The organism is Gilliamella sp. B2838, from assembly GCF_026536185.1.
Classification (GTDB): Bacteria; Pseudomonadota; Gammaproteobacteria; order Enterobacterales; family Orbaceae; genus Gilliamella.
In genome coordinates, this window is sequence record NZ_JAFNOO010000003.1 from 288,357 (window position 1) to 344,882 (window position 56,526).

73 protein-coding genes, 1 tRNA gene and 1 pseudogene (2 of these 75 running past the window's edge) are annotated in these 56,526 nt (G+C 33.2%); 49 read left to right on the forward strand and 26 right to left on the reverse strand.

What is annotated here, in order from left to right; genetic code table 11:
- Both J3U63_RS05095 and J3U63_RS05100 read left to right on the forward strand, forming a co-directional pair.
- Positions 1-1,196, forward strand: the 3' portion of a protein-coding gene (locus tag J3U63_RS05095; RefSeq protein WP_267347830.1) for a DUF6094 domain-containing protein. It extends 286 nt beyond the left edge of the window; 1,196 of the gene's 1,482 nt are visible here — the last part of the coding sequence; the start codon falls outside the window, past its left edge; the stop codon is at positions 1,194-1,196.
- An 81-nt stretch (positions 1,197-1,277) separates the two neighbouring features.
- The gene (locus tag J3U63_RS05100; RefSeq protein ID WP_267347829.1) at positions 1,278-3,584 is read left to right on the forward strand and encodes a DEAD/DEAH box helicase; all 2,307 of its coding nucleotides are present in this window, start codon (positions 1,278-1,280) and stop codon (positions 3,582-3,584) included.
- 137 nt (positions 3,585-3,721) lie between these two features.
- Here the strand turns inward: J3U63_RS05100 and J3U63_RS05105 are convergent, their stop codons facing one another.
- The 5 genes from J3U63_RS05105 to J3U63_RS05125 all read right to left on the reverse strand — a co-directional run bounded on the left by J3U63_RS05105 (position 3,722) and on the right by J3U63_RS05125 (position 5,865).
- Positions 3,722-4,117, reverse strand: a complete 396-nt coding sequence (locus J3U63_RS05105) for a hypothetical protein (RefSeq protein WP_267347828.1) — start codon at positions 4,115-4,117, stop codon at positions 3,722-3,724.
- Positions 4,118-4,201: 84 nt separating this feature from the next.
- A complete protein-coding gene (locus J3U63_RS05110) occupies positions 4,202-4,594 on the reverse strand; it encodes a hypothetical protein (RefSeq protein ID WP_267347827.1) in 393 nt (130 codons plus the stop codon).
- A gap of 123 nt (positions 4,595-4,717) precedes the next feature.
- Positions 4,718-5,014, reverse strand: a complete 297-nt coding sequence (locus J3U63_RS05115; protein WP_267347826.1) for a HigA family addiction module antitoxin — start codon at positions 5,012-5,014, stop codon at positions 4,718-4,720.
- A gap of 8 nt (positions 5,015-5,022) precedes the next feature.
- Positions 5,023-5,298, reverse strand: a complete 276-nt coding sequence (locus tag J3U63_RS05120; protein ID WP_267347825.1) for a type II toxin-antitoxin system RelE/ParE family toxin — start codon at positions 5,296-5,298, stop codon at positions 5,023-5,025.
- Between the two features lie 99 nt (positions 5,299-5,397).
- Complete coding sequence (locus tag J3U63_RS05125) at positions 5,398-5,865, reverse strand: STY4534 family ICE replication protein (RefSeq protein ID WP_267347824.1); 468 nt, start codon at positions 5,863-5,865, stop codon at positions 5,398-5,400.
- A gap of 378 nt (positions 5,866-6,243) precedes the next feature.
- On the opposite strand from J3U63_RS05125, the gene mobH reads away from it, so the two are divergent.
- The 9 genes from mobH to J3U63_RS05165 all read left to right on the forward strand — a co-directional run bounded on the left by mobH (position 6,244) and on the right by J3U63_RS05165 (position 13,019).
- Positions 6,244-8,109, forward strand: coding sequence for a MobH family relaxase (gene mobH / locus J3U63_RS05130; protein WP_267347823.1), 1,866 nt, complete (start codon positions 6,244-6,246; stop codon positions 8,107-8,109).
- 42 nt (positions 8,110-8,151) lie between these two features.
- Complete coding sequence (locus tag J3U63_RS13350; RefSeq protein ID WP_416380571.1) at positions 8,152-8,508, forward strand: phage integrase SAM-like domain-containing protein; 357 nt, start codon at positions 8,152-8,154, stop codon at positions 8,506-8,508.
- Positions 8,442-9,095: a site-specific integrase gene (locus tag J3U63_RS05135; RefSeq protein WP_267347822.1), complete on the forward strand. Its 654-nt coding sequence runs from the start codon at positions 8,442-8,444 to the stop codon at positions 9,093-9,095. Before J3U63_RS13350 ends, J3U63_RS05135 begins: the two co-directional genes overlap by 67 nt.
- A 229-nt stretch (positions 9,096-9,324) precedes the next feature.
- Positions 9,325-9,389 (forward strand) — tRNA-OTHER (locus J3U63_RS05140).
- A 161-nt stretch (positions 9,390-9,550) separates the two neighbouring features.
- Complete coding sequence (locus tag J3U63_RS05145) at positions 9,551-10,786, forward strand: integrase domain-containing protein (RefSeq protein WP_267370724.1); 1,236 nt, start codon at positions 9,551-9,553, stop codon at positions 10,784-10,786.
- A 342-nt stretch (positions 10,787-11,128) separates the two neighbouring features.
- On the forward strand, positions 11,129-11,917 hold the full coding sequence (locus J3U63_RS05150) for a hypothetical protein (RefSeq protein ID WP_267370726.1): 789 nt from the start codon (positions 11,129-11,131) through the stop codon (positions 11,915-11,917).
- Positions 11,918-12,020: 103 nt separating this feature from the next.
- Positions 12,021-12,200 carry a helix-turn-helix transcriptional regulator gene (locus J3U63_RS05155; RefSeq protein WP_065569266.1) on the forward strand — a complete coding sequence of 60 codons (180 nt, stop codon included), beginning with the start codon at positions 12,021-12,023 and terminating at the stop codon, positions 12,198-12,200.
- An 11-nt stretch (positions 12,201-12,211) separates the two neighbouring features.
- Complete coding sequence (locus J3U63_RS05160; protein ID WP_065798220.1) at positions 12,212-12,499, forward strand: helix-turn-helix transcriptional regulator; 288 nt, start codon at positions 12,212-12,214, stop codon at positions 12,497-12,499.
- Positions 12,486-13,019, forward strand: coding sequence for a Bro-N domain-containing protein (locus tag J3U63_RS05165; RefSeq protein WP_267370730.1), 534 nt, complete (start codon positions 12,486-12,488; stop codon positions 13,017-13,019). The genes J3U63_RS05160 and J3U63_RS05165 overlap by 14 nt, the downstream gene beginning before the upstream one ends.
- A 192-nt stretch (positions 13,020-13,211) precedes the next feature.
- Here the strand turns inward: J3U63_RS05165 and J3U63_RS05170 are convergent, their stop codons facing one another.
- Entirely contained in the window at positions 13,212-13,379 is a 168-nt protein-coding gene (locus J3U63_RS05170; RefSeq protein WP_267370732.1) for a YlcI/YnfO family protein, read from the reverse strand.
- Between the two features lie 136 nt (positions 13,380-13,515).
- Between J3U63_RS05170 and J3U63_RS13355 the strand changes: the two genes are divergently transcribed.
- The 13 genes from J3U63_RS13355 (at position 13,516) to J3U63_RS05230 (ending at position 23,164) form a co-directional block, all read left to right on the forward strand.
- A complete protein-coding gene (locus J3U63_RS13355) occupies positions 13,516-13,734 on the forward strand; it encodes a host cell division inhibitor Icd-like protein (RefSeq protein WP_416381289.1) in 219 nt (72 codons plus the stop codon).
- Entirely contained in the window at positions 13,727-13,966 is a 240-nt protein-coding gene (locus tag J3U63_RS05175) for a hypothetical protein (protein WP_267370733.1), read from the forward strand. Before J3U63_RS13355 ends, J3U63_RS05175 begins: the two co-directional genes overlap by 8 nt.
- A complete protein-coding gene (locus J3U63_RS05180) occupies positions 13,959-14,180 on the forward strand; it encodes a hypothetical protein (RefSeq protein WP_267370735.1) in 222 nt (73 codons plus the stop codon). Before J3U63_RS05175 ends, J3U63_RS05180 begins: the two co-directional genes overlap by 8 nt.
- On the forward strand, positions 14,167-16,584 hold the full coding sequence (locus J3U63_RS05185; RefSeq protein ID WP_267370738.1) for a phage/plasmid primase, P4 family: 2,418 nt from the start codon (positions 14,167-14,169) through the stop codon (positions 16,582-16,584). Before J3U63_RS05180 ends, J3U63_RS05185 begins: the two co-directional genes overlap by 14 nt.
- Before the next feature lie 13 nt (positions 16,585-16,597).
- Positions 16,598-16,861: a hypothetical protein gene (locus J3U63_RS05190; protein WP_267370739.1), complete on the forward strand. Its 264-nt coding sequence runs from the start codon at positions 16,598-16,600 to the stop codon at positions 16,859-16,861.
- A 227-nt stretch (positions 16,862-17,088) separates the two neighbouring features.
- The gene (locus J3U63_RS05195; protein ID WP_267370741.1) at positions 17,089-18,246 is read left to right on the forward strand and encodes a phage major capsid protein; all 1,158 of its coding nucleotides are present in this window, start codon (positions 17,089-17,091) and stop codon (positions 18,244-18,246) included.
- 32 nt (positions 18,247-18,278) lie between these two features.
- Positions 18,279-18,833 carry an HK97 family phage prohead protease gene (locus J3U63_RS05200; protein WP_267370742.1) on the forward strand — a complete coding sequence of 185 codons (555 nt, stop codon included), beginning with the start codon at positions 18,279-18,281 and terminating at the stop codon, positions 18,831-18,833.
- A 2-nt stretch (positions 18,834-18,835) separates the two neighbouring features.
- Positions 18,836-20,035: a phage portal protein gene (locus tag J3U63_RS05205; protein ID WP_065798211.1), complete on the forward strand. Its 1,200-nt coding sequence runs from the start codon at positions 18,836-18,838 to the stop codon at positions 20,033-20,035.
- The gene (locus tag J3U63_RS05210; protein ID WP_267370744.1) at positions 20,032-20,364 is read left to right on the forward strand and encodes a phage head closure protein; all 333 of its coding nucleotides are present in this window, start codon (positions 20,032-20,034) and stop codon (positions 20,362-20,364) included. Before J3U63_RS05205 ends, J3U63_RS05210 begins: the two co-directional genes overlap by 4 nt.
- Positions 20,354-20,650, forward strand: coding sequence for a head-tail connector protein (locus tag J3U63_RS05215; RefSeq protein ID WP_267370748.1), 297 nt, complete (start codon positions 20,354-20,356; stop codon positions 20,648-20,650). The genes J3U63_RS05210 and J3U63_RS05215 overlap by 11 nt, the downstream gene beginning before the upstream one ends.
- Before the next feature lie 7 nt (positions 20,651-20,657).
- Entirely contained in the window at positions 20,658-21,026 is a 369-nt protein-coding gene (locus J3U63_RS05220; protein WP_267370750.1) for an HNH endonuclease signature motif containing protein, read from the forward strand.
- A gap of 142 nt (positions 21,027-21,168) precedes the next feature.
- A complete protein-coding gene (locus tag J3U63_RS05225) occupies positions 21,169-21,513 on the forward strand; it encodes a phage terminase small subunit P27 family (protein WP_187754882.1) in 345 nt (114 codons plus the stop codon).
- Positions 21,497-23,164: a terminase large subunit gene (locus tag J3U63_RS05230; protein ID WP_267370753.1), complete on the forward strand. Its 1,668-nt coding sequence runs from the start codon at positions 21,497-21,499 to the stop codon at positions 23,162-23,164. Before J3U63_RS05225 ends, J3U63_RS05230 begins: the two co-directional genes overlap by 17 nt.
- Here the strand turns inward: J3U63_RS05230 and J3U63_RS05235 are convergent.
- Positions 23,159-23,791 (reverse strand): hypothetical protein, encoded by a 633-nt coding sequence (locus J3U63_RS05235; RefSeq protein WP_267370756.1) that lies wholly within the window; start codon positions 23,789-23,791, stop codon positions 23,159-23,161. The two genes, J3U63_RS05230 and J3U63_RS05235, sit on opposite strands and share 6 nt — an antisense overlap.
- A gap of 679 nt (positions 23,792-24,470) precedes the next feature.
- Between J3U63_RS05235 and J3U63_RS05240 the strand changes: the two genes are divergently transcribed.
- Positions 24,471-25,292, forward strand: coding sequence for a VirK/YbjX family protein (locus J3U63_RS05240; protein WP_267332707.1), 822 nt, complete (start codon positions 24,471-24,473; stop codon positions 25,290-25,292).
- Positions 25,293-25,549: 257 nt separating this feature from the next.
- On the opposite strand, the gene J3U63_RS05245 is transcribed toward J3U63_RS05240, so the two are convergent.
- The 17 genes from J3U63_RS05245 to J3U63_RS05325 form a co-directional block, all read right to left on the reverse strand.
- Positions 25,550-25,768 (reverse strand): ogr/Delta-like zinc finger family protein, encoded by a 219-nt coding sequence (locus J3U63_RS05245; protein ID WP_267347821.1) that lies wholly within the window; start codon positions 25,766-25,768, stop codon positions 25,550-25,552.
- Between the two features lie 83 nt (positions 25,769-25,851).
- The gene (locus tag J3U63_RS05250) at positions 25,852-26,970 is read right to left on the reverse strand and encodes a contractile injection system protein, VgrG/Pvc8 family (protein ID WP_267332708.1); all 1,119 of its coding nucleotides are present in this window, start codon (positions 26,968-26,970) and stop codon (positions 25,852-25,854) included.
- Between the two features lie 7 nt (positions 26,971-26,977).
- Positions 26,978-27,406: a phage tail protein gene (locus tag J3U63_RS05255; protein WP_267370757.1), complete on the reverse strand. Its 429-nt coding sequence runs from the start codon at positions 27,404-27,406 to the stop codon at positions 26,978-26,980.
- 1 nt (position 27,407) lies between these two features.
- Entirely contained in the window at positions 27,408-29,267 is a 1,860-nt protein-coding gene (locus tag J3U63_RS05260; RefSeq protein ID WP_267370759.1) for a hypothetical protein, read from the reverse strand.
- Positions 29,260-29,379 carry a GpE family phage tail protein gene (locus J3U63_RS05265; RefSeq protein ID WP_065634419.1) on the reverse strand — a complete coding sequence of 40 codons (120 nt, stop codon included), beginning with the start codon at positions 29,377-29,379 and terminating at the stop codon, positions 29,260-29,262. The genes J3U63_RS05260 and J3U63_RS05265 overlap by 8 nt, the downstream gene beginning before the upstream one ends.
- Before the next feature lie 8 nt (positions 29,380-29,387).
- Positions 29,388-29,687 (reverse strand): phage tail assembly protein, encoded by a 300-nt coding sequence (locus tag J3U63_RS05270; RefSeq protein WP_267344213.1) that lies wholly within the window; start codon positions 29,685-29,687, stop codon positions 29,388-29,390.
- Between the two features lie 58 nt (positions 29,688-29,745).
- Entirely contained in the window at positions 29,746-30,258 is a 513-nt protein-coding gene (locus J3U63_RS05275) for a phage major tail tube protein (protein ID WP_267344212.1), read from the reverse strand.
- A gap of 13 nt (positions 30,259-30,271) precedes the next feature.
- Positions 30,272-31,447: a phage tail sheath protein gene (locus tag J3U63_RS05280; protein ID WP_267332712.1), complete on the reverse strand. Its 1,176-nt coding sequence runs from the start codon at positions 31,445-31,447 to the stop codon at positions 30,272-30,274.
- An 842-nt stretch (positions 31,448-32,289) separates the two neighbouring features.
- A complete protein-coding gene (locus tag J3U63_RS05285; RefSeq protein WP_267370761.1) occupies positions 32,290-32,898 on the reverse strand; it encodes a tail fiber assembly protein in 609 nt (202 codons plus the stop codon).
- A 13-nt stretch (positions 32,899-32,911) separates the two neighbouring features.
- Entirely contained in the window at positions 32,912-34,819 is a 1,908-nt protein-coding gene (locus J3U63_RS05290; protein WP_267370764.1) for a phage tail protein, read from the reverse strand.
- Positions 34,816-35,421 carry a phage tail protein I gene (locus J3U63_RS05295; RefSeq protein ID WP_267344208.1) on the reverse strand — a complete coding sequence of 202 codons (606 nt, stop codon included), beginning with the start codon at positions 35,419-35,421 and terminating at the stop codon, positions 34,816-34,818. Before J3U63_RS05295 ends, J3U63_RS05290 begins: the two co-directional genes overlap by 4 nt.
- A complete protein-coding gene (locus J3U63_RS05300; RefSeq protein ID WP_267367023.1) occupies positions 35,411-36,322 on the reverse strand; it encodes a baseplate J/gp47 family protein in 912 nt (303 codons plus the stop codon). The genes J3U63_RS05295 and J3U63_RS05300 overlap by 11 nt, the downstream gene beginning before the upstream one ends.
- The gene (locus J3U63_RS05305) at positions 36,310-36,663 is read right to left on the reverse strand and encodes a GPW/gp25 family protein (RefSeq protein ID WP_267344206.1); all 354 of its coding nucleotides are present in this window, start codon (positions 36,661-36,663) and stop codon (positions 36,310-36,312) included. Before J3U63_RS05305 ends, J3U63_RS05300 begins: the two co-directional genes overlap by 13 nt.
- Positions 36,660-37,298, reverse strand: a complete 639-nt coding sequence (locus J3U63_RS05310; RefSeq protein ID WP_267347815.1) for a phage baseplate assembly protein V — start codon at positions 37,296-37,298, stop codon at positions 36,660-36,662. The genes J3U63_RS05305 and J3U63_RS05310 overlap by 4 nt, the downstream gene beginning before the upstream one ends.
- Before the next feature lie 885 nt (positions 37,299-38,183).
- A complete protein-coding gene (locus J3U63_RS05315; protein ID WP_267370766.1) occupies positions 38,184-38,600 on the reverse strand; it encodes a phage tail protein in 417 nt (138 codons plus the stop codon).
- Positions 38,601-38,909: 309 nt separating this feature from the next.
- Positions 38,910-39,113: a tail protein X gene (locus J3U63_RS05320; protein ID WP_267332720.1), complete on the reverse strand. Its 204-nt coding sequence runs from the start codon at positions 39,111-39,113 to the stop codon at positions 38,910-38,912.
- A 410-nt stretch (positions 39,114-39,523) separates the two neighbouring features.
- Entirely contained in the window at positions 39,524-39,718 is a 195-nt protein-coding gene (locus J3U63_RS05325) for a hypothetical protein (protein ID WP_267370769.1), read from the reverse strand.
- Positions 39,719-40,049: 331 nt separating this feature from the next.
- Between J3U63_RS05325 and J3U63_RS05330 the strand changes: the two genes are divergently transcribed.
- From J3U63_RS05330 to J3U63_RS05340, 3 genes are all read left to right on the forward strand, one after another.
- Complete coding sequence (locus J3U63_RS05330; protein ID WP_267332722.1) at positions 40,050-40,532, forward strand: SMI1/KNR4 family protein; 483 nt, start codon at positions 40,050-40,052, stop codon at positions 40,530-40,532.
- Positions 40,533-41,297: 765 nt separating this feature from the next.
- On the forward strand, positions 41,298-41,711 hold the full coding sequence (locus J3U63_RS05335; protein ID WP_267370771.1) for a hypothetical protein: 414 nt from the start codon (positions 41,298-41,300) through the stop codon (positions 41,709-41,711).
- A 334-nt stretch (positions 41,712-42,045) separates the two neighbouring features.
- Positions 42,046-42,489, forward strand: a complete 444-nt coding sequence (locus tag J3U63_RS05340; protein ID WP_267370774.1) for a hypothetical protein — start codon at positions 42,046-42,048, stop codon at positions 42,487-42,489.
- 318 nt (positions 42,490-42,807) lie between these two features.
- Here the strand turns inward: J3U63_RS05340 and J3U63_RS05345 are convergent, their stop codons facing one another.
- A complete protein-coding gene (locus J3U63_RS05345; RefSeq protein WP_267344200.1) occupies positions 42,808-43,032 on the reverse strand; it encodes a hypothetical protein in 225 nt (74 codons plus the stop codon).
- Between the two features lie 113 nt (positions 43,033-43,145).
- Between J3U63_RS05345 and J3U63_RS05350 the strand changes: the two genes are divergently transcribed.
- The 7 genes from J3U63_RS05350 to J3U63_RS05375 all read left to right on the forward strand — a co-directional run bounded on the left by J3U63_RS05350 (position 43,146) and on the right by J3U63_RS05375 (position 46,687).
- Entirely contained in the window at positions 43,146-43,424 is a 279-nt protein-coding gene (locus J3U63_RS05350) for a hypothetical protein (protein ID WP_267332726.1), read from the forward strand.
- Positions 43,425-44,052: 628 nt separating this feature from the next.
- A complete protein-coding gene (locus J3U63_RS13360; protein ID WP_416379543.1) occupies positions 44,053-44,223 on the forward strand; it encodes an RHS repeat-associated core domain-containing protein in 171 nt (56 codons plus the stop codon).
- 135 nt (positions 44,224-44,358) lie between these two features.
- Positions 44,359-44,568, forward strand: coding sequence for a hypothetical protein (locus J3U63_RS05355; RefSeq protein WP_267370776.1), 210 nt, complete (start codon positions 44,359-44,361; stop codon positions 44,566-44,568).
- 27 nt (positions 44,569-44,595) lie between these two features.
- Entirely contained in the window at positions 44,596-44,919 is a 324-nt protein-coding gene (locus J3U63_RS05360) for a DUF7716 domain-containing protein (RefSeq protein ID WP_267344197.1), read from the forward strand.
- A gap of 389 nt (positions 44,920-45,308) precedes the next feature.
- Complete coding sequence (locus J3U63_RS05365; RefSeq protein WP_267367034.1) at positions 45,309-45,905, forward strand: hypothetical protein; 597 nt, start codon at positions 45,309-45,311, stop codon at positions 45,903-45,905.
- A 227-nt stretch (positions 45,906-46,132) separates the two neighbouring features.
- Complete coding sequence (locus J3U63_RS05370) at positions 46,133-46,303, forward strand: hypothetical protein (protein WP_267332731.1); 171 nt, start codon at positions 46,133-46,135, stop codon at positions 46,301-46,303.
- A gap of 15 nt (positions 46,304-46,318) precedes the next feature.
- Positions 46,319-46,687 carry a hypothetical protein gene (locus J3U63_RS05375; RefSeq protein ID WP_267332732.1) on the forward strand — a complete coding sequence of 123 codons (369 nt, stop codon included), beginning with the start codon at positions 46,319-46,321 and terminating at the stop codon, positions 46,685-46,687.
- A gap of 138 nt (positions 46,688-46,825) precedes the next feature.
- Here the strand turns inward: J3U63_RS05375 and J3U63_RS13365 are convergent, their stop codons facing one another.
- Positions 46,826-46,936 (reverse strand): SymE family type I addiction module toxin, encoded by a 111-nt coding sequence (locus J3U63_RS13365; protein WP_416381296.1) that lies wholly within the window; start codon positions 46,934-46,936, stop codon positions 46,826-46,828.
- A 795-nt stretch (positions 46,937-47,731) separates the two neighbouring features.
- Here J3U63_RS13365 and J3U63_RS05380 point away from each other — a divergent pair.
- From J3U63_RS05380 to J3U63_RS05430, 14 genes and pseudogenes are all read left to right on the forward strand, one after another.
- Entirely contained in the window at positions 47,732-48,328 is a 597-nt protein-coding gene (locus J3U63_RS05380; RefSeq protein ID WP_267370779.1) for a hypothetical protein, read from the forward strand.
- 114 nt (positions 48,329-48,442) lie between these two features.
- Entirely contained in the window at positions 48,443-48,886 is a 444-nt protein-coding gene (locus tag J3U63_RS05385; protein WP_267344194.1) for a hypothetical protein, read from the forward strand.
- Between the two features lie 233 nt (positions 48,887-49,119).
- The gene (locus J3U63_RS05390) at positions 49,120-49,785 is read left to right on the forward strand and encodes an SMI1/KNR4 family protein (RefSeq protein ID WP_267332737.1); all 666 of its coding nucleotides are present in this window, start codon (positions 49,120-49,122) and stop codon (positions 49,783-49,785) included.
- Between the two features lie 112 nt (positions 49,786-49,897).
- The gene (locus tag J3U63_RS05395; RefSeq protein WP_267370781.1) at positions 49,898-50,827 is read left to right on the forward strand and encodes a hypothetical protein; all 930 of its coding nucleotides are present in this window, start codon (positions 49,898-49,900) and stop codon (positions 50,825-50,827) included.
- A gap of 132 nt (positions 50,828-50,959) precedes the next feature.
- Positions 50,960-51,269: pseudogene (locus J3U63_RS13370) on the forward strand (RHS repeat-associated core domain-containing protein); the annotation flags it as partial.
- Between the two features lie 157 nt (positions 51,270-51,426).
- Positions 51,427-51,582 carry a DNA/RNA non-specific endonuclease gene (locus J3U63_RS13375; protein ID WP_416381297.1) on the forward strand — a complete coding sequence of 52 codons (156 nt, stop codon included), beginning with the start codon at positions 51,427-51,429 and terminating at the stop codon, positions 51,580-51,582.
- A gap of 93 nt (positions 51,583-51,675) precedes the next feature.
- Complete coding sequence (locus J3U63_RS05400; RefSeq protein WP_100151982.1) at positions 51,676-52,083, forward strand: NTF2 fold immunity protein; 408 nt, start codon at positions 51,676-51,678, stop codon at positions 52,081-52,083.
- Positions 52,084-52,485: 402 nt separating this feature from the next.
- On the forward strand, positions 52,486-53,115 hold the full coding sequence (locus J3U63_RS05405; protein ID WP_267370782.1) for an RHS repeat protein: 630 nt from the start codon (positions 52,486-52,488) through the stop codon (positions 53,113-53,115).
- Positions 53,116-53,123: 8 nt separating this feature from the next.
- Positions 53,124-53,225, forward strand: a complete 102-nt coding sequence (locus J3U63_RS13380; protein WP_416379801.1) for an RHS repeat-associated core domain-containing protein — start codon at positions 53,124-53,126, stop codon at positions 53,223-53,225.
- 187 nt (positions 53,226-53,412) lie between these two features.
- A complete protein-coding gene (locus tag J3U63_RS05410) occupies positions 53,413-53,841 on the forward strand; it encodes a hypothetical protein (protein WP_267344188.1) in 429 nt (142 codons plus the stop codon).
- Between the two features lie 233 nt (positions 53,842-54,074).
- Positions 54,075-54,614, forward strand: a complete 540-nt coding sequence (locus J3U63_RS05415) for an RHS repeat-associated core domain-containing protein (protein WP_267370806.1) — start codon at positions 54,075-54,077, stop codon at positions 54,612-54,614.
- A 3-nt stretch (positions 54,615-54,617) separates the two neighbouring features.
- Positions 54,618-55,097, forward strand: a complete 480-nt coding sequence (locus tag J3U63_RS05420) for a hypothetical protein (protein ID WP_267370785.1) — start codon at positions 54,618-54,620, stop codon at positions 55,095-55,097.
- A 288-nt stretch (positions 55,098-55,385) separates the two neighbouring features.
- Positions 55,386-55,982: a hypothetical protein gene (locus tag J3U63_RS05425; RefSeq protein WP_267370788.1), complete on the forward strand. Its 597-nt coding sequence runs from the start codon at positions 55,386-55,388 to the stop codon at positions 55,980-55,982.
- A gap of 136 nt (positions 55,983-56,118) precedes the next feature.
- Positions 56,119-56,526 carry the 5' portion of a hypothetical protein gene (locus tag J3U63_RS05430; RefSeq protein ID WP_267370790.1) on the forward strand. 36 nt of this gene lie beyond the right edge of the window, so only the first 408 of its 444 coding nucleotides appear in the window; its start codon is at positions 56,119-56,121; its stop codon lies off the right edge, out of view.

The following is a 56,526-nucleotide window of genomic DNA, read 5'->3' on the forward strand; positions in this document are numbered from 1 at the left end:
TTATTTCACCTAATTCTTTTGGTTTATTATTTTTAAACCCGCCATATGGAAATTTGACAAGTGAACATAATGGAGCAATTACAAATTACCAAAAAGACTACAAACGATTAGAGAAAATATTTTATCGTTTTACTATTCCGTCTCTTCAGTATAACGGTATTTTAGTATTAATAATTCCGTTTACTCAGCTTGATGAGATGCTTTCAAATTGGATTGCGAGTCAGTTCACTGATATTTCAATATTTACAGCTTGTGATAAGCAATTTAACCAAGTTGTTATTTTTGGAAGAAAAGTTCGACAAAATGATATAGCTCTTCAGGAAAAAAATGAAATGAAGGCAAAATTTAAGGCTATTTTTGAAGGAAAAATTGTTCCTGATGAGATTGCTGTGACAGATAAGCCGAATTATCAAATTCCTGAATCAAAAAGTGAAATTAAATCTTTTTATAAGTTATCATTTACTGATGTAGAGTTAGAGCAGGAAGTTAAAAAGATCGGTGGATTATGGAATGACTTTAATCTTTTTTTCAAAAGATGTTGTGAATCTAAACGTAAACCGTTGTGTAAAATGTCCGACTGGCATTTATCTCTAGCACTAGCTGCTGGTGAAATTAACGGTATTGTAAAATCCAATACAGGTAAAACTTATATTATCAAAGGTGATACTTACAAATCAAAGTTGAAAAGTGTTGAAGATACTTTGGATGATGAGGGCCTTGTTGTTGAATCAAAAACAATTTTGACAGATAAATTTATTCCTTCAATAAAAGCGTGGGATTTCACTCCATATTCTGAAACATTTGGTTCGTTATTGGTAATTTCGACTCAAATTAATAAAGTTGATGAATTGGATGAAAATGATGAACATGTTGAAATTATTGAGAATAATCAATCATGCTCAGTTCTTACTGGATTGATTTATTATACACCAGGAATTAAGTTTTTGGCCGAACATGATTGTGATATGGCACTTGCTGTTTCAAAAGCTTTCAGTCGTTATAGAAATGGCGATTGGGGAGATGATATGGACGATAGTGATACAAAATTGAATGATCAAGTATTAAAACAAGGACAAAAAAATGATCGCTTATTTGCAAGTTATAAGCTTTCTGATGATACAAAACTATGGATTATTACTGAATGGCATGATGAACGGGGTTTTATAACTACGTTGATGTTGCCAAATGAATATTAAATCTATATTAATTTAAACATTAACCCATAAGGGATACAATCCCTTTGGGAGCTTGTATCCCTTTTTATTTAAGGATTAAAAATGGAACAAGTAACATCAAATATACAAATTGATTTAAATAGTTTTATTAACGAGTTTAAAGATTCATTATTGGATAGTTTAAATGCATCTAATCCTCCAGTCTATCTTCCGGATGATATGTCATTTGAACGACAATCAATTATGGATCGGCTAAAACGTAAACCTTTTACTGCTCAAGCTCATGTTGTACAGGCTGTTACAAAATTGTTATTAGATCAGAATGAACCCGCTGCGATTATCAATGCAGAAATGGGAACTGGAAAGACAATAATGGCAATTGCTGTGGCAGCAGTACTTCACTATGAAGCCCAGTATCGACGTAATCTGATAATTTCGCCACCTCATCTTGTATATAAATGGCGACGAGAAATTTTAGAAACGATACCAGGTGCAAGAGTATGGGTGTTAAACGGTCCAGATACACTTGTTAAGTTACTCAAATTGAGACAAGAGTTGCGATTGGGTATTACGTCTGATGTGCCAGAATTTTACGTTTTAGGACGTGTTCGTATGAGAATGGGCTATCACTGGAGACATACATTGAAATCAAAGCCTGTTTATCAAAAGCATAACATTCATGATGAACACGGAGAGGTTGCTACAAAATATATCAAGCGTGAATGTGCAGCTTGCCCTGATTGTTTCAATGTTTGTCGTAACGATGAGGGAGAGCCGATACTTTTACATGAGTTTATTTTTCGAGACAAACGCGGAAATTGTGAAAAATGCGGCAGTGCTTTATGGACATTGATGAGAACATCAAATAAATCGAATTCAAGCTTCAGAGACAGGGTTAAAAAATCAATGTGCCAAATTCCTTTTATTGGACCAGTGAAAGCTGAAAAACTGATAGATCAATTCGGTGATGATTTTCTTTCGGACATGCTTGCGGATAACTCCGCAGATTTTGTTAACCTAATGAATGAAGATGGTGATTTTATCTTCACTGATAGACAAGCTCGAAGAATGGAGAAAGCTTTAGCAAAACTTGAATTCGGATTTGGTGAAGGTTCTTATCAAGCGACTGAGTTTATCAAACGGTATTTACCTCAAGGCTTTTTCGATTTACTGATTGTTGATGAAGGCCATGAGTATAAAAATCAAGGGTCGGCGCAAGGTCAGGCAATGGGGGTACTTGCAAGCCAGGTTAAAAAAATTTTACTTTTAACTGGTACTTTAATGGGCGGATATGCTGATGATTTATTTTTCTTACTTTTCAGGGTATTAACCTCAAAGGTGATTGAAGATGGCTACAAACCCAATAGCAGAGGATCACTTGGTACAGCTGCTATGGAATTTATGCGAGACCACGGAATTATTAAAGATGTTTATACCGAGCAACACGGAGATAGTCATAAAACCGCTAAAGGAAATCAGATCTCACACAGAACACAAAAAGCACCAGGTTTTGGACCGAAAGGCATTTTACGTTATGTGTTACCTTATACTGTATTCCTGAAGCTTAAAGACATAGGAGATAACATTTTGCCTAAATACACTGAAGAATATATTGATATTTCAATGTCTGATGAACAACGAAGTTATTATGATAGCTTATCTAATACATTAAAAAGTGAGTTAAGAAAAGCGCTAGCAAAAAAAGATACTACTCTGTTGGGGGTTGTTCTCAATACATTATTAGCTTGGCCAGACTGCTGTTTTAGAGCCGAAACGGTCATACATCCAAGGACAAAAGATAAAATAGCTTTTGTGCCATCAATATTTAGTAATGGTGATAATAGTGGCTGCTTAATTGATATTTCACCCAAAGAGCAGTATTTAGTTGAACTGTGTTTAGCTGAAAAAGCTCAAGGTCGAAAAGCATTAGTATACGCAACGTATACCGGCACTCGAGACATAACTGGTAGGTTAAAGCAAATTCTTGAGCAAGCAGGATTAAAAACGGCTGTATTGAAAGCTAATGTTTCGCCAGAAAAGCGGGAGGATTGGATTCTTGATAAAGTTGATAGGGATTATGATGTTGTCATAACTAATCCTGAACTTGTTAAAACAGGTCTTGATTTACTCGATTTTCCGACCATTATTTTCTTACAAACAGGTTTTAATGTATATACATTGCAACAAGCAGCCAAACGTTCGTTTCGTATTGGCCAAAAAAATGACGTAAAAGTTATATTTTTGGGCTATGAACGTTCTGCTCAAACAAGTTGTCTTGCGCTCATGGCCAAGAAAATAGCAGTATCACAAAGTACTTCAGGTGAAATGCCTGAATCAGGATTAGATATACTTAATTCTGATGATGAATCTATTGAAGTGGCTTTAGCAAGACAGCTAATTGCAGTATAAAATAAGTGATATAAGATAAAAGCTGGCATGTTATATGTCAGTTTTTGTTATTATAAATCCATTAACAATATGATAAGTAATAATAGTCATAAAATAAAGACTAAATGTGTTATGCACATTTAGTCTTTATACTATAATTAACTTGTTAATTCATTAATATTATCAATAATATGCCCATCAATGTTTAATACTGCTTCTGAGTATAAGTCAAAATAGGCATCATGACCTAACTCTTTAAAATGTTCTAAAAAACAGATCAAAAAGCATTGTTCAAAATTTCCTGATGATAACATTTCTTTGTAGGATGAATTAAAACGAATGGCAATTTTTTCATAAAAATCAGTTTGATATTTACATTGCCATTGTTTTTTCAGCCAATTTTCCATCTTAGACCAGTAAATATTAAATTCAACACCACCAGCATCAGATAATGACTTAATCAAATCATAACGTTGAATATTAGACAAAATATCTTTATCAATTTTTATAATGTCATCTCTAAGATAGAGTTTTCTACTATTCTCAATATACATAATTGTTCTCCTATAGTTTAATTGAAGGAGAACCCTCCATTAGGAGCATCCTCCTAATGGAAATGGTATTGTTGTGTAAAATATCTATAAAGCTAATTCATAACGAGCTAGATTAATGAGTTTATCTATTTCAATATTACGAACAGCTATTAATTTGCGTTTCAGAAATTCGGAAAAACTAGTTGTTTGGTTTAACTGCCAATGAACTAATAGTGCATTTACTAAGCCACTAATCACTATGCTATTAGTAGAATTGTCTATTATTGATGCTCGTTCAACTTTACATGGACGATTATTTATTGCACCATCAATCCAAATTTTACCAAGAAGGTGAGTGATTTTATTTTCAACTTCAATAATTGAATTAAAACTATGCTCAGAATTAATAATCTCAACCTGGTTATTGTCAGTAAAGGTGATTTCTAATTTATATCCATAATTATTTTCAAATAAGTCAATGATGTAATTAATTGTCATGATAATTCTCCTAATGAATTAAAGTAAGGAGAATAATTTCCACAGGAGAAAATATTCCCCTATGGGTAAGTGAATGAAATATCAATTAAATAGATATTTCCTTATGTTGTTTGTAGATTAAGACTATATTGAACACGGAACTAAACGAATTATTTCCGGTTGGTTTGATTTGCTTTTAATTTGCCATAAATCATACTGCGATTGTAATGATAACCACATTCTTGCAGTACTAATACCAGCTTGTTCTAATCGCCAAGCTAATGTCGGCGATATAGGAGCTTTACCGTGTAAAACTCTTGATATTGCTTCACGTGAAAACCCCAAATGTTTAGCAAAATCGGTAATAGTCATATTTAATGTATTAGGTAAAATTTCATCTAATAAAATTTCACCGGGGTGAGAAGGATTAAACATTTCCATAAATGCTCCTAGTGATAATCTTCATAGTCCAGTATAAATACATCGCCATCGTTAAATTCAAAAGTTAATCGCCAATTACCGGATACGGTTAGTGACCAGACATTACTACGATCACCTTTTAGCTGATGACATCGCCATAAATTTCTAATTTCATCTATATCCGAAATTGCATTTAGATACGTTAGCATATGTTTAATTTTTCTTGACTGATCAGCTCTGATACCTCTAGCTGAGCCAGTTTCAAAAAATAACTGTAATCCTTTATGTTTAAAACTTTTTATCATAAGTCAACCTGTGAACAATTACATCACAAATAGTGGGTTAAAGCAACTGATTTTACAATTAAAAAAAGCAAGTTTCCTTGCTTTTTTTATTATTAATCATTATGCAATATTTCTAATTTCTTCGTCAATTTGTTGAGGTTCACTTTGATTTTCTAAATGTTCGATTTTATCCGAATATTTAAGTTCACCATCAATTTTAATACTGGAGATTTTCAATAATCGAGCTTTTAAATTGATTCCAACATCTCCTTTTTTAGACCCAGTCTCGTATGTAAATGTTTCAGCATAGATATCACCAACACAGAAACTTATTAAAATTTTTTTATTAGCTTTTAATGCATCAGTGCATTTTTCAACTAAGGTTTTTGCTTTTTCACCAGTAACGTTACAGTTAATGTAAGTATATTCGGCGTTTTGACAATTACCTCGAAGTGCAGCGATTGTACATGATAAATAAGGGTTACCATTTTTTACTTTAACTTCACGGATTCGGTTTAAATACCCAATTCCAGTTGTATGTAAATCAAAATATTGTTTAGTTACTGTGTTATTAGTTAAGTTAGTCATAATATTCTCCAAAAATAAGTAAATAAAAAGGAGAATTTATGCCCGATAGGGATAAAATTCCCCTATGGGTGAGTAAAAGATAAGTTTATATGAACTCAACATCAAATAGATGTTACCAACCTACGAATGTAGTGAGTTTGTTGGCTAATGGTATGTGATCACCTTAATAAAGGAACGTTCCATTTTACTGGCAACGTTTGAGAATTAACGATCATCTTCTCGTTGTTTGCTACAAAAGTAGCTGAAAACAGAATGATTATACTAGTTGAGTAGAAAATCGCAATAATATCTTTGGATAAAAGTTTATTTTTTTATATTAAATATGACTTACCGAGTTTATAGTGACAGACTACTGATATCGTAAAAATAATAGTGATTATGTTTCATTTAATAAAAAAATTTATTGTCAAAAATAAACCAGAAGACATAGTAACCAATGATATCGCAGGATTAGATGGATGGTATATCCCAAAATCTGCAAAAGAATTGCTTGATACTTCCTTACGGCAAAAGCTTATCTCACTAATTTGGCAACGAGTATCAATTGATCAACAGAGATTCAAAAAGTTATATATGGATGTTATCAATAATTATGTTGAAATAGTGCAGTTACTTCCAGCTTCTGAAGCACATCATCATTCTTACATAGGTGGTATGATTGATCATGGACTCGAAGTTGCAAATTATGCATTAAAGCTAAGACAATCATACTTACTCGGAGCTAATGCAGAAGATATTCCAAGACAAGCTCAAGCTTGGAGTGCCGCAGTTGTCTATGGTGCATTATTACATGATATAGGTAAAGTGGTTGTAGATGTTCATGTTGAAATGAATGACGGTAACATCTGGTATCCATGGCAAAGCAATTTAAATTTACCATACCGATTTAATTACAAAAAAGATAGAGATTATTCTCTTCATCCTTGTGCAGTTACACTTATGATTAAGCGCATTTTGCCTGATGAAAGTATCACTTGGTTATCACAATACCCAGAATTATTTAAATCGTTTTTAAGTTTATGTTCTGGTCACACTGAAAAAGCTGGCGTATTAGCTGAAATTATACAAAAAGCAGATATGTTTTCTGTATCAAATAATCTGGGGGGAGATCCAACAAAAATATTAAGTAAACCAGTATCATTAATGAGTAAAATGATCGTTTCGATAAGATATTTAATTGAATCAGAATTAGTTTTGAATGGTCCAAAAGCTAGTGATGGTTGGTTTGATGGTAAAGATGTTTGGGTTATTAGCAAATCATTTACAGATAAAATGAAAGCTAATTTGTTGCAAAATGGTATAACAGAAATACCAGCTGACAATGCTAAAATATTTAATATATTAAAAGAGCACGGAATAGCAATTCCAAACGGTGATAAAACGATCTGGCCATGTAAAATTGAATCAGAAGAAACTGGTTGGATTGCTGAAAAATTAACACTAATACGAATACCAGGTAATGTGGCTTTTCATAATATAACTAATGCTCCAGAATCATTCAAAGGGTCAATTACTCCATTGTTTACAGAAGCTGATGTACAAAGTGATTTTAACCCTATACCTGACAATATACCAGTCGATGAAGGGGAAGTTGAAGAAAAAACCAATTTAAAGATTGTATCTGAGTCTGTAGATAACAAAAATTCTGTAATGCAAGATACAATATTCAGTTTATTTTCTAATGAGCATAAAAATACTGAAATCTCTGAAGTACAAATAATGGATAAGCATGATGATTTCGAAAATTCACAATTAGAAGATAATTTAATAAAAGGTGATGATACAAAAAATAATAATATTTCTACTTTTAATGAACCTATTCCTAACACATTAGATAATAACGATATATATAATCATCCATTTTTTAAGTGGGTTCGAGTCCAAATTATTGATAAAAAACTGCCAGTCAATAATCAAAACGCATGTATTCATACTGTGGACGGTAAGATATTTATGGTAACACCTAAAATTTTTAAAAAATACAGTTTATATATGAATGGTAATGATGATGAAAGTAACTGGAAACAATATCAACGTGAATTCCAAGCTCTAAAAATTCATATGAAATTTAGCGATGAAGGATTTAACATCTGGAAATGCATTATTTCTGGAAAAAGAAAGAGCCATACTTTCATTAAAGGGTATCTAATTGACAACAAACCATTATTTGCTATTGAAAATAAATTCCTTGATAATCCTCATTTAACTTTAATTCAGGATATTAATATTTACAAAAACAATTAACAAGGAGTTTTAATGAACGAAAAAACGCAAAAACAAGGAAACATGTCTTGGCAAAATTTGTTAATAGCATATCTAGACTTTAAATCATTGCGTAGTCAAAGTAGTCACAATTATCGAAGATACGTTAAATCATTTACTCGATTTTTTGATAGTGAGTTTACAAATATTGATTCAATCAATCATGAGAAAGTATCAAGTTTTAGAAATTATATTTTAAATGTAAGAAATTGTAAAAATACTACATGGAATAATTATTGCCGGCATTTTAAAGCAATGATGAGATTTGGGATTGATCATGGATTAATTACACAAAAAAAAATCCATTTGATAAGATGTTTCTCAAACCTGGTAAGAAAGCAAAAAAGACTGTATCACAAGATGATATTGATATTTGTCTGAATTTCTTAAAAGAAAAGCAGTTAGAAGAAAAAATAAAAGATTTTTATTATCCTACACAATTCTGGATAACACTTATTAAAGTATTGCAATATACAGGTATTAGACGTAATCAATTATTGCATATTCGTATTTGTGATATTAATGTTAAAGATAAGAAATTGTTATTAATTGAAGATGGCTGTAAAACTTATAATGAACGAGAAATTCCACTTTTAGATGATATATTAAAGGATATTATTGAATTAAAGAAACAATTAAAAATGTTGAATAAGAAACCAAAAATGCAATTGTTTAATATTTACCATTTTAAAAATAATAAATCTAAATCTCGTGCTTATAAAGAAATGGATTTTAATAGAATAGATTCTTTTTTTCAGCGTTTATCAAAAGCTTGTGGTGTAAAAGTTACACCGCACCGTTTTCGGCATACATTAGCAACAAACTTGATGAAACACCCAGATCGAAATGTGACGTTAGTTAAAGAATTATTAGGTCATTCGTCTCTATCAACAACTTTAGAATACATTGCGACAGATCATGAGCAAATAAGATCTTGTTTGAATGAGCATTTTAATCAATTAAAATAATAAATAAACACTATTAAATAAATAGCGGTTTGTTGATTATTAATATTATCAGACAACGACAGGCTGCTATTTTAAAATTTAGTATAATGATCAGTAAAATAAGTCGGTGATAAAATAAAGTGTTAATATTGATCTTGACAAAAAATTTAATTTAATTATGATTTGCAAACAATATCTATCCCTCTTACCTGTGTAATGAGTTAAATTAAATATTAAAATCATCTATATGATATGATTTTGCCAAGTCGACTCATAATCGATTGGTCACTGGTTCAAGTCCAGTAGGGGCCACCATCGCAAGAATCAAGCAAGATTAAAAACGTTCAAAAAACCTTTAATTAACAAGCCTTACAGTTAATTTGCTGTTCAACTAAGTTCATCCAAATTTAGCTAAATTCAAACTTTTATGTTATATATTATGTTATACGTTTGAATATAACATTGAGTTGTATAACATGGTAAAAATAGTTAAGCCTCTTACAGATACCCAAATTAAAAACGCCAAGCCAAGAGAAAAGGATTACACTTTATCTGATGGAGACGGATTATATTTGTTGATTAAAAAGACTGGTTCGAAAATATGGCGTTTTAATTATATTCGTCCAACAACTAAAAAAAGAGCATTAATAAGTTTTGGTCATTATCCTCAAGTTAGTTTACTTGATGCTAGAACTCTCCGTAATGAATCCAGAGATTTAATTAGGCAAAATAAAGATCCATTAGAAAAAGAGCTAATCAATACTCAAAAGATACGAACACTTAAAAGTGTGGCCGATGATTGGCTTATACTGGAAAAGTCGCAAGGGTATAAAGATGAGACAATCAAAAAAAGTTGGCAGTCATTAGAAAAGCATGTTTTTCCTTATCTTGGTAATACACAGATAACAGATATTACCCCAACATTATTTATTAATATATTGGCTCCTTTAAAAGCAGCAAGAAAATTCGATATGATAAAACGAGTAATCAGGCGAGTTAACAAAATAATGGATTATGCTGTTAATTATGAGCTAATAGAATCTAATAAATTAATTAACGTAGGCAAGGTATTTGAAAGCCCAACACCTATAAATATGCCAAGTATTCGACCTAATGAACTACCTGAATTTATGCAAGCTCTTTCTTTGGCTAATATAGAACTACAAACCAGATGTTTAATAGAGTGGCAATTATTAACAATAACAAGACCTGGTGAGGCCGTAGGTGCTTTGTGGGAAGAAATAGATATTAAACAAAGGATTTGGACAATTCCAGCTAATAAAATGAAAATGAAACGAGATCATATTATTCCACTACCATCTCAGGCTATAAAAATACTTGAAATCATGTTACCTATAACTAGTCATAAAGAATTTGTATTTCCAAGTATGAAAGGTTCTATTAATAAGCCTATGAGTAGCCAAACTGTTAATATGGCCATTAAACGGATGGGCTTTGGAGGTCGTCTTGTCTCTCATGGATTAAGATCACTAGCAAGCACAGCATTAAATGAACAAGGATTTAATCCTGACTTGATAGAGGCATCTTTAGCTCATGCTGACAAAAACGAAGTTAGACGTATTTATAATAGAGCAAATTATCTTGAGCAACGTCGTGAATTAATGAATTGGTGGGGTGATTTTGTAGAGCAAGCAAGCCAAGGGAATGTGTCTTTATCAGGGAGTAATGCTTTGAAAACCGTTAATGATTAGTTTTGCCATAGTCATATATTAAGCCAGTCAACTAGACTGGTTTTTTATTGCCTCTTATATAGGAATATACTTTATATATTATTTTTAATAACACTAACAACACTAATAACATAATATAATTGATTTATATATATTTTTTTAAGTGTTATTAAAAGATAATAATAACATATATAACATTAAATTATGTCATTAAATTGATTCCAAATTCGTGCAGTTTCCTAAATGAGATCCTTTCCTTTGGCTAGCTAAATTCCACTAAATAGTGGTATTAAAATTAGTGTTTTTATATACAGTATTGATATAATGTTCAAAGACGTTCAAATCATAAGATAGGGTTTAATTATGGCATTACCAGAAAGATTATTTTATACGCTTGAACAAGCCGCAAAAGTAATAAACTGTACAGTAGAAGATTTACTTTATTTTGGCTATGCAAAAGTTTGTCAATTTTGTTTTATTCTACCTATTCATGACATTGATTTAACTGTTATTAGTACAACCAGAATACTAAGCAATTTGACTTTTGAAGAATACGCTCGTTATCGGTACATCACGCCATATACATACCTAGAAGAAAATACGAGGGATCATATTGAAGCAGGGGAAATTTATATCGATGGTTTATTGGCTATACCTCCTAGGGACTCTGAGATTTTATATAAAAATTTTATTAATAAAAAGAGTAATGACATTGAAATATCTACAGCTTTAATACCGAGAGTCACTAGAGATGTAATTAATAACACGAAAGATTATGATGTGATGCGAATAGATTTTTCAAAGGATTTATCATTAAATTTAACACAATTATTTATAACAAATTATGAAATGGAATTATTGAAAAATGGTGGCAGAAATATTGAATTAGATGCTTATTTTGGTGGTTTAAATAAATACAACAACAAGGCAAATTATTTAAATACAAATAATATTATTAAAATTGATAATACCCCAACAAATTTACAAATTGAATTTATCAGAAATTTATTATTTATTAAATATGGAGAAGATGCAATCAATAATCCTCGCAAGTTTATAGAAAATAAAAAAAGTGAACTTGTAAAAGAATTTCAATTAAATGACTTAAAATACCCGTCAGGCAAAATTCTTGAAAGCTGGTTAAAAAAATAAATTTGGAATTTCCAAACTAATTTTGGAACTTTCCGAAAACTAAAAAATACCTATCTTACAATCCTCATTAAGTTAAACACAAACGAACTTAATGAGGTAAGAAATGCAGTTAAATACTCCAAAATACTATTCCCTTGATGAACTAGCGTTAATCTTAGGCTGTGCTAAGAATACATTACGTTATGATCCAAATTTCCCCAAAGGTATTAAAGTTGGCAAACGTCGAGTAGTTTACGATATGGCCGAAGTTAAAACCTATTTAGAAAGCAACCGAGTACAGTAAGGGGGCTTTCAATGACTTATTCAATCACTCCAGAACAACACAAAGCAACCAGAGATAAATACGGCATTCAATATGATCGCCTTGTCCGTGAAAATGAAAGATACAAAATTACTAGTATCGCCCGTTCTACTGCTTGGCAACTTGAGAAAGAGGGCAAATATCCATTAAGAAAATCGTTAGGCGCTAACTCTTGCGGTTGGTCTTTAGTGGAATTACTTCACTGGATAGATAATCCGCCACCAGTAGAAAAGATAAATCAACCGACTAAACGACGAGGATTTGCCAATGGGAGCTACTAAGATGATTGTTAAACAAGATGAATTAAGCGTAATTAAATTTGATGGCATTGAAGTAAGAATCATTACTCATTTGGGTGAACCTTGGTTTATTGCTATTGATATTGCTAAAGCTTTGGAAATAACAAACTCAAGAAAAGCATTAATGTCATTAAAAGAAGATGAAAGGAATACTGTAACTTTAAGTTACGGAAATAGGGGAAATCCAAATTATGCCATAGTTTCTGAATCAGGATTTTATAAACTAATTTCAAGAAGTAGAAAAGCAATTCAACAAGGAACATTTGCTTATCGATTTAGTAACTGGGTATTTGGTGAAGTTATTCCAACGATTCGTAAGACTGGTGCTTATGGTGTGCCTTGGGCTTTCTTGAATGATCATACAAAACGTGAAAAAGAATATCGCATTGAATCAAGCAGAAGAGGACGTAATTTAGAAGCTTGTAAAAAATGGAAAGCTAATTTAATCGCAGAGGAAAGGGCATTATGGGCAAAATACCAACCCGAATTGGCTTTGATATAAATAAAAAAGGCAACCTGTCACAGTTGCCTCTATTCAAACAATCAAATCAATTAACAAGGAATTTTCAATGACAATAAAACTTACTAGATGCATTGAAATTGTGCCAAAGCGTCACGCATTTAAAGCACGTTTTTATAATAGCGTAGAGTTAAAAAATTGGATAGATTTCGGAAGCGTTCGAGGGAATTTTAATTATTTATTCAATCTTATTTTACAAGCAGTTTTGACCCAACCAGAAAAAGATTCACCATCTTTCTTGGCTTGCTGTTGGATTAATTCAAGTAAATCATCTTCAAAACGAATATGCTTCATTGTACTGTTAGAGCGGTCGAAATCTTTTTTTTCTTTTTTATCTTGCATTGGTAGTTACCGTTATGGTAGATTATGTTTTAAAGGTAGTTACCATTATATAAGTAATTATCTTAAAAAAGCAATCCCCCGAAGTGGTGGAACACTATCGAGGGATCTAACCCAACCATTAAGCGAGGTAATGATTATGGCTAACCGCTATGATAACGCACACCTATGTGCAAGACAATCCAAACTATACAAATTCTATGACCTATCAACGGCTCAAGTAGTACAAACAAAGGCAACAACCGAACGTGAAGCCAGAAAGAATTTAGGTAAGCAATCCCTGATATTTATTGCAAGAATCCACTTATATCCTATAGTCGAACGTTCCCGAAATTGGGGAGGATATGTCCATGAGTAATTTTAATAATAACTTTCAGATAATAAATAAAATCGAAGACAAACTTGCACAAGCTCAAAGCATGGTTAAGGTGGTTTCGGATAATCATAATTATAAGGATGAAGGATTAAACAAGCCTTTTATTGAACATTGCGATACGGGCAATTTAATTTGGGCTATAGGTGACTTAATTGAAGATGCTTATAAAGAACTATTAAAAATTGATTTCAAAGGAGATGATAATAATGGCTAATATCTCACTAGATGCGATAAATACAATTAACTCTAAACTTGGTCAAGCCAATGCTATTTCAATCCTCTTAATGATTGAATGTGATTCTGGAAGTCAGCTAAATGATGAACTACGTTCTTATGCCCTTAGCGCCATTTCTGATCTAGTTAGTGATTCTAAAGCCTTATTTAGAAGCGAGACAGAACGTAAGAGATTGCAAGATGAAAATAAGTGAAATTACAACTCAAGCGGTAGGTAAATGGGATTATATCTTTCATTCATTAGGCATTGAAGTAGGTAATGGCAAGCATTGCGCTTGCCCTGTTTGTGGCGGTAAAGATAGATTTAGATTTGACAATCAAAATGGACGAGGTACTTATATTTGTAATCAATGTGGTAGTGGTGACGGCTTAGAACTGATTAAGAACTATTATCATCACAGTACTAAAGAAGCATCAATCAAAGTGGCGGAATGTTTGAATTTACCTAATCTGAGTGACCAAATACGAGATAAAACCGTATTTAAAAAGATAGCTTCTGAACAGTTACATAATAACAACATACCAGAAAACCCAGTATGTAAAAAAGTAGAATATTTACTATCTAAAGCAACATTAGGACAATCTGAGTACCTCACCAAGAAAGGGTTAACCTTTGATTTACCTTTACTGGATAAAGGGCGCATTTTTGCGCCTATGCTGAATCTTCATAATGAATACGCAGGCGCACAGTTTATCGAATCAGACGGCAGTAAACACTTAATGAAAAGCTCGAGCAAAAAAGGGGCTTTTATTTTAGTCGGCTCAATTCTGAGCAGACCTACCGAGATAAGCGCAAAAGTACGCTCACATAATGAGATTATTATCTGTGAGGGTTTAGCCACAGGGATATCAATAGCGGAATTCCGCCATCAGTCTCTTGTTATATCAGCCATTGATGCAGGTAATCTTATTCATGTAGCTAAGGCTATCTGTGAACTAAATTCTACCGCTAAAATCATCATAGCCGGTGATAATGATATTGGCCAAAGCCCGAATAAGGGCTTTGCTAAAGCAATGGAAGCAGCTCAAGCAGTCAATGGCTATTACTCTATACCTGAAACGGATTTTAAAGCAGATTGGGATGATTATAGACAACAATTTGGACTTGAAAAAGCCAAGCAGGATTTTAACAAGAATATTAAAAAATCAATTAAAGAGAGTAAGGAGCGTTTTACCGAAGTTAAACAAAAAGCTGTTCCTGACTTATCACAAATGCAAGCTAGCCAGAAAGCTGATGTACTGATAGAGCATTATGATAATAATCTCGCCTTGGATATGCTTACAAATGAAGTCTATCTATATAAGGATAATGTTTGGCAGATAATTTCTGAAATGGATCTAAAGCGTGAATTAGTTCAGTTGTTCAGACAATCAAATGCTCACTATTCTGAAAAAGGCATTAAATCGACCATTGACACCATGAAATTACAAATACCGTTGAAAGGAGAGCAAGCCAGAAATTTAATAGGATTTAGAAATGGTATCTTTGATTTAAATGATCGTGCATTTAAACCCCATGCCAAAAGCCATTGGTTACAGTCAATTAATAATGTTGATTATATTGATAATATAACTAATGAAAACTTAGAACTCCATGCACCTAATTTTTATCAATGGCTATCTCGTTCAGCTAAAAAAGATAAGATTAAAATGGATGCGATAAAGGCAGCATTATATATGATTTTAGCCAATCGTTATGACTGGCAATTGTTCATAGAAGTTACAGGCGCAGGCGGTAGCGGTAAAAGTGTTTTTGCTGAAATCGCGACCATGTTAGCAGGCAAGAATAATACTGTATCGGCTAATATGGAAGCCTTAGAAAAACCAAGAGAAAGATCGCTTATTGTTGGGCAATCATTAATCATCTTACCGGACCAAGCAAAATATATCGGTGAGGGTAACGGTATCAAGGCAATTACTGGGGGTGATGATGTGGCCATAGATGAAAAATATAAGAAACCTTATTCAGCCAAGATTCAGGGAGTTATATTAGCCATTAACAATAATCCAATGACCTTTAGTAATGATGATGGAGGCATTTCCAGACGAAGAGTGATCTTTCACTTTGGCGAGCCTGTTCCTGCTAATGAAAGAGATCCTAACCTTAAAGATAAAATTAGTGCAGAGTTATCCGTTATTATTCGGCATCTCTTTAACTATTTTGAGGATGATAGCAAGGCTAAATCACTACTAATTAAGCAACAAAAATCATCGGAAGCTATTGAAGTTAAACGATTGACTAATCCATTAATTGATTTTTGTAGTTATCTCTTTGCAACCGATAAACCAGATGGAATGATGATAGGTAAATACTCAACGCCAGTACAGTTTAAGCGGTTTTTATATCATGCTTATATTACTTTCATCGAAAATAATAACTTAAAAAATCCGTTATCACTTCGTAACTTTGTTAATGCACTTCCTTCAGCAATGAAAGAGTATGATGTAGAAGTCATTATACGAGCTAGACAAAGTGAAGGGCGCAGAACTAACTTACATCTTGATTATGATAAATGTAATGACTGGTTTCCTGATGCTGCTTTAGATGTTGATAACGAACTTCATAACAGATTTACCCATAAATACAACAAACAATAAATAGGAGGCAATTATGCCAATTACACAACAAGACATTAAAGACCATAACGACTATTACGATATTACAAAATTTGTAGGAGATATGACAAACTCAGAATACAAAGAATTTCTAAATAAAGAAGCTTTTTTTTATGCAGATGCTCATGGCTTTGTTCGACATGTTTTATCGGATGAGCCAGTGGCAACAAATAAAGATCAGCTTGATTTATTGATTGAGCATTTAAAAAGCTATAGGGCCGCACTGGATGAAGCTCATCCAAAATATCATAAAGGTTAAATAGTTTTGTTCTGATGCTTTCAGATGAATTTTGCCTAACTAATTGAATTAACAATAGTATTTTGTTTTGTTAGACTGCTTTTTGGGTTAATAGAAAAACCAATAATTAGCGCAGATATGGCAGTCTAAAACCAAAGCGCAGCACCTTACATAGTTTAATCACTATTACATCAAAAAGCCTTTCATATCTCGCTGTAAATAACTTATTAATACAGGTAAATAAAGATATGAAAAAACTAATTGAATTACGTCAGTTAAAAGCAACCAAAGTTGCAGAAATGCGCTCAATGCTTGATAAAGCCGAGCAAGAAAATCGCAGTATGACCCCAGAAGAAAAAACACAATTTGACACCATTAAGGCAAAAGTAGAAGAGTTAAACACCGAAATTACAAACTATGAAACCTTAGCCAACGAAGAGCGTAGCCTCGCGGATAATGCTAAACCAGTTGATAAAAAACTCACTAATGAAGAATTACGCAACTATATCCGTACTGGTGAGGCTCGTTCGCTTTCTACTGGCGTTCCTGCTGATGGTGGTTATACGGTTATTCCTGAGTTAGATAAGGAAATCATGCGCCAGTTATCGGATGAATCCGAAATGCGTGCTATCTGTACCGTCAAAAAAATTGGCTCAAATGAGTATAAAAAACTGGTATCGGTAGGTGGTGCAGTAGTTAATCATGGCGAAGAGGGAACAGCACGAACAGAGACAGCTACTCCTAAACTTGAAGAAGTATCAATCAAATTATACCCAATTTATGCTTATCCTAAAACAACTCAAGAAATTTTAGACTTTAGTGATTTAGATGTTTTAAGTTGGCTAACTGATGAAATCAAGGATACTTTTGTCGAAACTGAGGAATTAGACCTTATCAGTGGTAACGGCACGAAAAAAGCTAAAGGTTTCCTTGCTTATCCGCAAGTAGTAAAAGCAGATAAAGATCGTCCATTCGGTACACTTGAAAAAATGACAATTACCGCAATCACGGCCGATAGTTTGATTGATTTACTTTTCAAACTTAAAAAGAAATACCGTAAAAATGCTGTATGGGTAATGAACTCAAATACTGCAGCAACATTGCAAAAACTTAAAAATGGTAATGGTGATTATATTTGGCGTGACGGATTAAAAGCGGGCGATCCTGACATGCTTTTAGGTAAACCTGTTCATTATTTGGAAAATATGAATGATACAGGCGCAGTCGTTGCAGTAGGTGATTTTAAAAGAGGTTACTACATTGTAGACCACGAAACAGGTGTAAGAACTCGTCCAGATAATATTACAGAACCAGGATTTTATAAAGTTCACACTGATAAGTATTTAGGCGGTGGTTTGGTTGATTCTAATGCTATCAAAATCTTAGAACTATCAGCAAATAAATAATAACAGGGGCTATATGCCCCTTTGAGGTTGATATGGATAAGAAACAATATGAAATAAGAAGCACTGAGATATCACGAGATGATACTAAGCTTGTGGGTTATGTGGTTAAGTGGAATAGCCGATCACAGCTAATATGGGGTGAATTTTATGAGCAATTTTCGCCAAAAGCCTTTAGCCAATCATTAAGCACAAATCCTGATATCAGAGCTTTATTTGAACATGACCACAAAGCGCTATTAGGTCGGACAACATCTAACACATTAATTCTTAATGAGGATGATATCGGGCTAAGATTTGAGCTTACCCCTCCCGACACACAATTAGGACGTGATTTACTCGTTAGTGTTGATCGTGGTGATATTCGCGGTATGTCGTTTGGTTTTATGGCCACAACTGAATCATGGGATTTTAATCAAGAGCCTTGTATCAGAACTGTAAATACTGCTGAACTATTCGAAGTAACCGTTACAAGTATACCAGCCTACCAAGAAAGTGATATCCAAATCGCTAAACGCTCAATGCTTGAAGCTAAAGCTAAATTAAAGCCAGATTTAAGCAAAGCATGGCTTGACCTTATGGAGTTATAAGCATGGGATTATTTAGCCGTAAGAAGAAAGAAGAGCGAAGTATGACGGTAGACGAGTTAATCTCTTATCTTGGCTTGCCTAATACCAATTCGGGGGAATATGTCTCACCCAGTTCTGCCGAGGCATTACCTGCCGTGATGAATGCGGTCACAGTAATTAGTGAAGCGGTTGCTTCTATGCCGTGTTATCTCTATAAGCTTAATAAAAAGGGCGAACGTGAACGAGTATCAACTCATCCGGTTGAATATTTGCTTAATGAGATGCCAAATACTAAGCAAACACCGTATCAATTTAAGCGGACTATGATGCGACATTGTTTATTAGGGGGTAATGCTTATGCGGTTATTCATTGGGGTAAAGACGGACGACCTAATGGACTTGAAAGCTTTCCACCTTATGCAGTTACCCCAAAACGATTAGGAAATGGACGTTATGCTTATTCGATTGTTGATGAGGACGGCAATGTCAAAAATTACTTACAAGATGAAGTATTACATTTGCGTTATGCGAGTGATGACGGTTTTATCGGGCGTTCACCTGTGACAATATGCCGTGAAGCTATAGGATTAGGACTTGCGCAACAACGACATGGATCATCGGTCATGAAAAATGGCTTAATGGCTAGTGGTTATGTTTCAATGGCTGAATGGATGGATGATGCAAAAGGCAAAAAAGCCCTAAACGCACTAGAACGCTACAAAGGAGCAAAGAACGCAGGTAAAACCCCAATTCTTGAGGGTGGTATGAAGTACGAGCAATTAGGTATGAGTAATCAAGATGCTGAGTGGTTGCAGAGCCGACGATTTACAATTGAGGATATCGCTCGAATATTCAATATTAGCCCAATGTTTATACAAGAATATTCGCATAGTTCATACAGTAACTTTTCAGAAGCAACACGCTCATTTTTAACATTAACGCTAAGGCCATGGCTAACTAACTTTGAACAACAATTAAAAGATGCCTTGATGATAGATGTTAGCGAAGATAAAAGCCGTTATCTAATTGAGTTTGATACATCCGATTTAATGCGGACCAGTCCGATAGATCGCTTTAACAGTTATAACATTGCGATTAAATCAGGGGTAATGAATCCTAATGAAGCAAGGTTAAAAGAGGGATTACTACCTTATGAGGGCGGTGAAGAGTTTAGTCAGGCATGGAAGCAAACCGTAGAAGTTAAAAAGGATAATGCCGAATGATTATAGGACGGTTAAGACAGTGTATTACCTTACAGAAATTCGAGAGCTATCGAGATCCATTTGGCCAAGTTATTAAAGAGTGGAAAGACATAGCAACTGTATGGGCTGAGGTCAAAGCAGTAACAGGTAAAGAGCTTATGTTATCTCAGCAAGAAATGAACAGTACTACTATAAGAATTTATATTCGCTACCGTAAGGATATTGATACCACTTGGCGGATTAAGCACCTGATAGTTGGCTCACAATATTTGAATATTAAAGCAGTATTACCTGATGCCAAAAGGACTTATTTAGAATTGTTATGTGAAGGTGGTTTAAATGATAACTAATATTACCTTACAAGAAGTTAAGTTACATTGTCGTATTGATGAAAGTAACACCTTAGAAGATAGTTTACTTCAAATCTATATAGATGCAGCCCTTGAAGCTTGTCAAAAGCATATCGGTAAATCATTTGATAAACAGGAGTTTACTCCAGCAATCAAAGCAGGTTGCCTTATGTATATTGCTCACCTATATGAGAACAGAGAAATGGTTACTACTAATGCAGTAAACGAAGTACCGTTAGCCATATCTTCACTATGGAGTGTTTACCGTGACCCAGCTATCTATTAGGTGAGTAATGCCAGTACAGCCATTAAGACGTTGCTCATATCCTAACTGTCGTAACCGTGTTAAATCGGGACGATGTAACGAGCATAGAGCAGGTAAAGAACAGGATAAGGCACGAGGAACAGCAGCACAGCGAGGCTATAACCACAGATGGCAAATATATCGAGCTGAGTATCTCAAGCATAACCCATTATGCAAGATGTGTAAGGATAAAGGATTACTAACTCCTGCTACTGTGATAGACCATATAAAACCTGTTGAGCATGGCCAAAGAGATCCTCTCTTTTGGCAAGCAAGTAATCATCAACCATTATGCCGTGATTGTCATAGCTATAAGACAAGAGTAATCGATAAACGAGGATTTGGGTCATCTTCATAATAAAGACAACTGATAGCAGTCCTCAGATATGATGAGTGGGTAGGGGGGAATGTTCAAAGAAATTCAAAAAGCTAAAAGACCGCCCCCCTCCTCAAATTTTTACGCACGGTGATTTTTTAGAAAGTAGAGGAAAAACAAATAAATGAAAGCACCAAAATATTTAGATAAATTAGCCAAAGAGCAATGGAAACTTAGAGCCGACCACTTAGCACAGCGTGATGATATTCAACCGGCCGATTGGACTAACTTAGAATTGTATTGCGTTAATTATTCAATGTATCGCAAAGCTATGGAAGACATTGCAAAGCGTGGGTTTTCAATCGTTAATTCACAAGGCACAGAAAGCCGTAATCCTGCATTAAGTGCTAAGTCAGAAGCTGAAAAAATTATGATTAAAATGGCTTCATTACTTGGATTTGACCCAGTAAGCCGTCGTAAAAATCCTGTAGAAGCCGAAGAGGAAGACGAGCTTGACCGCTTGGCATAATTACGCATTATCCGTTAAAAATGGTGATATTCCTGCTTGTAAACGCTTAAAACAAGCGATTAACCGCTATTTTATTGATTTAGATAATCCTATTTATTACTTTGATAGTGAAGTTGTCAGCAAGTTTATTTCTTTTTCTAAAGTCTGCCCACATGTCAAAGGTCATCTAAGAGCTAAACCTATTGAGCTTGAGCCTTGGCAACAATTTTTATTCGCCAATCTGCTAGGATTTAAGCACGTTAAAACTGGACTTAGAAAGTATCGTAGTGCCTATGTACAAGTACCGAGAAAGAACGCTAAATCAACAACAGCGGCAATACTGGCTAACTGGTTTTTAGTTATGGAGAAAGGGCAACAAGATATCTATACTGCAGCCGTTAGCCGTGACCAAGCCCGAATCGTATTTGATGATGCTAGGCAAATGGCAATACTTAGCAAGCCAATAAAGAAAAGGGTCACCATTCAACAGCATAAAGTGATCAACCCTAAGCAAAATAGCCTATTACGACCTTTAGCATCAAAAGCAGCGACTATTGAGGGGACTAACCCTAGTTTATCCATTGTAGATGAATACCATTTACACCCCGATAACAGCGTATATTCAGCCCTTGAGCTAGGTATGGGAGCTAGACCTGAGGGCATTTTATTTGCTATCACTACCGCAGGTAGTAACACAATATCAGCGTGTAAACAGCATTATGATTATTGTTGCCAGATTTTAGAGGGTAGCGAAGTTAATGAATCGCAATTAGTGCTTATTTACGAACTGGACGACGAGAACGAGATTGATAACCCTGATTTATGGGTTAAAGCCAATCCTAATCTTGATATTTCGGTCGATAGGGTAGCCTTAGAGGACACAATCAAGAAAGCCAGAGGAATACCCTCGCAGTGGGTCGAAATGCTCACTAAACGCTTTAATATTTGGTGCAATGGAGCCACGCCTTGGGTAAATATTGGAAGTTGGGCAGAGTGTAAGGCTGATTATTCGGATGATGATTTAAAAGGCTTAGATTGCTATGCTGGATTAGATTTATCATCTACTAGTGATATTACTAGCGTCTGTTATTCATTTCCGTTTGAAACAGAGGTTAGATTATTAACACGGCATTACATTCCTGAATTTCAACTTACTAACGTGGCCAACAAAAATAGGGAAATGTACCGTAAATGGGTTAATCAAGGATGGATACGGGTTACTAAAGGTGATTGTATCGATTATGACCAGATACGGGATGATATATTAAAAGATAGCGAGCAATTTAATATTAAGCTGATCGGCTTTGACGTGTGGAACGCCACGCAACTACGCACTCAGTTACAAAATATCGGCTTAGACGTTGAACCATTCCCCCAAACCTATGCACGTTATAGCCCAACTTCAAAAACTGCCGAGGTATTTATCAGCCGTAAACGCATTAATCACAATGGCGATCCTGTTCTCTCTTGGGCGGTTAGTAATGTGGTAATGGAAACCGATGCCAATGCAAATATTAAGCCCAATAAAAAGAAAGCAGCTAACAAGATAGATCCTGCAGTTGCTTTCCTGATGTCATTTGGTACTTACTTGCTTGAGTATGGTGAGATAGATATCAACCTATCGGATGAACAAAAACAAGCGTTAGATGAGTTTAAAGGGATTGAGTTATAATACTTTTTTCTCTTTAGCTAACTCATTTAGTAATTCTTTTAAATCACTATAAAGTATATTTTTATTTCCAGAAATTTGATTATCATATTCCTTTAGATAGTCATAAAACTCAATTATATTTATAATGTTACTAGGCTTATTGTAGATATACTCAGTGATCTTGTTAATATATTTTTTAATTTCTTTATATTCAGACGAATTTTGAATTGTTTCTATCTTTTCGTTATAACTATCTAACCACCAATAGTACCCAGGTATATTATTCATACAATAGTAAGACAAATATTTAGTAGATAATTTTCCTAATTCATCAAGAAAATCATCATTAACTTGTAGATCAGGTTCAGAAGTTGTTACCGTTCCAATAGTTCTTACTTTTGAATATTTATCTATTAATTCATTCAACTTATTTCGAAAAGTTTCATTTCGATTCAAATAAAAATTAATTTCTTGCATTAATTCAGTTTGAAATCTAAAGAAAATATCTTTATTTTTAGCAATTGCAATTTGTTTGCAAATAAACCAAAAGCCAATAATTGTTAATATCACTAACAATAGTCCATTATATTGATTTAATTTCTCAATTAGCCAACTAGCGCCGATTAGTATATTATTTAAACAATCCATCAGCTCACCCCATTTATTAATTATCCGATATTATTTTACTATGTTATTAACAACATACAACACTATAATAACATGAGGTTAATTTATTGATTATTAATAATTAATTTTGTTAGTGTTGTTAGTGTCATAAAATTACAAAAAGAAGTTTTCTTTTAACTTTTCAATTTCGAATGTTGAAATGATTTTTTAATTAAGAATCGACTAATATAGGTTAATGTTATACGTTAAAAGGTGAATTTAATATAATCTATTGATTGATAATATTATTTATAATTTGTATGGAGGCAGTAGGGGCCACCATATCTACATTGACTATTTTCTTTTAAATTGAGTTTTTACATTAACATAAATTAGAATTGATTCAGTTTTTTTTGAAAATTAAACAATAGATAACTTCTTAGTAACAACTTTTTTTGACCAATGCGAACGCGCGATTTTATAATGTAAAAAAATGTGTTCTATCAATTATTATGTAAGATTATCGATTGGTGAGTAAGTTATTTTATATATTAAGCGTAAAGTCATAAATTAAAAAACTGTTATATTATTGGCTTTACTTACTATCATAAGATGAAATAATACATTATTATTTTTTTTACTATATAATCATTTAAAAAATTCATAATAATGGCTTAAAAATCTCCATTTTTGTTTGTTATATCATTAAGGAATTCTAGGAATGAAGTCGCGATTAACTTTATTTTATATTAAAGCTACATTAAATAGATCTAACTATTCAGACTTTAAAAAAAAATGTACCTCAAGTGTCTATCCATTAGCTTACCAAAAATGGGAAAATCCTTATCCATTTAGTGAAAAAATATTCCATAAATATCTTAGTGAAAAAATTTCATATAATAAAAAGCTCGCTATTTTGAATTCTCATATTGATTTTATTGATCAAAAAATCAATCCACGTGTAATAGATAAACTTTATTCTAAAAAGCTTGATGGTATTATGTTGGCTCAAGTTGAGGGTAAAAATGATGCAAAAATTTCGTTCCATCTTACTGCGCCTTTGTATCCAAGAGAAGGAGATTTAAGGATTATTATGCGTTTTGGTGAACAGTTGGTTTTTTCAATTCATTTTACCATAACGTTATTGAATGAAATTTATATCGCGGGCGTACAAGGTCATACAAGCAATGAGATATTAAAGCAACTAACAAAAGACTTTTTTGGTTTTAGGCCTAAGAATTTAATAATGGTTTTTATGATGGAAATTGCTAAATTTTTTAAAATCGAAAATATATACGCTGTCAAAAGTAAAGGGCATGTGAAGTTTGGTAAATTTGATTTCGATTATGATAAATTTTGGCAAGAATTAAATGGTGTCTCATATAATAAAGCTTGGTTTAAATTGCCGTGTAATCAGCCACAAAAATCGATTGAAGATGTTAAAAGTAATAAGCGAAGTGAATTCAAAAAAAGAGAATTAATTCGCGAAAGTATTAGTGAACAATGTCAAAAAAATCTTTTAGCAATTGTTAACCCTCAATAATACTAAAGTATTATAGGTAATTTGTGTGAAAGTACTACCTGTTAGCAAAATGATAGAATGAATTGTTGATATATAGACAATTTATTCTATCAATAATTTATTTAGTTATATTAAAATTATTCGATTTATTTTTTTATTTCAATTTAGTTTAACATTTATTATATCTAACATTTTTATGTGTAATTTTATAAACGATAATAAGTCGATAGAGCCTTTTAAGTAATCGGGTTAGTTTAATCCTCTAACCCGATCTTTATTTATGCATGTTTAGCATAACGACTATAAGGTGATATAGGAATATTTACCGATGGATCGGGAATAGCGCTAGGTACGATAGTTTCTGATACAGACTGTATTGCAGTAAAAGTGTGACCACAATATAGATTGGAGCATTGATAATATTGTTTTCGAGTTAAATTACTAATTTCTTCACTTGAACGGATAAAAGTTTTACTACGGCAGTGTGGACATTTCATATTTTGATACCTTTTATAATTAAGTTAAGCTTAATTTTATATTAAACTTAAATTAAGTCTAGCGTTTTTTTACTATTTAGGCTTTAATTTTTATTATAATAAATTTCGTCTTTAAGTTTGATTTCTAAATGTACCGTTGTTTTGAATCCAGCACTTCTATTTAAAGTGTGAACGCATTGTATGATAGTCCAGTTGGTCGAGTCTATTTCTGTTTTGAATCCTTCAACGATAACCGGCATTTCGGTAAAAAGATCCGGCCTACCTTTAGCTAACTCGATGGTAAATTGAGCTGTACCTTGTTTTATTTTGTTTAATTCGCTTTCTGCTGCTTTTTCAGCACTTTGTTTATTGGCATAGACATATCGAATTATTTTGATTTTTTCGTTTTTACCATTTAATACAATTTGGCTTTTATCTATCTGACTTTTATAAATGATTTTATGTGGATTTTTAGTTGGGTTGGCATAATCATACCAATAGGTCTGAACACCTGTATAACCTGTTCGCTCAGAGGTAAAAAATCGATGTTTATCTCCCGACTCTCGCTTGATAATTGCTGGAGGTATGATTTTACCACCAACGGTAAGTCCCTTTCCTTTTTTAAACACGAGCATTATATCGTTTTTTACGGTCACAACGCCACCGGCTTCATCTACCATTCGCGTAAGAAAAGAGATATCAGACTCTTGAGTTTGATCCATATGAAAGATTTGCGAGGCCCCAATATCTTTATCAAAACGATAAGCTAAATTGTTTCGTTTAGCTATGATAGCAATTAAATCGCCCAGCGTAATATTTTCATAACTTTGTTCTTTTTTTTCTTCTAACTCCTCGGTATTTTGTGCGCTTCGACCACGAATAGTCATTAGGTCAGGAGTACCACTGTGCTCAACTTCATCTATCAAAAAAACGTTTTTGATGTTAGGCCCAATGATATTGTCATCTGAATCCTTATTAGTTGCTTGAATTTGACTCCATCCTAAAGTAACAGCGAGTTTGGCTTTTCGCTTTGGTAATTTGAGTTTACCATCGGCATCATTGAGTTGCATTTCAATTGTATCTGATTCAAAACCTCGATTATCTGTAATTATCATCGATATAAGTCTTGCATCAAATAATGAAGTTAAATCTTCGCGTTGATCTGAATTACTTTGTTGATTATTATCTGGTAATAATTCAATTTTGAATTTAGGGGTTGCCATTTTATACCTATATTATTATATCTATTATGTCGCTGATTTTACTATCATCAAAAAAGTCAGAAATATCGACTTTTTTTAATACCATAGTAAAGTCAATTTTCAGAGGTGAGCCATTACGATTTAGCTCACTATGGATGCGTTCTACACTGACGAGCACAAAAAAGCCTAGCGGTACACCAGTACCTTCAATCAACGGCAATGGCGTTTTTAGATAAGCCATTCTTTCTAATAATTCAAGGCTTGGTCTACCATTGGTAATTTCAGTATAGATTGATCCCGATAAAGTAACTGTATCATTATTTGGACCAGTATATTGAAGAGCAGGGCGTCTGTTTACTCTATCATTAGCTACGTAACTCCAACTTTTATTTATTTTCATGGTCTGATAGGGTAAATTTTTTAGGCTAAAAACAAAAAAGCCATAACACATCATCATATTAATCGATATCCTTTAAGCTACTGCGAAATTGAAATAATTTTTGTTGTTCTCGTCGATCAAGTTCTTCAGTGATTTTATCTGCAAGTTCTTGTTCATTCATGCCTGGGGCGGCATTGACAGTGATATAATACTGTGAAGCGCTTCCTTGAATTAACTTGTTAGTCAAATTTGTAACTAGCGTTGAATGACTATTTACTAGATAATTTTCAATGTTGGTTTGCGTTAGATTAATTTTGTTAGCAAAATTGCACATGGAATAAAGTATTTCATCATTACCATGAACAATGGCTTGAAAATTATTTTTAATCGTTTTAAGGTTAACGTCGTAGAAAACCTTAATGAAGTTATGATCAATCAATGTATCTTCAAATAAACTCAAGATTATTTTTTTATTATCCAATACCTTATTTTTAAAACGATGGGTGAAATCCTTAACTATTCTCATAAAAAGCATTTGTAAATGGGGATTATCGGTTGATTCTAAATACAGTTTTTTTAGCGCATTGAAACTTTTTTGAGAAAAGATTTTGTAGGAAGTAAAACTTTTTTCAATAAGTTTAAATGTTAGATTAGGTAAATAAAAACCATCAATACATGATTTTGAGGTCTTGTTGATGAGTGAACTATTAGTTGAAATTAGATAATGTTGATTAGCGCTAGCTATTTGTTTGAGCGTTTCTAAACTATTATTTAACCTCTTGTCTGTACTGGCTTGTTTAGTTGTGGTGAGCTTAGCAAACAAATTATTATATGTTTGATTGAATATTTTATTCGATAAATCATCATGACGAATTAACTTTGGATCGAACCTTTCACTTTTTTTGTTGCTAGATGATATTAAGTTTCTCATTAAGCTAATAGCTGATTTAGTATATAAGATAGGATTTATCTTAAATAGCTCAGATGTTGCTTTTAAAGTTGGATATTTATCTATCCAAAAACTATGTTTAGTTGTTTGAGGTAAGTAATTAAAAAAACATTCTTTTACACGCTGTGAAATCGTTTTAGTTGTATTAATGTTATTAACCAATACATCTATTGCAAGAATAGTGGTAACAAATTCCAAATTTTGTATTTTACGCCTAAATGGTTCAGATTGATTTAATATATAGGTAAAGCTATCTATAAATTTTAGATTAGCTGAAATTTTTGGATAGCTTATATTCCGATTCAAATAGTCGTTATTTACGTTTATATTTTTTTTAAAATTGATCTGAGCAGCTGCATGATGCGGCATAATTAAGCTATTAATATGCGCTTTTATAATATCTCTATTTATACTATATGGGCTTTTGATTTTATGTGTTGAATAGTGAATATCACCATTAAAAAAATTAATTAATTTTACTCGTTGCTCATTGAGTTTGTTATTGGCGTTAATTTTTGCGATAGCCAGTTTATGGACAGTTTTAATTAAATGGTTATGACAGTTTTTAAATTTTAAATTATCAGTTTTTTGTTTTTGGTAGTTTATATTGGCGTGGCTTTTGTGTAACAAATCGCTCCTAGGATTATCATTTTTTGATAATGGGAATTTACGTTTAAAAATAATATTGGACTTGATCAAACTAGTTAAGTCATGATTATTTACAGTTTGATTAGCAGCATTATTTGATTTTGTTAACCAATTAATACGATTTTGTCTAATAAGCTTTAACGCGTTATTTTTATCGGTGAGTTTTAATTCACTTGATAACCCGTTATTAAGTTTTAATTGTAACTTGCGGTAACTATTATATTGATTTGATATGATTTTAGTCTGTTTTTTAAAATCACCAACAGCCACAAAAATGGCGCGAAACGGTAGCACCATTTTTGTATCATGTTGTTGGACTGTGATATTTTCTCTATTATCCATTTTGGGTACCGTTTCTTTGGCAAGCTTGTTCTTGCCATTCCATTAGTTCAGTTAACGTAAATTTGTACATTTCAGAAGGTTGCCAATGAAATATCAAGGCAATATCTGCCATTGCGTCTTCTACTCGGTTAGGGATTCTTGGCTCGCATCGTTCAAGTTCGGGGACAAAAAACTGATAACAACTTTTGTGATTTCAGATAAGTCAATTAAATCTAAACCAAAAACTTCATGTTCAGCAATTGAAGGCATAGTAATTCTTGGTAATACTTTTGCTAATGCATCGATATCTAAATCAATAAAATCAATTAATTTAACACCACGTAAATCACCAGTTAATGGTTTACGAATGGTAAATTCAGTAATCATTTTTTTACCTGATAAAATCCCAGTTTTTAGTTTTACTTTATTTGTGTTTGTCATTGATCAATCTCTCAATTAGCCCTTTCGGGCTGAGTTATAGTAATTTTTATGTGTTAATTTATAAACCAATTGCATTACGTGCAGAGGATAAACGATCTACACCATTAACTTTGTCAATCATGTTAATAAAATCAATTTCGGTTATTTCTTCGTTATCAATAATTTCTTTATAATAGGTACACTGTGTTGTTATTTTGGTTGCGTTACTTTCACCTTGTTTAAGTTCTCCACGATCTTGTTCTTTATGTCGACCATTGACGATGATTTCGACTTTTATAAAATCTTCACTGTCATCTTTTTGGTAAGCACCGGCAAAGCGTAAAGTTACGCCATTGAGCAATCCGCCATGTTGTTTTAGAACTTCATGTGCTAAGCCGCCTATAGTCCATTCCACAGTGAGTGCGTTATCATCGTAGCCTAAGTCAATTGGAACACTACCAGGCATGCCTGCACCACGATAGTTTTCAAACTTACGGGTTAGTTTTGGTGGTGTGAAAGATTCCACTTCACCAACGAACGATGTACCATTCACATAGACATTGAAATATTTGAGTTTTTTAGGTAGAGCCATTTAGTTGTTCTCCTTAGTTTGTAGCAACTGAGTCAGCCAATTCGATTAGATACTTATCGGTAATACGTTGGCGTAACATAAGATTTTCAAGTGGGGGCACTGGGGTATAATCGTAATCGATATAAAGTTTGCCAGCTTTTAATATATCGGCAGTATTTGATTCTGGATCAAACCAGGCTTTACCATCAACGATGTAACCATTAGATTTCAATTCACGGAATTTATTATTAATCGACTCGACTAAATCTTTAATTAAAGAAGCATGCATAGGCGCATCGACTAATTGAAATTGTGCTTCGGCAATCGTATCAGCTAATACTTGTGCTGTCCGTGTATAGTTTTCAAAAGCAAATAAGGTATCTGCAGAGCAGGTACGTGAGCCCCAAAAACGGTAACCTTGATTGCAAATCAATGTTGTTACTTCATTTTCGTTAAGGTAGTTTGAGTCTGAACTTTCTTCTTGCAAATCCCAAAACACGTCATGTGATATACCGGTGACACCATTAACTGGTACATTAGATAAGGTTTTATGCCAACCTACCTTTTGGTCAATTTGTGCACGTAAACCTAATGCTCGTGCAGTTGCAGACAATGTAACATTTGATTTTTTGGTGGTATCAAACCCGACAAAATCTGGCCAAATAATCATAGCTTCGCGAGCACCTAATTTATCGCGATAGAGCACTGCTTGTTCTTTTGTTTTTGCGCCAAAAGCTGAAACATAGCAAAATGCACGTAATTTTTGCGCTAATGACACTAATGCTGTTGCAACAGGTAACGAGTCATAACCCGGTACGCCCAAAATGCGCGGTTTGACCTTTAACTGTGTTTGTGCTGAAAGAAGGGCTTTCATACCGGTATATTTGCCATTCTCGGTTGTAGTACCAATAATATTGGCTTCTGTCTCTGCAGTAGATGTGCCTTTTTCAACACGTACAACAACAATTACTGGTGTACATTGATCAGCAATTGCTTCTAGTGTTGGTTTTAGAGTACCTTGAGAACCTGCTTTACCAATTGCCGTATTGATATTTGTAATTAAAATAGGGGTGTTAAGTGGAAAATAAGTTGCATCGGCATCCTCTCCAGTACAGACCACCCCAATAACAGCTGTTGAAACTGTTCGGATAGTACGTGTTCCTTCATTGATTTCGATGACTCGGACGCCGTGATGATAATCGTTAGCCATAAGATCTCCGTTTCGATATAATATATGGTAAGGTTAATGTGCGAGCTTATAGTCACATATTTCAGAAATGAGTGTTAGTCGTTGAATTTGTAAGTAATATTGTTACAACTGAATAAGAGAATTCATCGATGATTGATGGTAATTAAATTTGATCAGATTAGAAAATATTAAAAAAAATAGTCCTTTTCTAAAGGCAAATAATGTTTTTAAAGAAAATATTTGGACGCAGTTTATACATTTGACTAGAATAACTTTAAACATTACTTAAATAAAAACTAAAATAACTAGTTGATGATTTATGAAAATCAATTAAATAAATTCAATATCAAAGATTATTGGTTTCTTAATGAGATACATATGAAAAATAATCACATTTTTTGATGATATAAGCTTCAACATGTTTTTAGCATGTTAAACGGGAGACGTTACGCAAATTAATAACATATCATCAATTTAGTAGATGATAACATCTTATTTTAAAAACGTTTTTAATAAAAAACCATTCTCTTTATAGATGTTTGCTAATGAGATGTCGTTAAGAGGAAATAATAGATAAATGAATTGGTGATTTTAAGAATGCAATTATTTTAGTAATTAAAATCATGAGAAATATATCAACTTTCCATGTGTATATAATTATCATAAGTGATAATATCATTTGAGTGAGAATGTTGTAATCCATATAAAATATAATACTAAAGCTAATTCACTGATATACGGCGGGGTATAGTAATTGGTGACAATCTAAAATGAGCAAAATGTCATTTATTAATACTGATATTCCTGATAATTGCACTGTCTAGACATGAAAAACAGATACAATTACCCGGAATAATTAATTGTTACTGTGGGTTTGCTGGCCATTGAATATTTGGTGCAGTATTCACATCTATCTGATTTAATTCAAAACGATATTTTTTCCATTTTTTAAGCATTTCAGTTTGTTGTTCTGTTGCAATCTCAGCATCAACAGCGTCTTGTAAATTACTAATTGCGCTATTTGCATCATTAAGTAATTGTGATTGTTGTGATTGCGCTGTAGTCACATCATATTGATGCTGTTTTTCTTTATCTAGTTCCCATTTTTTACCATTCCACGAATCAAAATCACTTGTTGGTTTTAACAACGTGTAACCTTCTGGGGTATCACCGATATTAGTTACTATTGATTCTGCACCAGTTTCTGTTGAATAAATTGCTTTACCACGATGATCCACAGGGTATATCCATTTATTACCTTGACGAACAATTGCATGATCATCTTCTACTTGTTTTGGTGCATCTAAGTATGCATAAGCGGGTAAGCCTACACCGACAGGTAAAAAATGATATGTTGCTCCTTGATATTCGCCTGTTTGCGAATCCACATTATAAATTATTGACCATCCAGCTGATGTGGTTAGTCCATTTTCATCTAAAATTGCAATTGATGGTTGTAATTCGTATTTCATTATTTTTCTCCTGTTATTCGGCTTTAACTATATACATAAATGCGACGTTTCGCGGGCGAGTTTCATGACCGACTAAACCCACCGGATTTAAATCATCCCAACGTGTAGTTGTTGATTGTATTGTGATTCCGCCATTTGTACCGTCGTTAGTGTAAAAAAGAGGATTGTCTAAATCTGAATTCAATACGCCACCCCATATTCCTTGATCGCCTGTGCTTCCAAATGGGGCCATACGTTCTCGTCTCCATGGTTCGGATCGCGAAAAATTTTCTCCCAATCCACCAACATGTCTATGTGCAGAAACCTGTTGAGCCTGCCAATACAAAATACTTCTACCGGGATCGACTCCTCGTCCGTTATCCCAGCCACGTATAAACTCGCCACGTAAATCAGGTAAATAACCAGAAGGATATGCTTTTGCTAATTTAGGGTATTGATTTTTATCGAATATAGATCCATTACATTCAAACCATCCAGCTGGCGGTTGAACCTGAGGCCAGGGCAGGGGTATGCCCGGTGGTAATGTAAAATTTCTAATATATTGCTCTAGATTCAAAACCCTGTGCGCCGGAACATAGCCCTCGGCAAGCACACCATCTACATTAAACCCCCACGGCAGTGTACCCCTAACAGAGTTGTACATTCCGACAACGCCATCATCACGCACTATCAGATAAAAACGTTTATCATGAGAATACACTCGTGACTCAAATCCGCTAGATTGAAATTTATCAATTAAATTTGATAGCTCTACATTTGCTGTTGTAATTACTTCAACCCACGGTTCCCATGTTTTAGTGCCGCCGCGATAATTTCTAATAAATTGTCGCGCGCTTCTGTATGTTGTGTAGGTTTGACAACAACCTGCACCATCTGCGTCATTTTTCATCACATTTAGAGTGCCGGCCTGGTTAATCGGATAACCCTTCTCGCTAGTAGCTAAAATATTTTTACCTTGAAAATAAATTCCCTCAGTCGAACCATCTAATGTGTTGAGTGATTTATCAGATAAATCACCAAACAAACGCACCGCATCACCATCTTTTAGTACAGGTTTACCATTGATAGTAACGTTATTAATATTTTCAAATCTCCACGCATTTCCATCTTTAGTGTACCTAAGCTTTGTAAACCAATTCTTTTTTTCTGCATCATAAAAAAGAAATGAGAAATTGTCTCCATTTGGGCGAATTACTGTAACATTATCAGGATTTTCATAATTGAATTTGATACCGTACGCTTTGTATTCAAACGTTAATTGGCCATTGATTACATCTCCTGATTTTTTAACTGAGTTTGCTGCCAAGTCATAAGTATTTTTTACTGCTAAAGGCGTTGCGGCTTGGTTTTCAGCTGTACTATTGGTTGCTGAGCTTAATTGTACAAATCCCTTTGATTTAGTTGTAGCAGTAGGATGGTTGGTTGATTTTTCATGTGCTTCCATTTTCGTTGCAATTAAGTTATCAACATATTCACGAGTTGCAAGTACCACAGAAGGATCGATTTTTAGTTCAACTGAGTTGACGTTATCAACTATAATTACCATTCTTATGACTTGGGTTCGACCACTACCTTCAACTAATTTAGGTTTATAAGTTGCAGGGCAGTTACCGACTGCAATTAAATTACCTTCATCATCATATAAACCGATCTCATGAATAAACCAACCACCTTCATTTTCAGGAATGACTTGTTCGGCGATGATTTGGTTAGAATTTTGTTTATCAATAAATAACGTATTAATAGCAGCTCGTCTGACCTCATGAACCAGTTTTGTTTGAGTAGCGAGTGGTTTAGGGATTGATCCATTGCCATCACCAACACCCATTTGCGTTAATTTTAATGGCACCCCTAAAGCTGTTGCATTAGCAAGCAATGCAGCGCCTTGTTTAGTTAATATTGTATAGTAAGTTTGACTCATGGTTTTATGCTCATTGTATCGATTAAGTGAATAATTGCGCCTACTTGGCGTTCGGAGGTTGTAGTTATTGTTTCAGTCACATAAGGGTAAATATAAAGAATATTCCCGTCGTAACAGCTAGCACCAACAGTGATTTCACCTTTGGATACTAATTGAATTGAGAGTGAAGACAATTGACGTGAAACGGGTTTTACATCGTCAATAATTCGATTTAATTCTTTGTAAGAGTCGGCAGTAATTCCCTTATCTAAAACACCTATTTGTAATGAAAAAGTGCCAGGTTTTTGGTTGTTTTGCCACCATTCGGTAATACTAATTAAATAACCAAATGGTTCGACTGCGCGACGAATTGCTTCTTTAGTACCTTTCAATTTATGAATTTCAAAAGCTTCAGCAATTACCTTTCTTTTCGTTTGTTCTGGCCAAGTTTCATCCCAGCGATCAACACTATATTGCCAAGCTAAGTATGGCAAAAGTTTGAAAGGGCAAGTCATTGGATCCCAAAGTGAACGTAAAGGAATGGGTGGATCGCATAACATAGCCTGTGAAAGATTTTTCTCAAATCTTGTAGCAGTCGGCGGAAGTAAAGTTTTATTCGCCATAACTCACTACCCCAATTTGATAATCAGAACAAAAACTGGCTTGTTCGCGATTAACTAATATATCTTGCACAGGTTCATGTAATTCTACTCGTTCAACGCCAACAACATGTAAAGCAGAGATGATTGCACTGCGACTAATGCGTCTACCAATTCGGTGTTTTTCGGTAATATAATTTTGCAAATTGTTGATTGCTGTCTTTTTTATTGGTTCAGATTCAGGTCCTGGGTATAGATAAAGTGAAGCTTTAATATTATAGTGAATCAAATCGACTGATTTGACTGTGACACGATCGGCGATTGGACGACGATTTTCTTCATTTACGGCTTGTTTGACAATTGCTATTAATTCATCCGATGCTTTGCCATTATTTTCTCGCGACAAAATTGCAAGAGTTACACAAGCAGGTGAAGGACTTTCAGCAGCTGCATCCAATACTCGTCCATCAGCACTTCGGGCAAAAAATTCATAGGCAGCTCGAGGACCAGCAACGGATAAACCTTCAAATGCACTCTGAATACGCAGTCTAAAATCGCTGTCCGATTCTTTAATTTGTTTAATTACAGGAACAACCGTATTATCCTCAGGTTGGATCACTAAGCGTTGTACATTAAAATTCGCGCCTAAGTTATCAAGATCACGACCTTTAGCATGTGCAATCATCAAGGCTTGTGATGCTTCATTAATTCGTTGACGTAAAATTAATTCGTAATAGGCACTTTCTTGCAGTAATTTAACAATTGGTTCACTTTCAAATTGTAATGTTTTGGCGACTTCTTGCTGTTGTTCATCACTATAAAGTGCTATAAATTTATCTTTACGTTGTTGAAAGATCTTTTCAAAATCTAACGATTCAATGATGTCAGGTGGGGGTAATAATGAAAGATCTGTTAATGTTGCCATGTTGCTACCTCAATCTCACTGCTGAATGATTCATTTGGTTTATCTGTTCGTGAACCAACGATGTGTACTGTTAATTTTTCTTTGTCATTGAAAATATCAACTGCATCAATTTTTATACGTGGTTCCCATTGGCTTAATGCCATTACTGTTGCGGAAATCACTTTTAATCTTGTTGCTTCGGTATTGGGATGATCCAATAATAAAAAAAGTAATGAGCCATAATTACGACGTTCAATTCGAGAACCGACAGGGGTTGTCAAAATATCTTTAATAGATTGGTTGATATGATCCATATCAGTAATCGTGCGCCCACTTTTACAATTCATGCCAATATAACTCATTTGGGTTTTCCTGTTGTTTCACCACCAGCTCTAACACCTGTATGGATATGTGAATCTAAAACAATACCATTGGACGATAATTGGCCTTGCTGATGAATCACATTGCCAGTTAAATATCCGGTATTACCACTTTGTCCAGCACCTGTTGCATTGAAAGATTTAAATGTGACATGGTCACTACATTCGACAAGTGGTGTATCAAGGTGAATTTTAGTACCAGCTTTAGCGGTAATTTGTTCGCTAGCTTCAATGACTGCTGTTTTTATTCCTTTTATTGTTAAGCAGCTAGTTTTAGGTTCGTATTCGAATGAAGCGCCATCGGAAAAAGTCACACAATATCCATCCTCAGAATTTGAAGGTGCTGGATTATCATTGCAATAAAGGCTTGGTAATACGCACCCTAGCTCCAAATTACCATTGGGACTTAAGATAAACACCTGCTCTCCAACAGATGGGCGCCACCAAGAACGGCTTTTCCCTGCTCGATGAGTAAACCAGGGCAACCAAGCTGTAATAAGATTGCCAGAACGGACTCTAACCCTGTCACCTTTTGTTTCACAAACTATACCGGGACGGATCAGATTTTCTATTTTTCGTAATATGTCGACTAAGTCGGCTGGATGATATGTTTTCATGGCGCTATAATCGTCAATTATGCTTTAAAAATAAAGCGACCTTATTTGTAGAATATTTAGTTACAACATCCATGAACAGCTAATAATTATTAGCGTGATTAAAACAATAGGCGGGGTTGGTTATAAATGTATTTACAACTTATATGGATGTTAGCTTTCATTGAATAAAATGTGTTTTGAAAAGCTGCGTAGCACACAATCCTTATGTTGTTAACATCTGCCGTTTGTTACGGTTTGTTAAAAAATGACAATAAGAATGATAATTTGTTTTTTTGTGGCTAAAGGGGCGGAACAACAACCAATATTGTATTATCAGCGGATTTTAATTCTAAAGATTATAAGGAAGAGTAGGGGAAGTTAGGCGCGTTAACTATAATAAAAGGAGAAATATGCTATTTGCGGTAGGATATATTATTAAATATTACTAACACTCTTAAAATAAACTAATTTAGTGTTTTATTGAATAATAGGAATGATCAATTTATCATCACATTAAAGTCAACCATGCCAGTCCTTTTTATACTCATTCAAATTATAAAAATATTTTACAATACCATGGCTATTTTATTCTTTTCAAATAAAAAATAAGGTAGATACAAGTTCATTGCCCATCACTGTTTTAACAAAATAGATATACTCGCAAAAAATCTGATTATTACTTTATCGTTGCATAAATGCGTCCATTTAACCTAAATAATTAAGTTTTTGGTATTTGTTTAATGCAATTAGTAACTGGATTAACAAATATCGATTTTATTTCTATGTAAATGTGATCACTATAAGTTATTTATATCAAATTAAAAATAAAATAGAACAAGGTGTTTTTTATTACACCTTATATAGAGTAGGCAGATATTTTAACTTATTATAAAAAGGAAAATCTCACTAATTTAATAAATCTTCATCAAGAATTTTGTCTTTAATTATTTGAGATTGTAATGCTTCATTTATATTTTGTGTAAGAATGCGTTCTGACAATTTTAGCTTAATATTTATTTTGCAATGACATTCAGTGATGTCTTGAACATCAAATTTAATTGACGTTTTACGTGATTCTGGATTTAGCATACTATCGCTTTGATTGTTTGTCATCCAACTAACTATTGCCTGCATTAGTCCTTCAAATGGAAATTGGTAATTATCAAAAGTTAAATGCAAAGTATAATGATAAAAAAGCACTAAATTACTCGTGGTAATCACTTCGATATGGCCGTTTGTTACTGCCATTTGTAATTGTGAAGCGGCATGGTTAATTAGTTTTTTTTCAAAAAGAAATTGTTTCAGGTTATCAATTTTTTTCATAGTAATCTCTTTGATTATGTTGAGTTATTACTACTCGTATGTACCCATACCAAACATATCATAAAAATTATTCTTAATTAACCTAGCATTTTGTTATTTTAAATCATGTTTGAATGGTTATTATTCGAGTTTAGTTTTAGTATGATTCGATCTTTACACTTAGTTCAAGACGTTTATTATTATTTAATAAATATGGTTTTGTTGTCCTACTTGAATTTCTTATTGAGACGATTAAGTCATCGATGTGGATTATAAGAATCGAGCCTGTTTTTAGCTGTAAAGTAAACAAAAACTATGGTTTTGAATTAATTAATCCCATAAATTAATCTGATTTTTTTTGGGTTCAGATACAAACTCAGGAACATTGACAGCAGTGCCCATTGGTAACATGGCAGGGAGTTCACAAAGATTAGGGTTATTTTGATAAATAGTTTCTACAATACCAGCCGTGCTACCAAAAACGCGATATGCTAATGCGTCAACTGTTTCATTTTGCATTGAATAAACAAGCATGATTAGATACTCCATTAATTATTAAAAAGTTTAGACTTTTTTAGTTACGAAATATAATTTATTTTATTTACTAAAATTGACCTTTAAAGTATATAAAAAAGCTAATATTTAAACTGTTACACCAAAATAGGGTGATTTTAGTGAAATAGGTTTGCTCTGTATGATCGCTATTTAACGGTTTTTGAACAACCGTTTAAAAATGTATTTTTGTAAGTTACAAATCAATAAATGGGCTAATTGGTTAGTTAAGTCGAAACTTGCTCTTTTGTTGTTAACAACTTACGACTTGGGTTTTTTTTATCAAGTTTCGCTTAATATTTGAATAATCGCTATTCTAAGCTTGGTAAAAAAATGTTGCACTATATAAGCTATCGGTAAACATAGACTACCCAGAATAGCGTTCAATGTGATTAATTATTGTCTATTAGCCAAGCATGTTTATATGTTTTACCGTTAATCGTTATGGTGAAAGGGATTTGCTGGCCTAAATTAACCGATCTATCAGAGCAGACTTCGTCCCAATCTACATATAATAGCGCATTTTGCGTCTGTGTTATTTGCCATCCTTCAGGGAGTATCTCTAATTCAGTTGGAATTGATTTCACCTTTACAAAACTAGGGCAGGTTATCTCATAAATGGCATTAGCTAAGTTAGACGTCAAAAGACTAACTAAAATTTTAATCGTGGTTTTACAATATTACCTTTCATCTAGAGCTAGATAATTGAATTTTCTGAAAAATTAATAATGCCATGATTAAATTAATTATTTTAAAAATAACATATTATTATTAGTAACATATACTTTTCAATAAACGTATATTTTGGCTAATCGAACTTTAGTAGATCGTTATATAACAAAAATTTATTTTCAAATAAATAAAATAAGATCAATAATGAATAGGTAGGAAGACAAAGCAATAAAGTAAGGACATAGAATGATTGATACGAATAATTTTTATCAAAGTGAAAAGCAACTCACTGAAAAAGATTTACAAACATGCGAGCAAACTTTGGGCATTACTTTACCTGACTCATTAAAGGCATTATATTTACGTTGTAATGGTGGTTTGGTATATAAAGATTGTTTTACTTTGCCCAATTTAGTAGATAAGTTAAAAATTGCTCTTTTTATGCCTATTAAATATAACCTAGCCTCTGATCATGATCCTGATTTTTTAATAGAAGGAACTGTGCAACAACTTTGGCAACAGCATAAATTAGAGAAAACATTATTACCATTTGCATTAGATTATAGCGATAGTTTTATCTGTATTAATCTTGATAATGGTGCTATTTATCGATATCGTTTATGGGATTGGGATGATAGTTTAACTCATGAACAAAACTTTACGGAAAATAGCGATTATTTATCAGCATCATTGGATGATTTTTTAAATGCATTAACTGAAGATAAATAGTTAACAAAGTCAAAAATGTTAGTGAGTAATGAAAGCTGTTGATATTTGAACTAAACATTAATATTAAATTTTATATTCAGTAATATACTGTTAGTGAAGTCGCTGTTAGGTTATGCATGACAACTTATGCATAAACATGAAGCGTTGTTGTAGATTTTATTATCAATACTATTGCAAAGTGAATTTATTTATTGAATTATTAAAAATAAGATGTAGTATTTGTTATCATCTTGCTTTCACAGATAAAAGTTGTAACCAACTAAGTTAGTTAAGTTTTATTTTTTTAAAATGAGATTAATTTATTAGGTAGTATTTAATAAAAGCTTAAATTTTTATATTTAGCTGCTCATATTCAATTATAACTGTTATAAAAATAGAACTATAGTTCCATCTATCCCACAAGAGTAGGATATTGTAAACATAGTAAAATATTTAATTAAATTGTACTTAAAAATTTTATTAAAAAACACATATTATTATTCTACATTATCTAAATATTATCACCGAAAATTGCAGTCATAATTATGCATTAGAATGATTGAAAAGATTTATAATGTTAAAAGTTGTATTTACATTTAACTTATTGAATTAGTGTTATAAATTTAGTTCTAGCCGTAAATATTATTTACCATAATAAAACAAAAATTAATCACATTGAAAATAAATCTATCTGCTATTAGTTTGGCTTGAAAAGATAATTTCAAGTAATAAAGCAACTAATTAGCAAAATATAAGATATGTTGATTATTCATAAGGGGATCGTAAATGCTTGTTGATACACTCGAAAGATTTGAATCCTTATATAAAAAATTGTGGATTGAACTAACGGATAAATATGGAAAAAATAATTTTATCGATGAGGTAGAAGTCTCAAAAGCAACGTTTTTGTTAGAAAATCTAATAAAATGTCGTATCTTTCAATTACCAGCATTTGAGTTGTTGTTAAGAATTAACCCCGATCGTGCTTTAGCTTTGCTTGAAGATCGTTATCTATCAATGGATTTATCTGATCATATTAATGATCAAGTTTCAGATCTGGAAATTATGTTAACAAATATCAAAAAGATATTAGGAAAAGAACAGTTGATGAACATTCTAAATAGTGATGCATTTTTAGCTAAAAATAAGAAAAATAGAAGAGTAAAAGAAGCTATTCGCTTCGCTAAAGAGGATGATTAACAGTATAGTTTTTAACAAAACCGTAACCGAATATCATCGAGTCAAAAAACAGACTAACTGTTGCCACATTTTTACACGATTAAGACCCATACTTAAATTCAAAAAACTCATATTGTTAATTGACTGTTTAAATAATTGTGACATTGTAACCTTAAATGAAGTGTCATATAACAAAATGATTATTAAAGGGATTAAATTTATTAGTAGATTGATAAAAAAAACAATATCATATTATTGTTATACTAAAAATGATAAAAAATATATAAATAAAGGATCTTATCTTGCCGAAACCTATGATGTAGATGAAGAGTTATAAATCGAAAGGACGATGTAAATGAAAATTGATTTTTTACAATTATATGCTGAAGTAGAAGTTAACTATGATATTACTAATACGGTTTTAAAGCCATTGAGAATAAATCTCAATAAATTAAACAAAACGCTTCCACATTATGATAAATTATTTAAAACAACAGATTACGAATTAGTTTTTACCATATCTGCTACACAAGAAAACAAAAATTTAGTCTACGGCCCTACAACATCGTCAAAAAACAAAGTAGTTTATTTCACAATTTTTATACCTTATAAAACGTTTAATTCATTTACTCAACAAATATATTACATTCTTGATACCATAGCAGAGGGAATTATTTTTGTATTCAATAAATATAAAACTGATCCTTCAGGGGTAAACGAAGTGTTTGAAACATTAAAAACATTGATTGCAAAAGATCCAGAAAGATATGAAAAATGGCTAAAAGATCTCGAGGACTGATAATTTTAAAAATTTATAACGTTTAAGGCGCGATTGCCTTTGTTTGAATAGATATATAGCTATCAGGTGTGGGGCAGACCGATAGAGGAAATCGAACACAGCCAGATACAACAGAATCTAAGGTTCAGGCACAGTATTTAGAAAGAGAAATCGACTTACATTATAATACTTTTAGGTAGTATGCCCCTGAAATATGTAGATTCACACAATCGGATGAGATAAGGCTAATGAATGAGTATATTTTGTATCAGTATGCCCAAATGGATTGACTTGGATCGATCCCGATCCATAGGGGGAGTTCAGAACTGCCAAATGAAGCTATTGTTTACCGAGTAAATACATGCCTTGCAGATATGCTAAAAATGGGAGCGATGTTTTAATCGATGATAATGACAAATTAACTGGAGTTTCGATAAATAGCTCAAAGAATAAGTCATTAACACAATTAACAGAAGGAATTTCACATAATAAAGTCGGTGTTGCAACAGTTGGATCTAACTGAACGGTGAGTGCTGATGTTATTGCATCGTCAACTAAAAACAATCCTAATCATGCAACTTCATCAGGGATATCGGTAGAGCAAGCAGAAGTTTTGATGACACCTACTCAAAAAAAACATCAGCTAAATAAATACTCAAATCTAAAGGAAATTGTTAATGCACAAAAAAACTGAAATATCAGATTATGAATTGAATCAAATAAAACAACGTTGTGATAAAGCAACAAGTGGACCTTGGGTATCATATATTGAAGGTAGGGATCACACTAGTGGTTCAAATTTTATTATGACAGGGGATGAAAATAACCGTGGAAAAGATATTGAAATTATTGGTGGAACAATATATGACCAGGACTTTATTGCGCATGCTCGACAAGATATTCCTAACTTAATCAATGAAATCAAAAGATTGAAAAAATCAATTAAAAATGAATAAGTGTAATTTAATTTATTTTGTAATATGATGAAATAATTGATATATATTAATATATTTTCTAGTTTAAAGTTGAATGAAATATCTTTTCCGACGATTTTTTCAGAAACTAAAGAAAAAATAATGTAATTTATTTCAAATAATAAATTTTCTCTTGAGTGATTAGCACGAATTTTGACATTGTTGCAACACCACGGATAAATTTGTTAGCGGTACCCAGTGTTACCACTACGATGCCTAACACCGTCTAATTGAAGTTCGTATCGAAAAATTAAACCGTACTGAACGTTACGGCTATGTTTATGATGCCTTAGGCCGACGTATCGAAAAACATCAGATAGACCGAGCGGGCAAAGCCTGCAACCGTACCCACTTCCTGTGGGACGGACTAAGAATGATTCAGGAAACTCGTACCGACAGAAGCAAAAGCGTCTATATCTACACTGATGAAAGCAGCTATGAACCCTTAGCCAGAGTAGAGATCACCACCAGCATACAACAAAAAGTGCTGTACTAGTACACCGATGTCAACAGTGCCCCAGAAGAACTCACTGATGAAGACGGTCACATTGTATGGGCATGCAGTTAATAGCTGTAGGGCAGACCGATACAGGAAATCAAACACAGCCAGATACAACAGAATCTAAGGTATCAGCGACAGTATTTAGACAAAGAAACGGGCTTACATTACACTACTTTTAGGTACTATGACCCAGATATAGGCAGACTCACGCAGCCAAACCCGATTGGGCTGTTGGGTGGGTTTAACTTGTATCAGTATGCGCCCAATGGGTTGAACTGAGGGGGCTGGGTTCAAAAACATCATTGGGTGCAGATGCTTCTGGTAGTCCTTTATTTAGCTCTAAATATAGTGTATGGTATCAAACAGACATACCTATGCATATAGAAATCAGCACAATAGAAAAAGATTTAGTTGATGTTACCTAAAGGTATTGTGGCACCTGTTCAATTAGGTCCTATTGGCGGGGGTAAATCGACAAGCCCACCAAAATATTCATGGCATCATAATGCATATAAACCGACAACGATTGAACGCATACCAAGAGCAGAGCACAAAGCGTATGGGCTTGTACAAAATAGTTTACATCCAAATCAGAAAGGCGGCTTAAAAAAGCTTGGTGGTTAATGTAAATTGTAATTTGAGTGAGACAATATGAAACTAATGACGATTCGAGAAATTCTTTCTAATCCAGATAAAATTCCTCAAACTTGGTTTTATCTTCCCCCAGATAAAACGACTTGGAATCTTGATACACAAGGTATATTTTCTTTGGATAGTGGGGATTTTCCTCTTGATTCAGATGAATATCTTCCCAAACAAGTTGAAAATGACGGCTGGATAGAGACCTTAGACGGATCGAGTATTGAAGATGTAGTTAGTTATGCTCAAGGGCAATCAGACAATGTTACATTAGATGATTTATTCAGATCTTTCATCTTTTATTATGAAAATGATGCATTTCTAGACTTTGATTAAAAATTGGAAACTTTTAATCATACTAAAATTTCATTTCAATAACGTGTAAGTCATCATTCTGATTGTAATTGTGTATTTAATTGAAGATATTAGAAATATATTATATGAATAAAACATAATTTAATTGACTATCGTTCAATAAGACTAGAACGAGCCTAAACAAAAACTGACTTAAGAACGACTAAATAGTGTCATTGCGTTTATTTTACCATTTCACCACTTCACACGCTAAGCCATCGGCTGACGTATCGAAACACCGACAGGGCAAAGCTAGCAACCATCTTTTTATACTGTTCTTGATGCCGCTAGGAAACTGATGCAAAATATTTAATAAATATTGACTGCTGCTTGGGAAAATATAAACAATTATAGATATAAGGTATACCGAAATGAAGCGTGAACCACTTTATCACCTGTATTATTCAGGAATGGGCACTGTCGATCTCGATCCTGAATGGGAGCATAAAACCAGAGAGCAATTTTGTCATTATTGCCATAGACTCAAATTACCTCACAGTGGTATGGATGTGATTACGGATGGGAAAATAAGGAAAAACCTAGATATGGCCATGGTAGGTGATCTGCTGATACCTAGTAGTATGTCGCAGCGCTTATTTGGTTTGCTGGGTGAGGAGGCTGAAAAACATTTAAATATAGGTTCTATTTATAATAAAATGGAAAGTGAGAAGCATAAACAGCCATTTATGACTTTTATTAGTAAATATGATTACATTGTACTTAGAGGTGAAACGCCAAATATTTTTGATGGACAGCCTGTTCCTGAGAATGTTCGTCTAGTTGTCTGTCCTGAATGTCATTTCCACTCAAGAAGAGAAAGAGCGCCAAGGTTTTTACTTGAAAGCGAATATCCACCATACCCAATATGCTGTACGGAATTTGGTTTACTTTTATATGAAAGTATTTATGAAAGGCTGAAAAATATTAAATTAGTTGGGGTACTTGTAGAGAAAGTTAAAGTTAAATAGCAAAATACTGATTCTATTGAAAACGCTTTCCAATAACAAAACCAGTAGAGATACTGAAATTGATGAGCATTATACAAAAACAGGAAAGATTCCAGTTGGCAATCAAAAGAGTTATAAACCGAAAGGACTATGTAAAGAAAGGTTTTTCAATTAGTCAGGACTATATGAATCAGAAGGCATGGCGAAATTAGGATATGACTAATTAACAACGCAATGCTTATGATCAAGTGGCTAAGAGTGGTTGCTCGAATACCTTGGATGAACACCAAAAAATAGCAGTAGATGCTCTTAAAGCCGGTGGTACCACCACTAAAGAGGCGAGAGATCTTGTCGCTCAATCTTTATGGAATTTAAGATCACAGGGTGTAACTTCATCATCAAATATACCGTGGAATTAGATAGGAGTAATTAATATGTCAGATAAGAAATTACTTGATTCCTTTGGTCAAGAGTTTATCTCTAGTATCAGAGATCAATCTATTTTTGAGTTTGAAGCCATATTAAATGGTAGAATGAAATCTAAAAGCTCTATTGAGCTGAGTAATGAAATAAAAGCCTTTGATGAAAATCAAATTAATGTTTTGAAAAAAGTGGTTTTTAATTCTATTGACAGTGTTATTTATAATGTTCTTAATATGCTTGAGCAAAATGAAGAAAACATGAAGTTGTTGATATCTCAAGATGGGAATGATGAAAAAAATATTCTTGAGCTCAGTGATGGATTATCTGGTGAACTTTTTACAGAAAATGGCTGGATAGAGAAATTTAGTAAATATGAATAGATGTTATATGTAGGGCCGGGAAAATTTATCTCTCCCAGCTATTTTTTTAAATAATTAAATTCTACCTAACCCAACTGAGCATATTTTTAACTTGTGCCAGTTGCTCCCTCAGTTCCCCTTCCTGCGGACTGTCCGGTATTAAATCAATACAGTCTTCGCAATCTTTACTGTCACGCTGGTGCCGGTATTAAATCCTACCTCTCTCAGCCATTTACCGCTTAACTTCATTAACGGTGTATCGCTGTAAATAACTTACGGTATAGTGCCGTGTGCTGAAGAACTCACCGATGAAGACGGTAACATTATCTAGGAGTGCAGCTATAAGCTGTGAGGTAAACCGATACAAGAAATAAAACATTCCAAATACAATAGAACCTAAGCTCTCAAGGACAATATTTAGACAAATAAATTTGCCTACATTACAATATTTTAAGGTACAGCGACCTGATATAGGTAGATTCACGCAGCCGGACCCGATAGTCAATTGTTAGTGGGGTAAAATAATGAATGAAATTGATTATACTTTACGTAATTTACCAATGTTGCTTACAAGAAATAAAAAAAATGTTGGCAAGATGCTCTTATACAAACCAAAACAGCTTTACTTGTTTTTTTTAAAAAACATGAATTATTAATCGGTGTTAAGCCGTTTGATGAAGAGGGTAATTTAAAAACTGATACGGTTCTTATAAAATCTAATCTTATGCCAGAAGGTCAGGAATTATACAAAACTGCTGTTCGAGGATGGTATGATTACTTAGATAGAAGCACAAATCCTCATAAATATCAGAATCTTAGTCAGCTAGAAAAAGCTTTAGCTAAAATTCGAGAAAGTAAAAATAATTAAGAAAGATAAACATCTCACAATAGATAATAATTAAAATATGAGGTATTTATGGTTTGGGATTTTATAGCATCAAGTAATGTAGCCAACCATTTGATAAAAGTTCTTATCGAAAAACACAAAACTAATACACTAAATAATACGAATATTGAAGGTGCTATTTTGGAAAATAAAGAAAATAATAGATATAAGGTATATAAATGAAGCGTGAACCACTTTATCACCTGTATTATTCAGGAATGGGCACTGTCGATCTCGATCCTGAATGGAAGCATAAAACCAGAGAGCAATTTTGTCATTATTGCCATTTACTAAAATTACCTCACAGTGGTATGGATGTGATTACGGATGGGAAAATAAGGAAAAACCTAGATATGGCCATGGTAGGTGATTTGCTAATACCTAGTAGTATGTCGCTGCGCTTATTTAGTTTGCTGGGTGAGGAGGCTGAAAAACATTTAAATATAGGTTCTATTTATAATAAAGTGGAAAGTGAAAAGCATAAACAGCCATTTATAACTTTTATTAGTAAATATGATTACGTTGTACTTAGAGGTGAAAAACCATATATTTTTGATGGACAACCTATTCCTGAGAATGAGCATCTTTTTGTCTGCCCTGAATGTCATTTTCACTCAAGAAGAGAAAGAGCGCCAAGGTTTTTACTTGAAAGCGAATATCCACCATACCCAATATGCTGTACGGAATTTGGTTTACTTTTATATGAAAGTATTTATGAAAGGCTGAAAAATATTAAATTAGTTGGGGTACTTGTAGAGAAAGTCAAAGTTAAATAGCAAAATACTGATTCTATTGAAAACGCTTTCCAACAACAAAACCAGTAGAGGCAGTGAAACAGGAAAAATTCCAGTTGGCAATCAAAATAGTTATAAACCGAAAGGACGATATAAATGAAAATTGATTTTTTACAATTATACGCTGAAGTTGGCGTTTGCTATGAAATTACTGATGCAGTTTTAAATCCGTTGATAGAAAATCTTAATGAATTAAACAAAACTCTACCACATTATGATAAATTATTTAAAACAACAGATTACGAATTAGTATTTACCATATCTGCTACACAAGAACACAAAAATTTAGTCTACGGTCCTACAACATCGTCAAAAAACAAAGTGGTTTATTTCACAATTTTTATACCTTATAAAACGTTTAGTTGTTATAAGCAACAAATGTTCTATGTTCTTGATACCCTCGCAGAGGGAATTATTTTTGTATTCAATAAATATAAAACTGATCCTTTAGGGATAAAAGAAGTGTTTGAAACATTAAAAACATTGATTGCAAAGGATCCAGAAAGATATCAAAAATGGCTAAAAGATCTCGAGGACTGAAAATTTTAAAAATTTACAGCGCTTTACTACTTCTCTATATCTTGAGCAGCTTTTGCTATCAATCATCGACATAACCAGTTTAAAATAATAGTTTATCAACTTAAATATTTATTTAAATTAATGAGTTGCATCGTAATGGTGTTTAATAATTAAGTATGATATTTTATCAATACAAAATAAAAAAACTTTTATTATAAAAATAATGCATCAATTTGATTATGTAAGGAATAACCATGTTTAAATCAAAATATCGTATACCCAAAGATATTGATAAACGTATTACAAAGTTAAATTTAAATACAAAAATAAATCATGCCTATATCGAATTTCTAAAACAATATAATGTGATTATTTTAGATGATGAAGCTGAAATAGACTATTGTATTAATTGCGATGGCGAAGCGTTACCCTTAGAGGTTATTTTGGGTTTTTCAAAAGAAGATAGAGAAGATTTACTGGCAATCAATGATAGATATTTAGATCGCATTCCAGAAAATTATTTAGCGATAGCTAGCCTTAATTATGGTGACCTACTTTGTTTAAGCCCGAAGGGTAAAATTTATCACTGGGATCACGAAGTTAATGATCTATATTTTGATATGAAAGGGGGCTATTTAGAACAAAATACAAACTTAAAATTGGTCGCCAACGACATTGATGCCTTATTAGCGATGATAACAAGAACAGAAGTTGAAGATGACTATGATCCAGATGAAGATGATTACAATAACCCTAACATTCCTTTTCCAGATGATAGCTTAGATTCTTTCGTAAAATATCCTAAACGAATTTCAATAATTCCTGAAAATAGGCTGGCTATTTATTTAAAAAAAATGGAACTTTCTGAAAAAGGGCGTGAAGTCCTTGCTAAATTACGTGAACAAGGTTTAATAAACTAAAAGATAAATTAAATCAAACAGAAGTAACTATTATGTCATCTAAAGGTAAAAAAGGAATTATCGAAATTGCTACGCACAGTGGTAAAGGCGTTAGGTTTGGAGGCTATATACGATGTCTAAAGAATTAAGAACCCAATTTGAAAAAGAATTACAAATTTTTTTAAAAGATAAGTTAAAATCTTATCCTTATATAAAAGTAAATAGGAATAAAATTATTTTAGACAATAAAAAGGGGGCTAAAGCAAATATATTTATTGTACCTTCTAGATATTATCAATATGTATTCCATATGTATGTATATTCATCTGAAATCAAAGATTTTATTGATAGTATTCAACCTCCTTACTCTTCAAATTTCGATAATAAGGATATGGTCTATAGTTCACATTATTTTGGGGAAAAAAAATCTGATACAATCTTATTACCCAAAACAGAAAGTGGGAAAAAAAATATTTTTGATGCAATACTTAAAATATTGAATACCATCTATCTTGAAAGAGCCTATAATCTTATCGAAGTAAATAAAAAATTGATTGATGATATTATTTATTATCCTAAGGCATACGCTTATCCATTTTTAATCAGTCTATATGCTATACAAAAGAATAAAATCTCGTACCAAGATATTGATTTAGAATATTTATTGAGTGAGGAAATGCTAGGATATATCAATGATAAGGATTTGAAAATTGCATTTAATAAAGAAATAATTGATTATCCTTTATATAATATTCCTATGTTGCTTAATAAAAATAAAAGCAAAAAACTTCAAGATGCTGTCATTGAAACTGCCACAGCTTTATTCGGTTTTTTAAAAAAACATAAATTATTGATCGATATTGAGCCCTTTGATGAGCAAGGAAAATTAAAAACCGACACAGTTATTAAAAGGGAAAATGTAATACCAGAAGGTCTAGCATTATTTAATACAGCTGTAGAGGGATGGCTTAAATATTTAAATAGAAGTCAAGCTGCTAACAAATATGAAAATCTTAGTCGTCTTGAAAATGGCTTAGCTCAAATCAGAGAAGGTAAAAAATAATTAATTTTAAATATTTTACTTTTATAGTTTGTACTGGATTCAACTTTGTTATAGCCGGCTATAATTGTCATACCTTGATACTGACAGAACCCCATTGTCTTGAATAGGCATCACCACCGGTACAGAACATAAGTGCTGTACTACCACACCGATGTCAACGGTGCCCCAGAAGAACTCACCGATGAAGACGGTCACATTGTATGGGCATGCAGCTATCAGCTGCGGGGCAACACCATACAAGAAATCGAACACAGCCAGATACAACATCACCTAAGGTATTGGGACAGTATTTAGACAAATAAATCGGCTTACATTACAATATTTTAAGGTACTATGACCCAGATATAGGTAGATTTACGCAGTCGGATACGATAGGGCTCTTGGGTGGGTTTAATTTGTATCAGTATGCTCTAGTGGATTGATATGGATTGATCCGTGGGGCTGGGTTTGTGAGATAAAAGTTAGGCGAGGAACTCATGGTCAGCCTCTTTCAGCAAAAGCAACAGTTTCTAAAGCTGATATAGATACAGGGATAGCAACAAATCCTCTTCAAAAGCTTGGGCTACAAGATTAGGTAATGCAAATGATGACGCTTACATATCTTAGCTAAAATATTAGAAGGTTCAGGTGGCACAGATAATGTTTTCCCTCAATTAAAAGGTTTGAATCGGGGACAATACCGAACTTTTGAGAAGCGAGTAAGAAGATATATTGAAAAAAATGGAACGGTAGATATAGAATGGAATTTTATTTAGGACAAAGGTAGTACTAGTCCAAAAATACAATATTCTGTTTCTCAAAATAGGAAAAATGTGTTAAGCGAACTATTTGATAATTAGGTAAATAAAATGAGTTTAGAAAATGCAGAAAATATTTTAAAAAATTTTATTATTGCAATGAATAATTGGGAGAAACATTATTATCCACTTGTAAAAAATGGTTCATCCGAAGAAGTTCGCTTAAATATGATTGATGATTTGAATTGTATATTTAATAAATATTGTACAAAGAAAGAGCGAAAATATGGGCGGCAAGTTTCATTGGGCTGTGGTAATCCGCCTGAATATTCGCCAGATGAAAAATTTTTAAAAACCGAAGAATTGAAAAATAATAAAATAGTAATATATACTCAAGAACAAAATGGCGTAAAAGATCAATTTCGATATACTTTGCATTTTAAAAATCATGAATGGCGGATTGATAAAAAAGAAGTTTACGATGACATAGATAATAAATGGGAAAAATATACTCTTTAATCTTTCTTAATTATTATCAATTCAACCAAGTATTTTTGTTAAACTAAAGAATTCAAGTGAAAAAATTAACGTTTAATTTCCTTGATAATGTTAACATTGTCGACTTTACCGCAGGCAACATAGCCGAAATTACTTACCATTTCTGACGTTATGCTATCAGTACAGCAACTCGGGTAATCGAATCGCCACCCTCTGCCGGACGGGCGAACCCTCAACAGCCTATATTACGGGTTCGGCCACCTGTACCGCGAAGTCCTACGCAGTCAGGGGCAACTGAACACCGAATTCAAATACGGCCGCAACAGCCGCCTACAACGTAAACAAACTCGGCGTGGCCACAACACCATCCTGTCCGACATCCTTACCGACCGCCGCTACCAGTACGACAACCTCGACCGGCTGGTGAGTAAAAAACATACCCGGCAAGGACAGACCGATTACCACTATGACCGCACCGGCCGCATCGAAAGCTGCCGCAACCAGGCCTACTGGGAAACCCTGCAATACGATGCCGCCGCCAACCTGCTGGATAAAAGACGCAACGAAGACAGCAGTACCGACAACCAAAACCTGGTCCGCTTTAACCAGTTACTCCACTTTCGTGGCCTGCAATACACCTACGACGCACACGGCCGTACCCACAGCAAACAGACCGCCAGCGGTACCCAGTATTACCACTACGATGCCGAACACCGCCTAACCGAAGTGCGTATCGAAAAACACCAGATAGACCGAGCGGGCAAAGCCTGCAACCGTACCCACTTTCTGTGGGACGGACTAAGAATGATTCAGGAAACCCGTACCGATAGAAGTAAAAGCGTCTACGAACCCTTAGCCAGAGTAGAGACCATCAACGGTACGGAACAGAAAGTGCTGTACTACCACACCGATGTCAACGGTGCACCGGAAGAACTTACTGATGAAGACGGTCATATTGTATGGGCATGCAGCTATCAGCTGTGGGACAGACCGATGCAAGAAATCGAACACAGCCAGATACAACATCACCTAAGGTATTGGGACAGTATTTAGACAAATAAATCGGCTTACATTACAATATTTTAAGGTACTATGACCCAGATATAGGTAGATTTACGCAGCCGAACCCGATTGGGTTGTTGGATAGGTTTAATTTGTATTAGTATGCGCCTAAAGGGTTGACTTGAATTGATCCGCGGGGAATAACTACGGAAAATTAAACTTAACCAATTAAATTAATCTTTCAAACAAATATTGTTGATTTGAAAGATTGCCACTGTAAACTTAAAAAAATGCTTTACCTAAAAAAGGAAAGATAAAACTTCAATTTGCAAATGAAAAATAAATATTATGAAGAAAGATATGGCATATGCAATAGAGCTACCTTATTGGCAGGCTCCAAATGATGATATTGTTTTGAATTCAAAAGGAGATTCATTAACTGCTTTTTTTAAAATATGGAATTCTTCTGCTAAATATTCTGTATTTACTGGTATATTCGATTTTTCTTATGTTTGGGCCATGAGATACGAACGTAATAAAAATTTAAGTTATTATATTCCTCGTGAAGACGATGATTTCCGTGCTTGCTATTGGATTGTCAAAGATTCATCCTGGCTAGAAAAATTGAAGATAGAAAGAAGTTCTTTTTTTCCTGAGTGGGATAAATATGATATTGGAGAATATTATCATTACATTATCCAAAGTGATTCATTTTATGTTGAGATTATTGCTAAAGATTTAAAAATATCAAGAAAAAAATTAACAGGTATTTTTTAAAGTATTCTATAGACTAGATAATATACCTATGCTGTAGGAAAAATGGATTTTAACATAACTATTTTTCACTGATTAAAAATTTGATATCAATTTAAATATTTATAGCTGACAGTTAAATGTCGCAAAAATCTATAAGCGTGCAGCTATCAGCTGCGGGGCAACACCATACAAGAAATCGAACACAGCCAGATACAACATCACCTAAGGTATTGGGACAGTATTTAGACAAATAAATCGGCTTACATTACAATATTTTAAGGTACTATGACCCAGATATAGGTAGATTTACGCAGTCGGATACGATAGGGCTCTTGGGTGGGTTTAATCTGTATCAGTATGCGCCTAATGGGTTGATGTGGATTGATCCATGGGGCTGGAGCTGTGAACCTTCCAAAGGATTCAAACGTAAAAACAGCGTAACTAAACGTTGGTTGAATCGTTTGACAAGTAAAAAGCCTGAAGAAGTTCATGATTACTTGATATCGAAGGGGTGGAATGTAACAAAACCACAAGCAAAAAATCCGAACTCTATTCAACATACTGTTTATGTTAAAACAACTAAATCTGGCACAACATATAAATTGGATTATCATCCAGGTGGTTCCGCATCTCAACCTAATATACACGGTAATGATTATTGGAAAGTCTATAAATCAATAGGCAAAGGGTCAGATGAGGTTGTAGGTAGAATTGGCCATGGGGAATTTAAAATCTATGATCGTATTCAAGATTCACCTGTCTATATTAACGGAATGCTTATGAATGGAAAATGAAAAATGATTGATTTTAATGCAGATATAGTTAGCTATAAATCTTTAGGAAATATTGAATTGGAATGCCATATAGATTTTTATTTAGATGAAATATACAAAAATTTTACGGTCGAAGTAAAAGAATATATGACCCCTTACCCTTTTAATGAAAAAATGTATGCCTATTTTTTAGAGGCTGGGACAATAATAATTTCTACTAATTCTGAAGGTGACATTATTGCTGTAGGATGTAATGAACATTATCAAGGGAAATATAAGAAAAAATTGTATGCGGGGATTACGATGAAAGAGCTTATCTTGTTAACAAAAAGTCAGCGCATTCTAAATGGTACACTTATTGTTGACGAAGATTACGGTATATCTTTTACACTTCCTTCACCATATGATGAAATGGCTGATTATATTGAATATATTCCTTTAGATTTAAAACTGAATGAGATTTTTGTTTCTGATGATTCTTTTTGGGAACCAAAAGAAAAATAATATTTATTTGAAATAATAATGTAATTTATTTCAAAAAATTAATCTACTCTAGATTGATTAGCACAAATTTTGACGTTATTGTAACACCTAGAATGAGACTTCCAACGGCACCCTGTACTCGATTATGACGTCTAACACCGCCTAATCGACGCCGTATCGAAAAACACCGACTGGGCAAAGCTAGCAACCGTCTTTTGATGCCGCTAGGAAAACTGATGCAAAGCATAACACTAAAATTGAAGATGCTGTTTGGGACAATAGAAAAAATCGTAGATATAAGGAATATCCATGAAGCGTGAACCACTTTATCACCTGTATTATTCAGGAATAGACGCTGTCGATCTCGTTCCTGAATGGAAGCATAAAACCAAAGAGCAATTTTGTCATTATTGCCATACACTAAAACTACCTCACGGTGGTATGAATGTAATTACGAATGGGAAAATAAGGAAAAACCTAGGTATGGCCGATGTAGGTAATTTTATGATACCTGGTATTATGTCGCTGCGCTTATTGAATTTGCTGGGTGAAGAGGCTGAAAAACATTTAAATATAGGTTTTATTTATAATAAAGTGGAAAGTGAAAAGCATAAACAGCCATTTATAACTTTTATTAGTAAATATGATTACGTTGTACTAAGAGGTGAAAAACCATATATTTTTGATGGACAACCTATTCCTGAGAATGAGCGTCTTTTTGTCTGCCCTGAATGCCATTTCCACGCAAGAAGAGAACATGCGCCGTGGTTTTTACTTGAGCGCGAATATCCAAAATATCCAATATGCTGTACGGAATTGGGTTTACTTTTATATGAAAGTATTTATGAAAGGCTGAAAACTATCAAATTAGTTGGGGTATGTGTAGAGAAAGTTAAAGTTAAATAGCAAGATACTTATGCTATTGAAAACGCTTTCCAACAACAAAACCAGTAGCGACACTGAAAATTGAGGAGCATTATACAAAAACAGGAAAAATTCCAGTTTGCAATCAAAACAGTGATAAATCGAAAGGACGATGTAAATGAAGATTGATTTTTTATTCTTGTGGGCTGAAGTTGGCGTTTATTATGAAATTACTAATACGGTTTTAAATCCGTGGAGATCAAATCTCAATAAATTAAACAAAACGCTTCCACATTATGACAAATTGTTTAAAACAACAGATTATGATTTAGTTTTTACTATCTCTGCTACACAAGAACACAAAAATTTAGTCTACGGTCCTTTAACCTTATCAAAACGAAAAGAGGTGCATTTCTCAATTTTTATACCTTATAAAACGTTTAGTTGTTATACGCAACAAATGTTCTATGTTCTTGATACCATCGCAGAGGGAATGATTTTTGTATTCAATAAATATAAAGTGGATCCTTCAGGGATACACGAAGTGTTTGAAACATTAAAAACATTGATTGCAAAGGATCCAGAA

What these genes read in the sequence shown, in the direction of transcription:
- J3U63_RS05155 (WP_065569266.1), top strand. Translation starts at nt 12,021, where the DNA reads ATGCAGTTAAATACTCCAAAATACTATTCCCTTGATGAACTAGCGTTA.
- J3U63_RS05145 (WP_267370724.1), top strand. Translation starts at nt 9,551, where the DNA reads ATGGTAAAAATAGTTAAGCCTCTTACAGATACCCAAATTAAAAACGCC.
- J3U63_RS05235 (WP_267370756.1), bottom strand. Translation starts at nt 23,791, where the DNA reads ATGGATTGTTTAAATAATATACTAATCGGCGCTAGTTGGCTAATTGAG.
- J3U63_RS05110 (WP_267347827.1), bottom strand. Translation starts at nt 4,594, where the DNA reads ATGACAATTAATTACATCATTGACTTATTTGAAAATAATTATGGATAT.
- J3U63_RS05300 (WP_267367023.1), bottom strand. Translation starts at nt 36,322, where the DNA reads ATGGCAACATTAACAGATCTTTCATTATTACCCCCACCTGACATCATT.
- J3U63_RS05260 (WP_267370759.1), bottom strand. Translation starts at nt 29,267, where the DNA reads ATGGATAATAGAGAAAATATCACAGTCCAACAACATGATACAAAAATG.
- J3U63_RS05180 (WP_267370735.1), top strand. Translation starts at nt 13,959, where the DNA reads ATGGCTAATATCTCACTAGATGCGATAAATACAATTAACTCTAAACTT.
- J3U63_RS05205 (WP_065798211.1), top strand. Translation starts at nt 18,836, where the DNA reads ATGGGATTATTTAGCCGTAAGAAGAAAGAAGAGCGAAGTATGACGGTA.
- J3U63_RS13355 (WP_416381289.1), top strand. Translation starts at nt 13,516, where the DNA reads ATGGCTAACCGCTATGATAACGCACACCTATGTGCAAGACAATCCAAA.
- J3U63_RS05200 (WP_267370742.1), top strand. Translation starts at nt 18,279, where the DNA reads ATGGATAAGAAACAATATGAAATAAGAAGCACTGAGATATCACGAGAT.
- J3U63_RS05275 (WP_267344212.1), bottom strand. Translation starts at nt 30,258, where the DNA reads ATGGCTCTACCTAAAAAACTCAAATATTTCAATGTCTATGTGAATGGT.
- J3U63_RS05115 (WP_267347826.1), bottom strand. Translation starts at nt 5,014, where the DNA reads ATGGAAATGTTTAATCCTTCTCACCCCGGTGAAATTTTATTAGATGAA.
- J3U63_RS05335 (WP_267370771.1), top strand. Translation starts at nt 41,298, where the DNA reads ATGCTTGTTGATACACTCGAAAGATTTGAATCCTTATATAAAAAATTG.
- J3U63_RS05105 (WP_267347828.1), bottom strand. Translation starts at nt 4,117, where the DNA reads ATGTATATTGAGAATAGTAGAAAACTCTATCTTAGAGATGACATTATA.
- J3U63_RS05395 (WP_267370781.1), top strand. Translation starts at nt 49,898, where the DNA reads ATGTCTAAAGAATTAAGAACCCAATTTGAAAAAGAATTACAAATTTTT.
- J3U63_RS05225 (WP_187754882.1), top strand. Translation starts at nt 21,169, where the DNA reads ATGAAAGCACCAAAATATTTAGATAAATTAGCCAAAGAGCAATGGAAA.
- J3U63_RS05280 (WP_267332712.1), bottom strand. Translation starts at nt 31,447, where the DNA reads ATGGCTAACGATTATCATCACGGCGTCCGAGTCATCGAAATCAATGAA.
- J3U63_RS05355 (WP_267370776.1), top strand. Translation starts at nt 44,359, where the DNA reads ATGTTACCTAAAGGTATTGTGGCACCTGTTCAATTAGGTCCTATTGGC.
- J3U63_RS05175 (WP_267370733.1), top strand. Translation starts at nt 13,727, where the DNA reads ATGAGTAATTTTAATAATAACTTTCAGATAATAAATAAAATCGAAGAC.
- J3U63_RS05320 (WP_267332720.1), bottom strand. Translation starts at nt 39,113, where the DNA reads ATGCTTGTTTATTCAATGCAAAATGAAACAGTTGACGCATTAGCATAT.
- J3U63_RS05315 (WP_267370766.1), bottom strand. Translation starts at nt 38,600, where the DNA reads ATGAAAAAAATTGATAACCTGAAACAATTTCTTTTTGAAAAAAAACTA.
- J3U63_RS05305 (WP_267344206.1), bottom strand. Translation starts at nt 36,663, where the DNA reads ATGAGTTATATTGGCATGAATTGTAAAAGTGGGCGCACGATTACTGAT.
- J3U63_RS05285 (WP_267370761.1), bottom strand. Translation starts at nt 32,898, where the DNA reads ATGAAATACGAATTACAACCATCAATTGCAATTTTAGATGAAAATGGA.
- J3U63_RS05340 (WP_267370774.1), top strand. Translation starts at nt 42,046, where the DNA reads ATGAAAATTGATTTTTTACAATTATATGCTGAAGTAGAAGTTAACTAT.
- J3U63_RS05310 (WP_267347815.1), bottom strand. Translation starts at nt 37,298, where the DNA reads ATGAAAACATATCATCCAGCCGACTTAGTCGACATATTACGAAAAATA.
- J3U63_RS05160 (WP_065798220.1), top strand. Translation starts at nt 12,212, where the DNA reads ATGACTTATTCAATCACTCCAGAACAACACAAAGCAACCAGAGATAAA.
- J3U63_RS05390 (WP_267332737.1), top strand. Translation starts at nt 49,120, where the DNA reads ATGTTTAAATCAAAATATCGTATACCCAAAGATATTGATAAACGTATT.
- J3U63_RS05400 (WP_100151982.1), top strand. Translation starts at nt 51,676, where the DNA reads ATGAGTTTAGAAAATGCAGAAAATATTTTAAAAAATTTTATTATTGCA.
- J3U63_RS05360 (WP_267344197.1), top strand. Translation starts at nt 44,596, where the DNA reads ATGAAACTAATGACGATTCGAGAAATTCTTTCTAATCCAGATAAAATT.
- J3U63_RS05125 (WP_267347824.1), bottom strand. Translation starts at nt 5,865, where the DNA reads ATGACTAACTTAACTAATAACACAGTAACTAAACAATATTTTGATTTA.
- J3U63_RS05170 (WP_267370732.1), bottom strand. Translation starts at nt 13,379, where the DNA reads ATGCAAGATAAAAAAGAAAAAAAAGATTTCGACCGCTCTAACAGTACA.
- J3U63_RS05100 (WP_267347829.1), top strand. Translation starts at nt 1,278, where the DNA reads ATGGAACAAGTAACATCAAATATACAAATTGATTTAAATAGTTTTATT.
- J3U63_RS05290 (WP_267370764.1), bottom strand. Translation starts at nt 34,819, where the DNA reads ATGAGTCAAACTTACTATACAATATTAACTAAACAAGGCGCTGCATTG.
- J3U63_RS05165 (WP_267370730.1), top strand. Translation starts at nt 12,486, where the DNA reads ATGGGAGCTACTAAGATGATTGTTAAACAAGATGAATTAAGCGTAATT.
- J3U63_RS05375 (WP_267332732.1), top strand. Translation starts at nt 46,319, where the DNA reads ATGTCAGATAAGAAATTACTTGATTCCTTTGGTCAAGAGTTTATCTCT.
- J3U63_RS05420 (WP_267370785.1), top strand. Translation starts at nt 54,618, where the DNA reads ATGATTGATTTTAATGCAGATATAGTTAGCTATAAATCTTTAGGAAAT.
- J3U63_RS05350 (WP_267332726.1), top strand. Translation starts at nt 43,146, where the DNA reads ATGCACAAAAAAACTGAAATATCAGATTATGAATTGAATCAAATAAAA.
- J3U63_RS05265 (WP_065634419.1), bottom strand. Translation starts at nt 29,379, where the DNA reads ATGGCAGATATTGCCTTGATATTTCATTGGCAACCTTCTGAAATGTAC.
- J3U63_RS05190 (WP_267370739.1), top strand. Translation starts at nt 16,598, where the DNA reads ATGCCAATTACACAACAAGACATTAAAGACCATAACGACTATTACGAT.
- J3U63_RS05185 (WP_267370738.1), top strand. Translation starts at nt 14,167, where the DNA reads ATGAAAATAAGTGAAATTACAACTCAAGCGGTAGGTAAATGGGATTAT.
- J3U63_RS05195 (WP_267370741.1), top strand. Translation starts at nt 17,089, where the DNA reads ATGAAAAAACTAATTGAATTACGTCAGTTAAAAGCAACCAAAGTTGCA.
- J3U63_RS05365 (WP_267367034.1), top strand. Translation starts at nt 45,309, where the DNA reads ATGAAGCGTGAACCACTTTATCACCTGTATTATTCAGGAATGGGCACT.
- J3U63_RS05295 (WP_267344208.1), bottom strand. Translation starts at nt 35,421, where the DNA reads ATGGCGAATAAAACTTTACTTCCGCCGACTGCTACAAGATTTGAGAAA.
- J3U63_RS05210 (WP_267370744.1), top strand. Translation starts at nt 20,032, where the DNA reads ATGATTATAGGACGGTTAAGACAGTGTATTACCTTACAGAAATTCGAG.
- J3U63_RS05120 (WP_267347825.1), bottom strand. Translation starts at nt 5,298, where the DNA reads ATGATAAAAAGTTTTAAACATAAAGGATTACAGTTATTTTTTGAAACT.
- J3U63_RS05215 (WP_267370748.1), top strand. Translation starts at nt 20,354, where the DNA reads ATGATAACTAATATTACCTTACAAGAAGTTAAGTTACATTGTCGTATT.
- J3U63_RS05380 (WP_267370779.1), top strand. Translation starts at nt 47,732, where the DNA reads ATGAAGCGTGAACCACTTTATCACCTGTATTATTCAGGAATGGGCACT.
- J3U63_RS05385 (WP_267344194.1), top strand. Translation starts at nt 48,443, where the DNA reads ATGAAAATTGATTTTTTACAATTATACGCTGAAGTTGGCGTTTGCTAT.
- J3U63_RS05255 (WP_267370757.1), bottom strand. Translation starts at nt 27,406, where the DNA reads ATGATGATGTGTTATGGCTTTTTTGTTTTTAGCCTAAAAAATTTACCC.
- J3U63_RS05250 (WP_267332708.1), bottom strand. Translation starts at nt 26,970, where the DNA reads ATGGCAACCCCTAAATTCAAAATTGAATTATTACCAGATAATAATCAA.
- mobH (WP_267347823.1), top strand. Translation starts at nt 6,244, where the DNA reads ATGTTTCATTTAATAAAAAAATTTATTGTCAAAAATAAACCAGAAGAC.
- J3U63_RS05240 (WP_267332707.1), top strand. Translation starts at nt 24,471, where the DNA reads ATGAAGTCGCGATTAACTTTATTTTATATTAAAGCTACATTAAATAGA.
- J3U63_RS05270 (WP_267344213.1), bottom strand. Translation starts at nt 29,687, where the DNA reads ATGACAAACACAAATAAAGTAAAACTAAAAACTGGGATTTTATCAGGT.
- J3U63_RS13350 (WP_416380571.1), top strand. Translation starts at nt 8,152, where the DNA reads ATGTCTTGGCAAAATTTGTTAATAGCATATCTAGACTTTAAATCATTG.
- J3U63_RS05245 (WP_267347821.1), bottom strand. Translation starts at nt 25,768, where the DNA reads ATGAAATGTCCACACTGCCGTAGTAAAACTTTTATCCGTTCAAGTGAA.
- J3U63_RS05135 (WP_267347822.1), top strand. Translation starts at nt 8,442, where the DNA reads ATGTTTCTCAAACCTGGTAAGAAAGCAAAAAAGACTGTATCACAAGAT.
- J3U63_RS05330 (WP_267332722.1), top strand. Translation starts at nt 40,050, where the DNA reads ATGATTGATACGAATAATTTTTATCAAAGTGAAAAGCAACTCACTGAA.
- J3U63_RS05220 (WP_267370750.1), top strand. Translation starts at nt 20,658, where the DNA reads ATGCCAGTACAGCCATTAAGACGTTGCTCATATCCTAACTGTCGTAAC.
- J3U63_RS05425 (WP_267370788.1), top strand. Translation starts at nt 55,386, where the DNA reads ATGAAGCGTGAACCACTTTATCACCTGTATTATTCAGGAATAGACGCT.
- J3U63_RS05410 (WP_267344188.1), top strand. Translation starts at nt 53,413, where the DNA reads ATGAAGAAAGATATGGCATATGCAATAGAGCTACCTTATTGGCAGGCT.
- J3U63_RS05150 (WP_267370726.1), top strand. Translation starts at nt 11,129, where the DNA reads ATGGCATTACCAGAAAGATTATTTTATACGCTTGAACAAGCCGCAAAA.